At 70.3% G+C, this 52195-nt stretch carries 46 protein-coding genes and 1 pseudogene; 23 read left to right on the forward strand and 24 right to left on the reverse strand.

Annotated features, from left to right (window positions below; all coding sequences use genetic code 11):
* A partial coding sequence (locus NZH93_RS32260) for an alpha/beta fold hydrolase (RefSeq protein ID WP_259627045.1) occupies nucleotides 1–908 on the reverse strand: 908 nt, incomplete at its 3' end.
* 172 nt (nucleotides 909–1080) lie between these two features.
* On the opposite strand from NZH93_RS32260, the gene NZH93_RS32265 reads away from it, so the two are divergent.
* Nucleotides 1081–1575, forward strand: a complete 495-nt coding sequence (locus tag NZH93_RS32265) for a nuclear transport factor 2 family protein (protein WP_259627046.1) — start codon at nucleotides 1081–1083, stop codon at nucleotides 1573–1575.
* A gap of 53 nt (nucleotides 1576–1628) precedes the next feature.
* Entirely contained in the window at nucleotides 1629–2138 is a 510-nt protein-coding gene (locus NZH93_RS32270; RefSeq protein WP_259627047.1) for a hypothetical protein, read from the forward strand.
* Nucleotides 2139–2244: 106 nt separating this feature from the next.
* Here the strand turns inward: NZH93_RS32270 and NZH93_RS32275 are convergent, their stop codons facing one another.
* On the reverse strand, nucleotides 2245–5529 hold the full coding sequence (locus NZH93_RS32275) for a S8 family serine peptidase (RefSeq protein ID WP_259627212.1): 3285 nt from the start codon (nucleotides 5527–5529) through the stop codon (nucleotides 2245–2247).
* A 665-nt stretch (nucleotides 5530–6194) separates the two neighbouring features.
* On the opposite strand from NZH93_RS32275, the gene NZH93_RS32280 reads away from it, so the two are divergent.
* Nucleotides 6195–6734, forward strand: coding sequence for an NADPH-dependent FMN reductase (locus tag NZH93_RS32280; RefSeq protein ID WP_259627048.1), 540 nt, complete (start codon nucleotides 6195–6197; stop codon nucleotides 6732–6734).
* The gene (locus NZH93_RS32285; RefSeq protein WP_259627049.1) at nucleotides 6731–7231 is read left to right on the forward strand and encodes a flavin reductase family protein; all 501 of its coding nucleotides are present in this window, start codon (nucleotides 6731–6733) and stop codon (nucleotides 7229–7231) included. The genes NZH93_RS32280 and NZH93_RS32285 overlap by 4 nt, the downstream gene beginning before the upstream one ends.
* Nucleotide 7232: 1 nt before the next feature.
* On the opposite strand, the gene NZH93_RS32290 is transcribed toward NZH93_RS32285, so the two are convergent.
* Genes NZH93_RS32290 through NZH93_RS32300 form a run of 3 tightly spaced genes read right to left on the reverse strand, consistent with a single transcriptional unit; the run spans nucleotide 7233 to nucleotide 10821 of the window.
* Nucleotides 7233–9143: an FAD/NAD(P)-binding protein gene (locus tag NZH93_RS32290; RefSeq protein ID WP_259627050.1), complete on the reverse strand. Its 1911-nt coding sequence runs from the start codon at nucleotides 9141–9143 to the stop codon at nucleotides 7233–7235.
* A complete protein-coding gene (locus NZH93_RS32295; RefSeq protein ID WP_259627051.1) occupies nucleotides 9140–9907 on the reverse strand; it encodes an amino acid ABC transporter ATP-binding protein in 768 nt (255 codons plus the stop codon). The genes NZH93_RS32290 and NZH93_RS32295 overlap by 4 nt, the downstream gene beginning before the upstream one ends.
* Nucleotides 9904–10821, reverse strand: a complete 918-nt coding sequence (locus NZH93_RS32300; protein WP_259627052.1) for an amino acid ABC transporter permease — start codon at nucleotides 10819–10821, stop codon at nucleotides 9904–9906. The genes NZH93_RS32295 and NZH93_RS32300 overlap by 4 nt, the downstream gene beginning before the upstream one ends.
* A 371-nt stretch (nucleotides 10822–11192) precedes the next feature.
* On the opposite strand from NZH93_RS32300, the gene NZH93_RS32305 reads away from it, so the two are divergent.
* The 4 genes from NZH93_RS32305 to NZH93_RS32320 all read left to right on the forward strand — a co-directional run bounded on the left by NZH93_RS32305 (nucleotide 11193) and on the right by NZH93_RS32320 (nucleotide 16287).
* The gene (locus NZH93_RS32305; RefSeq protein WP_259627053.1) at nucleotides 11193–12347 is read left to right on the forward strand and encodes an LLM class flavin-dependent oxidoreductase; all 1155 of its coding nucleotides are present in this window, start codon (nucleotides 11193–11195) and stop codon (nucleotides 12345–12347) included.
* Nucleotides 12344–12838 (forward strand): GNAT family N-acetyltransferase, encoded by a 495-nt coding sequence (locus NZH93_RS32310; RefSeq protein WP_259627054.1) that lies wholly within the window; start codon nucleotides 12344–12346, stop codon nucleotides 12836–12838. Before NZH93_RS32305 ends, NZH93_RS32310 begins: the two co-directional genes overlap by 4 nt.
* Nucleotides 12839–12852: 14 nt before the next feature.
* Entirely contained in the window at nucleotides 12853–13785 is a 933-nt protein-coding gene (locus NZH93_RS32315) for an ABC transporter substrate-binding protein (RefSeq protein WP_259627055.1), read from the forward strand.
* Nucleotides 13786–14142: 357 nt separating this feature from the next.
* Entirely contained in the window at nucleotides 14143–16287 is a 2145-nt protein-coding gene (locus tag NZH93_RS32320; protein WP_259627056.1) for a putative bifunctional diguanylate cyclase/phosphodiesterase, read from the forward strand.
* On the opposite strand, the gene NZH93_RS32325 is transcribed toward NZH93_RS32320, so the two are convergent.
* Together NZH93_RS32325 and NZH93_RS32330 are read right to left on the reverse strand one after the other, a co-directional pair.
* Nucleotides 16274–16444 carry a DUF397 domain-containing protein gene (locus NZH93_RS32325; protein ID WP_259627057.1) on the reverse strand — a complete coding sequence of 57 codons (171 nt, stop codon included), beginning with the start codon at nucleotides 16442–16444 and terminating at the stop codon, nucleotides 16274–16276. The two genes, NZH93_RS32320 and NZH93_RS32325, sit on opposite strands and share 14 nt — an antisense overlap.
* Before the next feature lie 9 nt (nucleotides 16445–16453).
* Nucleotides 16454–17293, reverse strand: a complete 840-nt coding sequence (locus NZH93_RS32330; RefSeq protein ID WP_259627058.1) for a helix-turn-helix domain-containing protein — start codon at nucleotides 17291–17293, stop codon at nucleotides 16454–16456.
* Between the two features lie 109 nt (nucleotides 17294–17402).
* On the opposite strand from NZH93_RS32330, the gene NZH93_RS32335 reads away from it, so the two are divergent.
* Together NZH93_RS32335 and NZH93_RS32340 are read left to right on the forward strand one after the other, a co-directional pair.
* Nucleotides 17403–17636 carry a hypothetical protein gene (locus NZH93_RS32335; protein WP_259627059.1) on the forward strand — a complete coding sequence of 78 codons (234 nt, stop codon included), beginning with the start codon at nucleotides 17403–17405 and terminating at the stop codon, nucleotides 17634–17636.
* 64 nt (nucleotides 17637–17700) lie between these two features.
* Nucleotides 17701–18564 (forward strand): S1C family serine protease, encoded by an 864-nt coding sequence (locus NZH93_RS32340; protein WP_259627060.1) that lies wholly within the window; start codon nucleotides 17701–17703, stop codon nucleotides 18562–18564.
* Here NZH93_RS32340 and NZH93_RS32345 read toward each other — a convergent pair.
* The 4 genes from NZH93_RS32345 to NZH93_RS32360 form a co-directional block, all read right to left on the reverse strand.
* Nucleotides 18545–19300 (reverse strand): methyltransferase domain-containing protein, encoded by a 756-nt coding sequence (locus tag NZH93_RS32345; protein WP_259627061.1) that lies wholly within the window; start codon nucleotides 19298–19300, stop codon nucleotides 18545–18547. The genes NZH93_RS32340 and NZH93_RS32345 overlap by 20 nt on opposite strands.
* Nucleotides 19301–19350: 50 nt before the next feature.
* Nucleotides 19351–19953: a dihydrofolate reductase family protein gene (locus NZH93_RS32350; RefSeq protein WP_259627062.1), complete on the reverse strand. Its 603-nt coding sequence runs from the start codon at nucleotides 19951–19953 to the stop codon at nucleotides 19351–19353.
* A 115-nt stretch (nucleotides 19954–20068) separates the two neighbouring features.
* Entirely contained in the window at nucleotides 20069–21301 is a 1233-nt protein-coding gene (locus NZH93_RS32355) for an SAM-dependent methyltransferase (protein ID WP_259627063.1), read from the reverse strand.
* Nucleotides 21302–21317: 16 nt separating this feature from the next.
* Nucleotides 21318–22715: an FAD-binding oxidoreductase gene (locus tag NZH93_RS32360; protein ID WP_259627064.1), complete on the reverse strand. Its 1398-nt coding sequence runs from the start codon at nucleotides 22713–22715 to the stop codon at nucleotides 21318–21320.
* Nucleotides 22716–22826: 111 nt separating this feature from the next.
* Between NZH93_RS32360 and NZH93_RS32365 the strand changes: the two genes are divergently transcribed.
* The 3 genes from NZH93_RS32365 to NZH93_RS32375 are packed head-to-tail and all read left to right on the forward strand — an operon-like array spanning nucleotide 22827 to nucleotide 25786.
* Nucleotides 22827–24431, forward strand: a complete 1605-nt coding sequence (locus tag NZH93_RS32365; RefSeq protein WP_259627065.1) for an acyl-CoA dehydrogenase family protein — start codon at nucleotides 22827–22829, stop codon at nucleotides 24429–24431.
* 2 nt (nucleotides 24432–24433) lie between these two features.
* The gene (locus NZH93_RS32370; RefSeq protein ID WP_259627066.1) at nucleotides 24434–25099 is read left to right on the forward strand and encodes a maleylpyruvate isomerase N-terminal domain-containing protein; all 666 of its coding nucleotides are present in this window, start codon (nucleotides 24434–24436) and stop codon (nucleotides 25097–25099) included.
* 33 nt (nucleotides 25100–25132) lie between these two features.
* On the forward strand, nucleotides 25133–25786 hold the full coding sequence (locus NZH93_RS32375) for a biliverdin-producing heme oxygenase (RefSeq protein WP_259627067.1): 654 nt from the start codon (nucleotides 25133–25135) through the stop codon (nucleotides 25784–25786).
* A gap of 204 nt (nucleotides 25787–25990) precedes the next feature.
* Here the strand turns inward: NZH93_RS32375 and NZH93_RS32380 are convergent, their stop codons facing one another.
* The 4 genes from NZH93_RS32380 to NZH93_RS32395 form a co-directional block, all read right to left on the reverse strand.
* Nucleotides 25991–27142 carry an acyl-CoA dehydrogenase family protein gene (locus NZH93_RS32380; protein WP_259627068.1) on the reverse strand — a complete coding sequence of 384 codons (1152 nt, stop codon included), beginning with the start codon at nucleotides 27140–27142 and terminating at the stop codon, nucleotides 25991–25993.
* Nucleotides 27143–27145: 3 nt separating this feature from the next.
* On the reverse strand, nucleotides 27146–29083 hold the full coding sequence (locus NZH93_RS32385; RefSeq protein WP_259627069.1) for an acetyl-CoA carboxylase biotin carboxylase subunit: 1938 nt from the start codon (nucleotides 29081–29083) through the stop codon (nucleotides 27146–27148).
* A gap of 5 nt (nucleotides 29084–29088) precedes the next feature.
* Entirely contained in the window at nucleotides 29089–30693 is a 1605-nt protein-coding gene (locus NZH93_RS32390; RefSeq protein ID WP_259627070.1) for a carboxyl transferase domain-containing protein, read from the reverse strand.
* A gap of 142 nt (nucleotides 30694–30835) precedes the next feature.
* The gene (locus NZH93_RS32395) at nucleotides 30836–31630 is read right to left on the reverse strand and encodes an SGNH/GDSL hydrolase family protein (protein ID WP_372506939.1); all 795 of its coding nucleotides are present in this window, start codon (nucleotides 31628–31630) and stop codon (nucleotides 30836–30838) included.
* A gap of 182 nt (nucleotides 31631–31812) precedes the next feature.
* On the opposite strand from NZH93_RS32395, the gene NZH93_RS32400 reads away from it, so the two are divergent.
* Both NZH93_RS32400 and NZH93_RS32405 read left to right on the forward strand, forming a co-directional pair.
* On the forward strand, nucleotides 31813–32427 hold the full coding sequence (locus tag NZH93_RS32400; RefSeq protein ID WP_372506940.1) for an SACE_7040 family transcriptional regulator: 615 nt from the start codon (nucleotides 31813–31815) through the stop codon (nucleotides 32425–32427).
* Nucleotides 32428–32858: 431 nt separating this feature from the next.
* Entirely contained in the window at nucleotides 32859–35036 is a 2178-nt protein-coding gene (locus NZH93_RS32405) for a phospholipase A2 (RefSeq protein WP_259627072.1), read from the forward strand.
* A gap of 18 nt (nucleotides 35037–35054) precedes the next feature.
* Here NZH93_RS32405 and NZH93_RS32410 read toward each other — a convergent pair.
* From NZH93_RS32410 to NZH93_RS32430, 5 genes and pseudogenes are all read right to left on the reverse strand, one after another.
* A pseudogene (locus NZH93_RS32410) lies at nucleotides 35055–35930 on the reverse strand (acyltransferase family protein); the annotation flags it as partial.
* A complete protein-coding gene (locus NZH93_RS32415) occupies nucleotides 35917–36063 on the reverse strand; it encodes a hypothetical protein (protein ID WP_259627073.1) in 147 nt (48 codons plus the stop codon). The pseudogene NZH93_RS32410 and the gene NZH93_RS32415, both read right to left, overlap by 14 nt.
* A complete protein-coding gene (locus NZH93_RS32420) occupies nucleotides 36060–36806 on the reverse strand; it encodes an alpha/beta hydrolase (RefSeq protein ID WP_259627074.1) in 747 nt (248 codons plus the stop codon). The genes NZH93_RS32415 and NZH93_RS32420 overlap by 4 nt, the downstream gene beginning before the upstream one ends.
* A 51-nt stretch (nucleotides 36807–36857) precedes the next feature.
* Complete coding sequence (locus NZH93_RS32425) at nucleotides 36858–37511, reverse strand: response regulator transcription factor (RefSeq protein WP_259627075.1); 654 nt, start codon at nucleotides 37509–37511, stop codon at nucleotides 36858–36860.
* Nucleotides 37508–38647 (reverse strand): sensor histidine kinase, encoded by a 1140-nt coding sequence (locus tag NZH93_RS32430; protein ID WP_259627214.1) that lies wholly within the window; start codon nucleotides 38645–38647, stop codon nucleotides 37508–37510. Before NZH93_RS32430 ends, NZH93_RS32425 begins: the two co-directional genes overlap by 4 nt.
* A gap of 177 nt (nucleotides 38648–38824) precedes the next feature.
* Between NZH93_RS32430 and NZH93_RS32435 the strand changes: the two genes are divergently transcribed.
* Both NZH93_RS32435 and NZH93_RS32440 read left to right on the forward strand, forming a co-directional pair.
* Nucleotides 38825–39325: a hypothetical protein gene (locus NZH93_RS32435; protein WP_259627076.1), complete on the forward strand. Its 501-nt coding sequence runs from the start codon at nucleotides 38825–38827 to the stop codon at nucleotides 39323–39325.
* A gap of 246 nt (nucleotides 39326–39571) precedes the next feature.
* Complete coding sequence (locus NZH93_RS32440) at nucleotides 39572–41131, forward strand: cellulose binding domain-containing protein (protein WP_259627077.1); 1560 nt, start codon at nucleotides 39572–39574, stop codon at nucleotides 41129–41131.
* A gap of 25 nt (nucleotides 41132–41156) precedes the next feature.
* Here the strand turns inward: NZH93_RS32440 and metX are convergent, their stop codons facing one another.
* Both metX and NZH93_RS32450 read right to left on the reverse strand, forming a co-directional pair.
* The gene (gene metX, locus NZH93_RS32445; protein WP_259627078.1) at nucleotides 41157–42233 is read right to left on the reverse strand and encodes a homoserine O-acetyltransferase MetX; all 1077 of its coding nucleotides are present in this window, start codon (nucleotides 42231–42233) and stop codon (nucleotides 41157–41159) included.
* Nucleotides 42230–43531 carry a bifunctional o-acetylhomoserine/o-acetylserine sulfhydrylase gene (locus NZH93_RS32450; protein ID WP_259627079.1) on the reverse strand — a complete coding sequence of 434 codons (1302 nt, stop codon included), beginning with the start codon at nucleotides 43529–43531 and terminating at the stop codon, nucleotides 42230–42232. Before NZH93_RS32450 ends, metX begins: the two co-directional genes overlap by 4 nt.
* 197 nt (nucleotides 43532–43728) lie before the next feature.
* On the opposite strand from NZH93_RS32450, the gene NZH93_RS32455 reads away from it, so the two are divergent.
* Together NZH93_RS32455 and rdmE are read left to right on the forward strand one after the other, a co-directional pair.
* Nucleotides 43729–44760: a Gfo/Idh/MocA family oxidoreductase gene (locus tag NZH93_RS32455; protein ID WP_259627080.1), complete on the forward strand. Its 1032-nt coding sequence runs from the start codon at nucleotides 43729–43731 to the stop codon at nucleotides 44758–44760.
* 67 nt (nucleotides 44761–44827) lie between these two features.
* Entirely contained in the window at nucleotides 44828–46354 is a 1527-nt protein-coding gene (rdmE, locus tag NZH93_RS32460; RefSeq protein ID WP_259627081.1) for an aklavinone 12-hydroxylase RdmE, read from the forward strand.
* Here the strand turns inward: rdmE and NZH93_RS32465 are convergent.
* Complete coding sequence (locus NZH93_RS32465; RefSeq protein WP_259627082.1) at nucleotides 46314–47609, reverse strand: MFS transporter; 1296 nt, start codon at nucleotides 47607–47609, stop codon at nucleotides 46314–46316. The genes rdmE and NZH93_RS32465 overlap by 41 nt on opposite strands.
* A gap of 155 nt (nucleotides 47610–47764) precedes the next feature.
* Here NZH93_RS32465 and NZH93_RS32470 point away from each other — a divergent pair, with 155 nt between their 5' ends.
* The 3 genes from NZH93_RS32470 (at nucleotide 47765) to NZH93_RS32480 (ending at nucleotide 50713) form a co-directional block, all read left to right on the forward strand.
* Nucleotides 47765–48157: an SSI family serine proteinase inhibitor gene (locus NZH93_RS32470; RefSeq protein WP_259627083.1), complete on the forward strand. Its 393-nt coding sequence runs from the start codon at nucleotides 47765–47767 to the stop codon at nucleotides 48155–48157.
* 131 nt (nucleotides 48158–48288) lie between these two features.
* Nucleotides 48289–50157 carry an ABC1 kinase family protein gene (locus NZH93_RS32475; protein WP_259627215.1) on the forward strand — a complete coding sequence of 623 codons (1869 nt, stop codon included), beginning with the start codon at nucleotides 48289–48291 and terminating at the stop codon, nucleotides 50155–50157.
* 67 nt (nucleotides 50158–50224) lie between these two features.
* Nucleotides 50225–50713, forward strand: a complete 489-nt coding sequence (locus NZH93_RS32480; RefSeq protein WP_259627084.1) for a glutathione peroxidase — start codon at nucleotides 50225–50227, stop codon at nucleotides 50711–50713.
* 34 nt (nucleotides 50714–50747) lie between these two features.
* On the opposite strand, the gene galE is transcribed toward NZH93_RS32480, so the two are convergent.
* Nucleotides 50748–51701: a UDP-glucose 4-epimerase GalE gene (gene galE / locus NZH93_RS32485; RefSeq protein WP_259627085.1), complete on the reverse strand. Its 954-nt coding sequence runs from the start codon at nucleotides 51699–51701 to the stop codon at nucleotides 50748–50750.
* A 119-nt stretch (nucleotides 51702–51820) separates the two neighbouring features.
* On the opposite strand from galE, the gene NZH93_RS32490 reads away from it, so the two are divergent.
* A complete protein-coding gene (locus NZH93_RS32490) occupies nucleotides 51821–52159 on the forward strand; it encodes an L-rhamnose mutarotase (RefSeq protein ID WP_259627086.1) in 339 nt (112 codons plus the stop codon).
* Nucleotides 52160–52195: the final 36 nt, after the last annotated feature.

The raw sequence follows: 52195 nt of genomic DNA on the forward strand, positions 1-52195 counted from the left end.
CGAATGGTCTTCAGCACGTCCTCGATGGCGTTGGTGATGATTTCCGGGCGTTCGGTCACGATGCCCTCGTGTGAGGTGTTCTCGGCGACCACGTGCTTGCGGTTCGGTCCGGCCTGCGCGAAGTGGGCTTGGGCGTCGCGCCACAGTTTTGCCGCCTCCGGGGAGTCGACGAACGGGGTTTCCGACGCGACGATCGCGGTTACCGGGACGTCGTTCGGCCAGGACAGCTTGTGGAACGTGCGGTGCACGGTGGCGTAGTCGACCATCACGGCCAGCAGTTGGCGGTTCTTCTTGGTCGAGTCCTTGGCCAGCAGGTCGGCCTTCTGCTGCTCGATGACCGGTTCGAACGCGGTCAGCATGTCGTCGGTGAAGAAGTCCGGCACGTTGGCGTCGATGAGCACCGCGCCGGAGACCCAGCCGGGGTTCTTGGTGACGAAGTTGGTGGCGACCTCGCCCGCGATGGAGTGCGAGACCAGCACGACGTCCTTGGTGACCCCCAACTCCTTCAGGCCGGCTTCCAGGTCCGACACGGCGTTCTCCACCCGCCACGGGCCCGAGACCTCGTCGCTCTCGCCCTCGCCCGCCCGGTCGTAGGTGATGACCTTCGAGCCGGTGGCCTTCGCGAGCTTCGGCGCCAGGTCCTTCCAGTACGACGAGCTCAAGCCACCGCCCGCGTCCAGGACCAGGGCGGGGAGTTTGCCGTCCACGACGTGGAAGACCAGGTCGTGCTCGGCGTTGGTGACCTTGCGCGTCTGGAACTCGACCGGCGCGGACGTGCTGGTCGGCGTGCTGGGGGACGGGCTGCTCGCCGCGGTGGGGGTCGAGCACGCCGCCAGCGAGGCTGCCAGCAGTGCGGCGGCGGTGACGGTGATCGTGTTGCGGCGCAAAGAGATCAGGTGTTTGACCATGCGAGAAACCTAGGAATTTCGCCTCCGCCGGACGATCCGGCCAACCGGCCGATCCCTCCTGGGGCTAGCCGCACCCACGGCGTCGGGCCAGCAGGTTGACAGCGCGTTCGTGATATGCGCATACTTTGGTTACACTATATAACAAACGCCAAAGCCTGAAACTGGAGTCATCGTGAAGACCAACTTCCTGCGCCGTGGCCTGACCGTCCTGCTCGCCAGCGCCGTCAGCGCCGTGCTGATGGCCGGAACGTCCACGGGCTCGCACCAGAGGCCGGACGTCGTGGCGCAGTGGGCGGCCGCGTGGAACGGCACGGATCCGCAAGCGCTGGCGAAGCTGTTCACCCACGACGCGGTCTACACCGACCTCGGGGTGAACAAGGTGTCGACGGGGCGGGACGGGGTCGCCGCCTGGAAGTACGGCACCGACCAGCTCATCGCGAACGCCCACGTGACGGTGAAGGGGTCGTTCCGCTCCGGCGACCGGATCGCGGCCGAGTCGACCTACTCCGGGCACATCAAGGGCGCGCCGACGCCCTTCGCGGTGCCGATGACGACGATCTTCGAGTTGCGCGGCACCCTGATCCGCGCCGATCGGGACTACTACAGCCTGTCGACGCTGCTCGCGCAGTCCGGGCTGCCCGCCGACTGGACGCCGCCCACGGGCTGAACGGGTGAGGGGGGCCGTTGCAACCAAACGGCCCCCCTCGTCCGTCTACGCAGGTGACGGGAAGACGGTGGGTGCTGAGCGGGGTGGTGGCGGTCATGTGCGCGGGGGTGGTCGCGGGGTGCGGGGCGTCCGGGACGGGCGTCACGTCCACGGGTGCGACGTCCGCGAGCGGCACGTCCGCGAGCGGCACGCCGACGGGTGGGGCGTCGTCGGTCGAGGTGAGTGCCGGGCGGTCCGCCCCGGTCCAGCCGACCACGACCGCGTCACGGCAGGCGGACGCGGTGCCGCCCGCGCTCTCGCCTCGCGCCAAGGAGTTGATCGACCAGGCCAAGCAGGCGCGGCAGGAGTCGGTGGTGCTCACGATCTCCACCGCCGCGGGGCGGGCCGAGTCGACGGCGCAGGCGTTGCGGGACCTCGGCGCGACGGTCGAGTCCGTCGACGCGACCGTGGGCTACGTCCGCGCGAGCGTGCCGGTCGCCGTGGCCGCGCAGGCCGCGACGCTGGACGGGGTGTCCCGCGCGGACGTCGAGGAGGAGATCGGCTTCCCGGATCCGACTCCCTGACGGGCGCGGCGGCCCCGTGCCCAGAAGCGCGGGGCCGTCGCTGAATACGAATCGGCCCCGCGTCCCTCCAGGAGGGGCGCGGGGCCGTTCCGTAGATCGGTTCTGACTAGACGACCTGCTGCACGACCACCGTGCCGCGGCCGACCGTGGCGCCTTCGGCGGTCACGACCTGCAACTCACCGCGCAGGATGCGCCCCTCGCCCGGCTGGGCGCTCGCGGTGACCGTGCCGTTGACCGTCCACGTCGTGCCGGCTGCCCGGTCGGCGTGGGGGTCGGACACGGACACGTTGCCGAGGGCGGACGACGCGTAGAAGTCGATGTAGTCGTACTCGGTCGTGCCCGCGGGCACCGAGTAGCCGTCCACGACGACCCGCCACAGACCGGCGGCGGGGTTCGGCGTGATGACCGACTCCTCGGAGTCGCCGTCGGCCGACGTCCTCGACACCACGCAGGTGCCCGTGGAGCAGTTGTAGAGCGTCAGGTCGAGGTCGGCGGAGATGTCGCTCGTCTTGCCGATCGTCGCGCTGATCGCGCTGGCACCAGCGGGAACCGTGATGTCGTAGGTCTGCACCGCCAGGTTGGCGATGGTCGGCCTGTCGATCTTGGCGCTGGTGAGCTGACCGCCCGCGAGCCCGCCCTTGAACGCGGACAGCGAGTTGGTCACCTGGTAGGTCCGCGCGACCGGCTGGCCGAGCGGGGCGGACGCGATGGTGTCCGGGTTCGGGCTGACGGTGGTGCCGAGCACCGACGCGGTCACCTTGTACGGGGCCTTGTCGGCGTCGGACGTGCGACGGGCCTCGACCACGATCTCCCAGACGCCCGGCAGCGGGTTGCTGACCGTGCGGCTCAGGGGCGTGCCCGGCGAGCAGCCCGCGCCCGCGTCGGGGTTGTAGCAGGACGTGGAGCTGGTGAGGTCGAGCGGGATGCCCGTCGGGTCGACGCGCAGGAAGCGCACCTGACCCTTGCCGGGGTCGCCACCGGCGACCATGTCGACCTTGAGCGCGCTGGCGCCCTGGGGGACGCGCACGAAGACGCTCGTCACCTGGTTGCGGGCGATCTCACCGGACTGGGTCACCGCGTACTTGTTGGCCGCGGTGAACTCCTGGGCGGCGAAGACGGTGTTCAGCGTCTTCAGGTCGACGCCCGGCGTGGACGGGTTGTCCAGGCTCAGGACGGCGGACTGGACGCCGACCTTCTTCGGCTTGACCTTCACGACGAACGACACCGGGGTGTTCAGCGGCAGCGTGACGCTGTTCGGCGAGTCGAACGACTTGGTGTCGCCGTCCCAGTCGACGCGGTACTTGACCGGCTTCGCCGAGCCCGTGGTGCGGGTGAGGGTGTACGTGCGGGTGTAGTCCTTGCCGATCGTCACGCCCTCGCGGTCGTGGATGCCGACGCCCCGGTTCGCGGTGGGCTTGAGCTGCGCGGACAGCGCGGTGTGCACCTCGACGGACGAGGTCACGACGTCCTGCGCGCCGTTGCGGCTCAGGATCGAGTAGGCCGACTTGACGTCGAACTGGCCCGCGCCCTGCTCGTACGCGCCGAGGTCCTTGTTGAAGTCGGCGCCGGACTTGATGGCGTTGCGCAGCTTCGCGACGTTGGGCCGCTCACCGTTGTGGGTCGCCTTGTACGCGCTCACGAGCAGCGCGGCGGCACCGGTCGCCTGCGGGGCGGCCATCGACGTGCCGTTGAACATGGCGTAGCCGGCGGGCAACTCGTAGGTGCCCGCGACGGGGCCGGGGACCTGCCAGCGCGGCACGGAGGAGATGGCCGAGCCGGGCGCGGTGATGTCCGGCTTGAAGCCGCCGTCCTCACGCGGGCCGCGCGAGGAGAAGCCGTGCAGGCTGTCGGACTGCTTGGTGACCGAGCCGTAGTTGGACAGCCAGGTCTGCTTGGTGATCGACGAGCCGACGCTGATCGCGTCCGTGGCCACCGAGGGGTCGCCGACGGTGTTCGCACCGGCGCCGCTGTTGCCCGCGGAGATGAAGATCTGCACGTTGTACTCGGCGATCGTGCGGTTGTAGAGCTCCGCGCGGGCGTTGTTGCCGTCGTTGAGGGCGGGCAGGCCGCCGATGGAGATGTTCACGACGTCGGCGCCGTTGCGCGCGGCGTACAGGACGCCGTCGAGCAGGCCGCTGCTGGTGCAGGACGACGAGGTGAGGCAGACCTTGACGGCCATCAGCTTGGCGCCGGGGGCCGCGCCGGTCATCTTGCCGCCGAACAGGCCGTTGGCCGCGGTGATGCCCGCGACGTGCGTGCCGTGCGCGGCGCCCGCGATGCCGAGGTTGACGAAGGCGGTGCCGCCGTTGTCGTAGATCGACCTGTCGGTCTGGACGACGAAGCCGACGCGCTCGACGATCGGCGTGGCCGCGTTGTCGGTGCCGAAGAAGCCGACGTCCTTCTTGTACTTGTAGTCGATCATCGCGGCCTGGTCGGTGAAGTCACCGTCCTGGTCCAGGTCGACCCGGACCTCCTTGGTGGCGACGTCCTGGAGCACCGCGAACGTGTCCAGCCGGTCACCGTCGCGGTTGATGTCGCCGCCGGTCTCCGACGTCGACGAACCGAGGTCCTTGGTGATCTCGCGGAACAGGCCGAGCGAGTACGGGCCGCCGGTCGCGGGCGCGGTGTAGTTCACGCCGCCCGAAGTGAAGGCGCCGGTGTAGCGCTCCTTGCCCATCGCGACCCACGTGCCGTCGTTCTCGGTCGGCGCGTTGGCGTTGTACCAGTCGACGATCTTGCGCTCACCGGTCGTCGTGGTCGTGAGCGCCGGGTGGTCGAGGTCGACGCCGGAGTCCAGGATCGCGATCGTGGTGCCGCGGCCGTCCCACTTGGGGTGCGACTTGGTGAAGTCGGCGGCGCCCGTGTCGCCGATCGGCATGTACGGGTTTTCCTTGGGGGTCTTCGCGTCCGGCGCCTTCTGCGGCAGCGGGTTCGAGGCGCCCTCGGGCCTCGGGTTGTCGACGGCGACGAGGCCGTCGACGTCCACCGCGTCCACCGACTTCAGCTTGGCGGCCTTCTCGGCCTGCTCGCGCGGCAGCGTCACCTTGAGGTAGTCGACCTCGCGGTCGGCCTTCTCGACGACGGCGCCGAGCGCCTGGAGCTCCGTGGTGGCGGCGTCGATCTTGCCCGCCTCAGCGGCGACGAGGAGCGTGACGTCGGACTTGCCCGCCTGCTCCGCTTCGACGAGGAGGGCGCGGTCCTGCTTGTCGAGCTGCTTGTCCGCCTGGGCGGGCGGCAGCGGCTGCGCGAGTGCGGGGGTGGCGGCGAAGCCGAACCCAGTCGAACCCAGCACGGCGGCCAACAGGGCCGCACTGGTGCGGTGTCTCCACCGAAGTCCTGACCTGATCACGACGCGAAAACCCTTCGTGGGGGGAGAATGCTGGAAGCACATCTCTCCGCGCACGAACCGGCAATAGGACGATCAGCCTATTAATGAAGTCCACATTGGACTGAACAGTCTCTTGCCAACAGCCCTTTTCCAGGCTAGAGATCGGTTTTCCGATAACGGTTGGCACACCTGAGCGCCAGTCAAGAGCTGATCGAAGGGAATGTCAACCCATGTCAACGGTGAATACGACGTCCTTCGGTGAGAGCGGTAACGAATTGACGTGACAACCGATGCCGCCTATTCAGGGGTGGCACCGGGGGTGACGTCGAGCACCAAGGGGAACACCCGTGTGGTACCACCCGTTCTACAGGAGGTCGGCACCAGGGTGCTGCGCCCGGCGCCGGTTCACGGCGGACGCCCCCTCGCCCGCGTGGACCACCCCCGAGGCGCTCGTGGCGCGCCCCTACCCGCCGACCGCCGTCGGCCGGACGGAAACCCCCCTTCCGCACCGGCCGACGGTCTCCCAGCCCCGCCGAGCGGGTGGTGTGCCGAAGTCCCGCTCCCTGGACGTCCTTGACGCCACCGCGCGACCACCGCAGTCTCGGAGGGGTGAACCGAGCCCAGCTCCTGACCCGACGCCGCCACGTGGACTTCGCGCGCACGTGTTCCTGCCGCTGTCCGTAGCCCAGGGACCACGCCGACTTCCCGTTGCCCAGCAAGGAGCCCTCATGTCCGCACTCATCGGCACGCTGGTGGGCAACCCCCGCCCGGCCTCCAGGACCCTCAACGCCGCGCTGGCCCTGCGCGCGGCCCTGCGCCAGGTCCTCCCCTCCGCCGAGGACGGCGCCGTCGTCGACGCCGCGGAGCTGGCGCAGGACGTCTTCACCCCCGGCTCCACGAGCGTCAAGGACGCGCTGGCCTCGCTGGAGCGGTCGACCGTCCTCGTGGTCGCCTCGCCGACCTACAAGGCCACCTACACCGGCCTGCTGAAGGCCGTGCTGGACCAGGCTCCCGGCGGCTGGCTCAAGGGCAGGATCGCCATCCCGCTCCAGGTGGCCGCGTCGGACAAGCACGCGCTGGCCGCCGAGCTGCACCTGCGCCCGGTCCTGGTCGAGCTGGGCGCCCACGTCCCCGGCCCGGCGGTCTTCCTCAACGAGGCGGTGCTGGCCGACCACGACGCCCTCATCGCCACCCTCGCGCAGCACCTGGTGGACACCGGAACGGCAGCCGTCGTGCGGGCGGCACTAGCGGCAGGGGCGTCTGGATGAGCGTCGTACCCCGGCAGTCGAAGAGGGACCTCGCGGACGAGCTCAAGGGCGCCCTGCGCGACCACCCGCAGGCGGTCACCATCGTCACCGCCCAGGGCCCGGAGGGGCCGGTGGGCGTCACCGTCAGCTCCTTCACCTCGGCCAGCATGAACCCGCCGCTGATCGTCGTGTGGATCGGCGACGGCGCCTCGGCGTGGCCGGTGCTGCGCACGGCGCCGCTGTTCGCCGTGCACCTGCTGCACGCGGGCCAGAGCGACCTGTCGGACCTGTTCGCCAGGACGGGCTCGGACCGCTTCGGCGACCAGACCAACTGGGAGTCCGACGTCGACGGGGTGCCGCACCTGCTGGACGCCCCGCTGCGGCTCCGCTGCCGCACGGCGAGGCGCATCGCCGTCGGCGACCACGTCGCGCTGGTCGGCGAGCCCTTGGAGGTCCAGCACACGGGCGGCACCCCGCCCCTGGTGAGGTTCCAGGGGCGTTATACGTCTGTGGATTAAGTCAGGCCACGCTTTCGGCGTTGCCCGAGCCCTCGGCGGCCAGCAGGCGCAGGAGGGCTCGGGCAACGCCGTCGTTCTGCCGGAAGCCCGGCGCGTTCGTGCCCGGTCGGGCGAACGCGGCGAACGCGCGGCCGGTCGTGAACGGGCCAAGGGCGAACCGGCGGGGGTGCGCGGTGCCGTTGCGCTCGATCAGCCGGTTGTCCTCCGGTGAGACGCGCACCAGGCCCGTCGACCGGCCGTCGGACAGCTTCTCCTCCACGACGTCGCCCGCGCCGCGCAACGCCCGCAGCACCGGGTCGGCCGTGCGCCCCAGGCTGTGGGCGGGCAGGCGGGCCTCGACCAGCCCGGTGGCGCGCACGACGTCCGGCGAGCTGGCGCTGCCCGCCACGAACGCGCCGTCCTCGGCCCGCACCCACACGTCCGCCCCGAGGAAGTTCACGATCCCGGCCCGCGACAGCGCGAGCAGCTCCTCCAGGCGGTCCGGCGGCGGTCCGCTGGCGAGGAAGCTGAAGAACCCGCCCCACCACCCGTCGGCGTGCGCCAGCCGCGACGCCGGGGACAGCTTCGGCGAGTTCAGCACGCGCGGCAACTGCCCGTAGACCGACAGCAGCGCCATGAACGCCCCCAGGTCCGCGCTGAACGCCGGATCGGACCGCCGGGCGACGTCCGCCTCGACGTAGGCGCGCAGGTGCTCCTGGAACTCCTCACCGGTCGCGAACACCAACCCCGCCAACGGCCGGTCCAGCCGCTCGAAGTCGATCCGGTCCTCCACCAGCGGCACCGACGACTCGACCAGCGCCGCCATCCCGGTGCTGTACCAGGGCAAGCCGGCGAACTCGGCGGCGAACTCGTTCCACGGCAGGGCAACCCGCTCCGGGTGCCCGGTGAACAGCTCGTGGAAGTACCCCCAGGCGATCTCCTTGGCCAGCAGCGGCCACACGTCGGCCTGGAAGTCGAACTCGACGGGCGAGGCCAGCAGCTCGTCGACCACCTGCCCGTCGAAGAACCTGGGCAGCGGCAGGGGATCGCCTTGCAGCCGGTAGCCCGTCTTCGAGTGGTACGGCACGCCGCGCCGCGACCCGACGTGGATCCGCGGTTCACGGCCGGAGGGCACGTACCGCAGGCCGTCGGCGGACTCCTCGAACCGGCCGCCACGCCCCTGCGTGAGCAGCACCATCAGGTCGATGAACGCCAACCCGAACCCGCGCAGCACCACGTCGGCCCCCTCCCGGACCGAGGAGAGGTCGCTGTCGGCCGAGTAGTCCGGTGGCAGGTACGCCAGCCCGTTCGCGGAGGCGTAGTCGACCAGTTCCCGTTCCTCTGCCCCGATCTCGGCGTCCAGGTGCCCCAGCGTCAACACCACCGCGTCCGCCACCAGCGGCGTCGACCGGTCGGCGAGCCACACCCTCTGCCGCCCCTGCGGCGACCCGGTGATCCGCCGCACCGACGTGCGGTGCTGGTGCACGGTGATCCCCGGCGGCAGCGCCTCGACCGCGTCCCGGAAGAACCACGCGAGGTACGCGCTCTGCAACCGCCTGCTGGGGAACGTCGTCGGCTCCAACCGGTCCAGCTCGGCCAGCACGTCGGCGGGGAGGTCCACACCGGACAGTCCGCCGGACGTCACCAGCCCGGCCCACTCGGCGAGCGACGGCCCCGGCCGCACCGGACCGTCGCACACGACGCTCGCGTCGGTGAACATCGTCACGTCCACCGCCATCGAGTTCATCCGCAGCAGCTCGGACTGCTCGTACCGCCAGACGCGCCCGGCGCCCGGCGGGTGCGGGTCGACGACGTGGACGTCCAGCGCCGCACCGGGGAACAGCTCCGGCGCGTTCACGGCGAGGCGCTCGACCAGCCCGGCCGCTCGCGGCCCGCCACCGACCAGCACGAGCACCACCGGCGGTGCGCTCACAGCACCCTGGCCAGGAACTCGCGGGTGCGGGCGTGCCGGGGAGCGGACAGCAGCTCCGCGGGCGGCCCGGACTCGACCACCCGCCCCTCGTCCAGGAACACCACGGTGTCCGCGACCTGGCGGGCGAACGCCATCTCGTGGGTGACCACGACCATCGTCATCCCCGCTTCCGCCAGGTCGGCGATGACGGCCAGCACCTCGCCGACCAGTTCCGGGTCCAGCGCGCTGGTCGGCTCGTCGAACAGCATCAGCTTCGGTTCCATCGCCAACGCCCGCGCGATGGCGATCCGCTGCTGCTGACCGCCGGAGAGCTGCCGAGGGTAGGACTCCTCGCGGCCCGCGAGCCCGACGCGGGCGATCAGCTCCTTGCCCAGCGCCACGGCGGCGGCGCGGGACAGGCCGCGCACGCCGATCGGCGCCTCGACCACGTTCTCCAGCACGGTCAGGTGCGGGAACAGGTTGAAGTTCTGGAACACCATGCCGATCGAGGCCCGCTGCTTGGTGATCAGCCGGTCCTTCAGCTCGTGCAACCGGCCCTTGTGACGGCGGTAGCCGATCAGCTCGCCGTCGACCTCGACCTCACCGGCGTTGATCTTCTCCAGGTGGTTCACGCACCGCAGCAGCGTGCTCTTGCCGGACCCGGAGGGCCCGATCACGCAGGTGACCTCGCCCTGCCGCACCTCGAGGTCGACCCCGCGCAGCACCGGCGTCGTCCCGTAGCTCTTGTGCAGGTCGCTGATCCGCACGACCGTCGCGGCGCTCATCGCAGCCGTCCCTTCAACCTCTGCCACGGCGTGGGCGGCAGGGCTCGTGCCGCGCCCCGCGCGTAGTACCGCTCGACGTAGTACTGGGCCACGCTCAGCACGCTCGTGACGACGACGTACCAGACGGTCGCGACGAGCAGCAGCGGGATGATCAGGTAGTTCCGGTTGTAGATGAGCTGGACGGAGAACAGCAGGTCCTGCACGGCCAGCACGCTCACGATCGACGTCCCCTTGAGGGTGCCGATCAGCGCGTTACCCGCGGCCGGGATGATCGAGCGCATCGCCTGCGGCAGCACGATCCGCCGCAGGATCCGGCCGCGGCCCATGCCCAGCGCCAGCGCTGCCTCGACCTGCCCCTGCTCCACCGAGATCACGCCGCCGCGGACGATCTCGGCGGCGTACGCGGCCTCGTGCAGCGTCAGGCCGATGATCACGGCGGCGAGCGGGCCGATCAGGTTGGTGGAGCTGATGCTCACGAAGTCCGGTCCGAACGGGATCCCGAAGGACAGCGTCGGGTACAGCGCGCCGATGTTGAACCAGAACAGGAGCTGCACCAGCATCGGCACGGACCGGAAGATCCAGACGTAGCCCCAGGCGACCCCGACGAGCACGGGGTTCCCGGACAGCCGCAGGACGGCGAGGACGGTGCCCAGCGCGAACCCGAGCACCAGCGTGAGGACGGTCAGCCACAGCGTGAGGCCAAGACCGCGGAGCACCACCTCAGCGGTGAAGTACTCGGCGACCACACTCCACTGGAAGGCCTCGTTGGTGATCACCGACCGCACGGCGGCGGCGAGCATCACCAGTACGACGACGGCGGAGATCCAGCGGCCGGGTCGGCGCAGCGGCACCACACCGGCGGCGGGGGTGGTTCGGGCGGTCGGAGGCGGCACGAGATCGGTGGAAACGCTCACAGAAGGTCTCCGAAGACGAGGGACAGCACGGAAAACGGGTGCCGCGTCCCTCAACGCCGCATCCGATGGTAAACGCCCGCTGCGAGCAGAAGTCAAGGCTGTCCGAGGGTTGGACACCCATCCCACGTCTCGTTGACGTACGCCCGGAGCGCTGGTGCACTGGGGTCGTGGAAAGCCTGCGACTGGTCACCCGAGACCACATCGACTTCGGTCGAGTGTGGTCCGCTTCCTGTCCGCGCTGAGACCCACCGCCGAGCGCGTCTCCCTCAACGCCCGAACTCGGCCAGTTCCCCCTTCACCCCACTACTGGGTTCCCGCACGCCCGCGTCCGCCGCGGGCGTCTTCTCCGCACCACCACTGGGGAGTACGACGTGCCTGTGGAATTTCTGGGTATCGGTGGCACCAACGACGGCTCGGAGACGAGCCCGCGCACCGGCGCCTCCTTCGACAAGGACTACACGCTCCGACTGGCCCGCGCCCACGAGGACAACGGCTGGGACCGCGTGCTGTTCGCCTACGGCTCCGGCTCGCCGGAGCCCGCCCAGGTCGCGGCCTTCGTGGCCACGAAGCTGGACAAGCTCCAGATCCTGTTGGCGCACCGCCCGAACGTCTCCTACCCGACGTTCGCCGCGAAGACGTTCGCCACGCTGGACCAGATCAGCGACGGCAGGCTGACCGTGCACTTCATCACCGGTGGCACGGACCACGAGCAGCAGCGCGAAGGCGACTTCCTGACTAAGGACGAGCGCTACGACCGGACGCGCGAGTACATCGGCATCGTCAAGAAGGCGTGGACCTCGCGCGAGCCGTTCGACCACGAGGGCACCCACTACCGGTTCGCCGACTTCGTCAGCGACACCTTCCCCTTGCAGCAGCCCAGGATCGGCGTCTCCTTCGGCGGGTCCTCCCCCGCCGCGTACCGCGCGGGCGGCGCCGAAGCGGACATCTACGCGCTGTGGGGCGAACCGCTGGCGCAGACGGCGGAGCAGATCGAGTCCGTCAAGCAGGCGGCACGGGACGCGGGCCGCACGGACGTGCCCCGCATCCAGGTCGCGTTCCGCCCGATCCTCGGCGCCACCGAGGAACTGGCGTGGGAGAAGGCCTACCGGACCGTCGACGCGATCAAGGAGCGCACCAGGGGCGGCACGGCCGCGCTGACCCGGCGGCACTCGTTGAAGAACCCGGAGAACACCGGGTCGCAGCGGCTGCTGGCGCTGGCGGAGCAGGGCGAGCGCTTCGACCGCGCGCTGTGGACGCCGACGGCGGCGGCGACCGGTGGCGCGGGCAACTCCAACGCGCTGGTCGGCACGCCGGAGACGGTGGCGCAGGCACTGCTGGACTACTACGACCTCGGCGTGGACATCCTGTCCGCCCGCGGCTACCACATCTTGAACGACGCCATCGACTTCGGCCGGTACGTGATCCCGATCGTCCGCGAGGAGGTCGCCAAGCGCGACGCGGCGCGCGCGGAGGCGGAGGCGAAGGCGCAGGAACCGGTGCGCGAATCCATCTCGGTCGACGGATGACGGTCAACCAGTTGGAGGTCCGCCGGGTCGACCCGGCGGACCCGCTCACCGGCCCGATGATGGCGGAGCTGACGCACGAGTACGTGACCCGCTACGGCGAGGACGCGCGGCAGGAGATGGCGCGCTACCCGACGGAGGTGTTCCGGCCGCCGGACGGAACCCTGTTGCTGCTGCTGGAGGACGGCGTGCCGATCGCGGGCGGGGCGTTCAAGCGCTACGACGGGCGCACGGCGGAGCTGAAGCGGATCTGGACCGGTTCGGCGCACCGCCGTCGCGGGCTCGGCCGCCGGGTCGTCGCCGAACTGGAGCGCGAGGCCGTCGCGCTCGGCTACCGGCGGCTCTACCTGACGACCGGGCCGCGGCAGCCGGAGGCGAAGGCCCTCTACCTCGTGCTCGGGTACACGCCGCTGTTCGACGTCTCGGCCGATCCGCTGACCATCGGTCCGCTGCCCTTCGAGAAGTCCCTGCCGTTCGAGAACACGACAAGCTGATGGGAAGAACGACAGTGCGCGCCAGACGGAGCAAGCTCTACTCACTGCTGATGCTGTCCTTCGCCATCTCGTTCGCCACCGCCGGGTGCGGTTCGGCGGGCGCCGGGAGCGGTCCGTCGGGGTCGGCCGCGCCGACGGTCGACGTGCTGGGCTCGGTGGTCAAGGACGACGCCCTCGCCGCGCTGCTGCCGGAGGCGAGCAGGCAGGCCGGGGTGGTCAAGTTCGCCTCGTCGGTCGGCAGCACGCCGCCGTCGTCCTTCTACGCCGAGGACAACAAGACCGTCCAGGGCGTCGACATCGAGATCGCCGCCGCGGTCGGCCAGGTGCTCGGGCTGCGGATCGACCGCGAGGTCGCCAGCTTCGAGGCGATCCTGCCCGCGCTGAGCAGCGGCAAGTACGAGGTGGGCACCGGCAACTTCGGGGTGACCGAGGCGCGGAAGAAGACCATCGACTTCGTCACCTACATCAACGACGGCCAGGGCTTCGCGGTCCGCAAGGGCGACGACCGGGTCAAGGAGGTGAAGAAGCTCGACCAGCTCTGCGGGCTCAAGATCGGCACCGGGGCGGGGACCACGTTCGAGGCGACCCTGGAGCGGGAGAAGCACGTGTGCCCGGACGCCGGGAAGCCGGAGTACCAGGTGCTCAGCTTCTCCGACACCGCCGGGATCTACCTCGGGCTCCAGCAGCAGCACATCGACGTGATCATGAGCACCATCAACGGGCTGCGGCACGCCGCTTCCGAACAGCCGAACCTGGTGTTCCTGAACGAATTCAAACGACTCGACGTCGGATTCGCCTTCAAGAAGGGTTCACCGCTCACGCCCGCGTTCCAGGGAGCCGTCAACAAGCTCATCAAGGACGGCACCTACCAGCGGATCCTGGAGAAGTGGGGTACTCGGGATTCCGCCATCCCGGAGTCCCAGATCAGTCCGCCCGAGCACACCTGACCCGTTCGGCCCAGAACCGGGTCTTCCCCGCTGGGGAGGCCCGGTTCTACTTGGTTAGCGCACTACCCTCCGGTAGGGAGGCTCCTCTTCCGCCTGACGCGCATCCGGACGAAATTCGGGTGCTCGGGTTGGGCTGAGGACGTGTCATCAGTAAGCTCACCCGCAGCCAACGGACCATGACGGAGTGTGCCGTGGATGACGCGGATGGGCTACCCGCCTCTCCGCTGGTCCCGACCCCGAACGAGTGAAATTGGAGCGTCTGTGCACAGCGCCCCGCGGAGCGGTAGCCACGATGTGCGCATTCGCCGATCACCGAAATCGTCGGGCACCCGTTCCGCGAATGGTCACCGGGTCTGAATGGCGATGGTCGACCAGTCGGGGAGGAATCCCGAGCCACGAACAACGCTCGACGAGTTCCCGCTCGTCCGCGAGGACTTCGCGCACCGCTGGACGGCGCTGATCAGCGGCACCGTGATGTCGAACGTCTCGCGCGCGGAACTCGAGCAGACCCTGGCCGAGTTGACCACGCTGGTCGTCCGGGCGGTGAACACCGATCCGCCCGTCGCCGAACTGGGCCGCCGGATCGGCAGGCTGATGGTCGAGCACGACTTCATCTCGTCGGAAACCCTGGAGCGGTCGATCGCGTTCCTCGGCGACTCGCTGATCCCCCACTTCCGGCTGCCACCCGAGTGGACCGGCAGGCTCGTGCGGGTGCTGGGCTGCCTGGCCGCCGGGTACAGCGACGGGCTGCGCGACCGCACCCTCGACCAGCAGGAGCTGAGCAAGACCGCCGCCGTCATCGCGACCCGCAGGGCCGAGGAGGCCCGCCACGACAGCGAGACGAAGTTCCGGGCGGTGTTCAACTCCTCGGCCATCGGCATCGCCGTGATCGGCATGGGCGATCAACTGCTCGACTTCAACGAGGCGTTCCTCAGCCTGCTGAAGTACGAGGCGGATGCCCTGCGCCCCATCGCGCCCAGTTCGCTGCTGCACCCGGAGGAGCGGGAGGCGATGACCCTCGTCATGCGGCAGATCGTGGCCGGGGACCTGGAGCACTTCCGCGGCGAGGCGCGGCTGCTGCGCGACGACGGAGAGATCGTCGAGACGCTCCTCGCGCTGTCGCTGGTGCGCACGCCCGCCGGTGAGCCCGCGTACTTCGTGTCGATGATCGAGAACATGAACGAGGTGCGGGCGCTCCAGTCGCAGCTCGTGCGGCAGAGCCTGCACGACGTGCAGACCGGTCTGGCGAACCGCGCGCAGTACCTGGGCTGGCTGGAGGCCGCCTCCGGCACGCACGGCCCGAACGAACTGGTGCTGGTGCACTTCGACATCGACGGGTTCCGGGTCGTCAACGACGCGTTCGGCCACGACGTCGGCAACCGGATCCTGACGGGCTTCGCGAACCACCTGCGCGCGGTGTTCGACGGGGTCGGCCAGATCGCCCGGATCGGCCCGGACGAGTTCGGCGTGCTGGTCAAGGACCCCAAGGACACCCCGTCGGTGATCGCGCTGGTCGAGGAGGCGCTCGACCTGCTCACCGAGCCGGTCTACATCGACGAGCACGGCATCGGCGTGACGGCCAGCGTCGGCGTCGTCGCCCGCCAGTCCCGCGGCGTGGACGCGTTGGAGATGCTGCGGTGCGCGGACATCACGGTCGGCTGGGCGAAGGCCGACGGCAAGGCGCAGTGGGCGCTCTACGACCGGGAGCGCGACCTGCGCGACCGCGAGATGTGCGTGCTGGCGGCGTCCATCCCCGGCGGTCTGGAACTGGGCGAGTTCCACGTCGACTACCAACCGGTCTACTCGTTGGCGGACCGGTCGCTGGTCGCCGTCGAGGCGAAGCTCCGCTGGCACCACCCGGACCGCGGCGTGCTGGACCCCGAGCAGTTCCTGCCGCTGACCTCCAGCACCGGCATGGTGCTGCGGCTGAGCCGCTGGGCCGTGGAACGGGCCTGCGAGGACGCGGGCCGCTGGTTCGCCGAGTTCGGTGGCGCGACGCCCGTGCTGAGCATGGACCTGACCGCCAGGCACTGCCAGGAACCGGAACTCGTCGCCGAGATCTGCAAGCTGCTCCAGCGCACCGGCCTACCCGCCGAGCAGCTCCAGTTCGAGCTGCACGCGTCACTGCCCGCGATCATCACCGACGACCAGGCCGACGAGCTGGACATCCTCGCGAGCCGCGGCGTCCGGTTGGTCCTGGACCACCTGGCGGGCGGCAACGTCGCCGCCGAACGCGTCCGCCAGATCCCGTTGCACGCGCTGAAGTTCGCGGCCCGCGTCGTGCACGGGCTGGCCGACGACGCGGACGTGATCGACAAGAGCGTGACGATGGCGCTGGTGAAGTGGTCCGGCGTCCTGGAGCTGCCGCTGATGGCCGACGGCGTGCGCTCGGAGACCGAGGCGGCCAGGCTGGTCGAACTCGGCATCACCAGCGCCCAGGGCCCGCTCTTCGGCCCACCGATGTCGGCGGCCGAGATCCGGGCTCTGCTCAGCGAGCGCTGAGGAACGCGGCCCAGGCCGAGGCCGGGAAGGCCAGCGACGGGCCGGTCGGGTTCTTCGAGTCACGCACGGCCACAGGACCGGCCTCGGGGAACCGCACGGCGACACAGGTGCCGTTCTCAGCGCTGTAACTGCTGGTGCGCCAGTTGGTGCTGCTCATCGCGAACTCCTACCTGATCAATGATTCGATCAGAGTCGCGCTCTCACCGGGCGACAGCGCTACTCGTGCCAGACTCTGTGTGCTCAGGGTATACGTGCGCACCCTGGCTGAGTCGTCGACGAAGACCGCCGCATCCTGCAATTCGATGTAAGCGATGGACCGCGCATCGGCGAAGTCCAGGAGAACGAACTGGCCGTTGGGAGCAGCGTGTGGGCCCGCTTCCGGCCGGACAACCTGGATGGTGACGTTCGGCTGGTCAGCCAACTGGAGCAGGTGTCGGTACTGGGCATTGAGCAAATCCTGGTTGCCGATCCTCAGCCGAAGGGCCTGCTCGTTGAAGATGGCGTGGCATTCGAGTGGTTCTTCCTTGCTGAGCAAGCGTGCGCGCTGCATGCGGAACTCGACCAGCCGCTCAGCTCGATCAGGACGGACGCGGCTCGCAGCCTGCGTCAGCTCGCGGGCGTAGTCCTCGATCTGCACCAAGCCGGGCAGAACGATGGGCTCGAACACGAACTCATGACGCGCCAACGACTCCAGGCCGACGATGGTGCGCAGCCAGTCGGACATCACATCGGTCCAGTCGCCCAGCCAGGAAGCCTCGTCGGCCCTCCCGGAGAGCAGCACGATGCGGTCGACGTGCTCCCGGTCGACTCCGCAGGCCTTGAGGATCTTGCGGATGTCGGCCGGGTACTGCATCGAGCGACCGGTCTCCAAGTGCCCGAGCTTCGCTCGGCTGATGCCGGTGGTCTCGGCCAACTCCGACAGGGAAACCTTGGCCTCGTTGCGGAATCGGGCGAGTTCAACGCCGATCAACCACTGGAGCGCGGACGGCGCGGACACCTCGAACATGACCTCATCCTACCGAGCAACCCCCGAAGACGTGTTCACTCATACGAGGGATGTTCAACCGTAGACGTCTCCACCTACTGTTCGGGTAGTCAACCACCCAGGAGAGCCCATGTTCGTCAGCGATACCACCGTGCACATGAACGCCTACATGCACGTGCCGCCTCGGGCGCAGGTGGGGTACGCGCTGACCGAGGACGACCAGGTGGAGATCAGCGTGGGCGAGCGCAGTCGGGTGCTCGACCTGTTCGACGGTGTGACGCTGGTGTTCGAGGAGCACAGCCTGGAGCAGGTCGTCGAGATCATGACGGAGGCCCTGGCGGAGCTGCGAGCGCAGCGCGGCTGATTCTCTTGGGAAGTCCTGGGTGTTCGCTCAGGTTCCTCACAACTCGCGGCGCGACAGTGGAGCCATGACCGAGACGCGACAGGATTTCCCCGCCATGAGCGGGTCGTTGAACGACGAGGCCACGGCGCCGGGGTTCTGGCGCCGCACCTCCACCAGGTTGACCGCCGCGGCGTTCGCCGCCGCCGTGGTGGCGGGGACGGCGGGTGGGCTCATCGGGGCCGCCAGCGTGCCGACCGCGGTGACCGCGTCGGTGACCAGTTCCACCATCGCGAAGACGTCCACCGGGTCGTCCACCGAGGACGTGAGCGCCATCGCGGCGTCCGCGCTGCCGAGCGTGGTGCAGGTGAACGTGTCCGCGGCGCAGGGCAGCGGCATCGGCTCGGGTGTCGTGCTCAGCGCGGACGGGCGGATCCTGACCAACAACCACGTGATCTCCGGGGCGCAGCAGGTCTCCGTGACCACCAACGACGGCAAGGAGTACGCGGCCACGGTCGTCGGCGCCGACCCGAACAGCGACCTCGCCGTGCTGAAGCTGACCGGCGCGAGTGGACTGACGCCCGCGACGTTCGCGGACTCGTCCAGGGTCAAGGTCGGCGACCAGGTCGTGGCGATCGGCTCGCCGGAAGGCCTCCAGGGCACGGTGACGTCCGGGATCGTCAGCGCGCTGGACCGCACGGTGAACATCGCCGGTGAGTCCCGCCGGTCCGCGGGCACGAGCTACCAGGCGATCCAGACCGACGCGTCGATCAACCCCGGCAACTCCGGCGGGCCGCTGCTGAACTCGGCGGGCCAGGTGATCGGGATCAACTCGGCGATCTACTCGCCCGCGTCGGGCGCCGAGCAGGCCGGGAGCGTCGGGATCGGCTTCTCCATCCCGTCGAACCAGGCCGTGCAGATCGCGAACCAGCTCACGGCCTCGGCGAACTGAGTCCTTTGAGGACGGACACGCGCACGTGTTCGACGAAGGGCCGGTGGGGTTCCAGGGACCGGCGGATCCGCTCCTCCAGGAGCGGCCGCCGGTCCTTCGTCGGCAGCCGGTCCAGCGGCAGCGCCGAGTAGACGCCGCCGACCACGTGCTCCAGGTCCAGGTCGTCGGTGTACTCGAACACGAACGTCGACACGTCGTAGCCCGCGGCGACCAGCGCGGCCCGGTAGCGGCGCTGGTCCGCGTCCGCCGTCCCGCAGGTGGCCCCGGCCGTCGTGCCCAGCCAGTCTTCGAGCACCTCGCGCAACGCGCGGGACCACGCGGTGTCCTGGAGCCACAACGGGGTTCCGTTGGTCACCACCGCGATGCCGCCGCCGGGCCGGAGGTCCAGCGCCCGGAACAGCCGCTCGTGGTCCATCCAGTGCAGCGCCTGCCCGACGGTGACGGCGCCGAGCCCCCGGTGCGCGGGCAGATCGGCATCGGACCCCACCTGCCAGGTGATGTTCGGGCGGCGGGGTCCTCTGGCCAGCATGTCCGGCGACGGGTCGACCGCGAGGACGTGCCCGACCCGTTCGGCCATCGGCACGGCCAGTTGGCCCGTGCCGCAACCCAGGTCCAGCACGGTGTCCTCGCCGGTGAGCCCGAACGAGGACACCAGGTCGTCGAACACCTCGGCCGGGTACCCGCGCCGGTACGACGCGTAGAAGTCGGCCACCTCGCCCGCGAATCCCAGGTCCATGCCGCCCACCTTGCCGCGTGCCCCTCCGGCGGTGACAGGGTCTTCCGCTCTCAGCGGATCACGCGGTAGCGCAGGTGCGTGACACCGTCGGACTCCACGACCCTGGTCTGCTCCAGCGCGATCGGACCGGGCCCGAAGTGGTCCAGCAGCCGCACCCCGCCGCCGAGCAGCAGCGGGACGAGGCTCACCTGGATCTCGTCCAGCTTCCCGGCCCGCAGCAGTTGCTGGGCCGGGGCAGCCCCGCACACCGACACGATCCGGTCCCCGGCGGCCTCCTGCGCCAGTTCCAGCGCCCGGTCGACGCCCTCGGTCACGAACACGACCCGCGGACTCCACTCCCCCTCAGTGGGCGGGTTGTGGGTGAGCACGAAGATCGGCACGTCGATCGGGTGCCCGTCCGCCCACCCGCCCGCGATGTCGAACGTCCGCCGCCCGCTGATGATCGCGCCGCCACCGGTCATCCACTCGTCCACCACGGGTTTGCTGGCCGACGGCGGCCGCAACCGCCGCTCGACCCGGTTCTCCTCGGGCCCCGCGCTCATCCAGGTGAACAGACCCTCCCCACCGCGACCGAGCGGGAACTCGGCCCCGTCGTCCGGCCCGGCGATGAACCCGTCCAGCGAGATGCTGAGGTCGACGATGACACTGCCCATGACTCCTCCACGTGCTCCGGCTGTCGGAGGTGAGACCGGTGGAGCACCGGGAACTCATCGCGCGGGAGGTAGGAGCACCTCCCGCGCGACGAGCGTCGGGCCCAGTCAGACCCGGTCAGGCCCAGTCGGGCCGGAGGGGCATCTTCGCGTCGGTGCGGTCGAGCTTCACGCCGAGCACCTGGTGGAGTTGGATGTTGTTGCGGTCGAAGCCCAGTCGGCTCGCGGCGAGGTACAGGCGCCACACGCGGGCCCTGGCCTCGCCGACCTCCTCGACCGCCTCCTCCCAGTGGTCGTCGAGGTTGCGGCCCCACGCGGCCAGGGTCAGCGCGTAGTGCTCGCGGATGTTCTCCTCGTGCCGCACCTCGAAGCCGGTGTCGGTCATCAGCGACACGATGTGGCCGGGTCCGACCAGTTCGCCGTCCGGGAACACGTACCGGTCGATGAAGCCGCCGGTGCGGGCCCGCTGGAGGTTGTTGGGGCGGGTGATGCAGTGGTTCAGCATCCGGCCGCCGGGCTTCAGCTTCCCGTACAGGGACCGGAAGTACGCGGGCAGCTTGGCCTTGCCGATGTGCTCGGTGAGGCCGATGGAGCTGATGGCGTCGAACCCCTCCTCGCGCACGTCGCGGTAGTCGAGGAAGCGGACCTCCGCCAGTTCCGACAGCCCGGCCTCGACGATGGCCTTCTGCGCCCACTCGGCCTGGTTGCGGGACAGCGTCACGCCGACCGCGCGCACGCCGTAGTGCTTGGCGGCGTGCATGACCATGCCGCCCCAGCCGCAGCCGACGTCCAGGAGCCGCATGCCCTCCTTGAGCCCGAGCTTCTTCGCGACCAGGTCGTGCTTGGCGAACTGGGCTTCCTCCAGCGTCGCGTCAGCGGACGGGTAGACCGCGCAGGTGTAGGCCATGGACGGGCCGAGCACCCACTCGTAGAACTTGTTGCCCACGTCGTAGTGGTGTGCGATGGCCTCGCGGTCGCGGGCCTTCGAGTGGCGCACCCCGTGCAGCCGCCGTTCCTGGGCGGGCACCTCGATCCTGTTGTTCACCCGCACCTTGCCGAGCAGGGCGAGCAGGTTGAGCCGCTGCGACCACGGCACTTCGCTCAGGCTCAGTTCCGACAGGTGCGCCAAGGCACCGTGGACGTCGCCGATGATCTCCAGGTTGCCCGTCACGTACGCGCGGGCCAACCCCAGTTCCCCTGGCGCGGAAGCCAGGTAGGACAAAGCCATGGGCGTGCGCACCTCGATGCGCGTGCCCGCCCCCTCCGGACCGGCGTGACTGCCGTCGTAAGCGCTGAACTCGACGGCCTGGTCACTGCCGACCACTTGCTGGAACACCTCCGCCAACCGCATGGGCCCCGGCTCCTTTCTACCTTCGGAGAACACACTTGGCGTACAGGCCGGGGAGTCGACTCCCCCTGTCGTACCGCCCCTTCAAGGCCAGGTAGGCCTCGCCGTTGTAGTGCCGCCAGAAGTCCGCTTCCTCGTAGTAGGAGTCGGAGTACAGCGACTTGTGCCCACCCAGCTCGGACACCTTCTCCTCGATCAACCTGTTGCGGCTGCCCATTTCTTCCCTCGGGCGCAGCGCGACCGTCGACCAGAACCCCACGTTCACGTACAGCGTGTCCGCGTCCATCGGGTAGAGGGGCCACCCGGTGCGGTCGCGCAGGCGGACCGGGCACAACCACACCGGGCTGATGCCGATCTCGCGCTCGAAGAAGTCCAGGAACTCCGGCAGCTTGTCGACCGGGATCTCCACGTCCTGGATCACCGGCTCCTGGACCGCTTTCGAGAGCCGGTCGCTGATCCCGTGCCGCCGGTCGAACGCGACGATCTTGCGGTAGACGTCGGACCGCAGGTACCGCTTGGGCCACAGCCTGCGGACGACGGGGTGCTGCGCGCCGAACGCGCGGGAGCACCAGAACCAGTCCGTGTCCCAGCGCCAGATGTAGTCGCGGATCGTCAGGTGGTCCGTGCGGTGCGACTGGATCGACCGGTAGAAGATCCCATTCCCGGTGTAGTCCGACGTGCCGGGCGCGGTCTCGGTGAAGTTCGCCAGCGTCAGGTACATCTCGGTGCCGGTGAACACCGTGCCGTCGATGAAGTCGACCGGCTCGCCCTGGTACTCGCCGTCGGCGCAGACCCCGGCGATGACCTCGGCGCACTCGCGCGCGTCGCCGAACGGGACGTGCCGCAGCCGCACGTACGGCTTGACCGGCTCCAGCTCGATCTCCAGCCGCAGCGCGTAGCCGAGCGTGCCGTAGGAGTTCGGGAAACCGCGGAACAACGGGTCTTGCGGGCGCACGACGACGACCTCGCCGTCGCCGGTGAGGACTTCCAGCTCCTTCACCGACTCGTGCGGGAGCCCGTTGCGGAAGGAGCTGGACTCGATGCCGAGCCCGGCGACGGCGCCGCCGAGCGTGATCGTCTTGAGCTGCGGGACGACCAGCGGCATGAGGCCGTGCGGGAGGGTCGCGTCGACCAGGTCCTCGTACGTCGTCATGCCCTGCACCTGTGCGGTGCGGGCCACTGGGTCGACCGACAGGACCCGGTTGAAGCGGGCCACGTCGAGCCCGCCCGCCTGGTCTTGGCGGAAGCGGAAGAGGTTGGAGGTGGGCTTGGCGAGGCGCACGGGACTGCCCGCGGGGATCGCGGCGTACTGCTCGCGCAGTGCCGCTACGGCCTCGGAGTGGGCTCCTGGCGGAGCCGCCTGCGCAGGGTGGCTGCTCACAGGTCCGACGTTAGGCCGATCATTCGATCTCGGCATCCCCAAATCACCCGACTGATACGCGGTGGTCCCACACTGTGGTCGAACGAAACCTCCGAGCAACGAACAACCGGACATTACCGACGAGTAGAACCGGTCTAGGCTGACGACATGACCCACGCCACACACGAGGTCACCAACCAGGTGCCGCCGCTGTCCGGTCACGACGTCGCCGCGGACCCCGCGCTGCTCGACGCGCTGCACCGCGGCGGGGCGGGGTGGGCCGAGGCCGAGGTGCACGAACTGGGCAGGCTCGCGGGCCTCCCGGAGACCCACGACCTCGCGCGGCAGGCGAACGAGAACCCGCCGGTGCTGCGGACGCACGACCGGTACGGGCACCGCGTCGACGAGGTCGAGTTCCACCCGGCGTGGCACCGGCTGATGGAGACCGCCGTGGGCCACGGGCTGCACGCGGCGCCGTGGCGCGACGAGCGGCCGGGCGCGCACCTGGCGCGGGCGGCCAAGATGTTCGTCTGGAACCAGGCCGAGGCAGGTCACGGCTGCCCGATCTCGATGACCTACTCCGCCGTCCCGGCGCTGCGGACCACCCCGGAGTTGGCGGAGCGGTTCGAGCCGCTGCTCGCCTCGACGGAGTACGACTTCGGCCTGCGCGCCCCCGAGGGCAAGCGCGGGCTCATCGCGGGCATGTCGATGACCGAGAAGCAGGGCGGCTCGGACGTCCGCGCCAACACGACGACGGCCTTGCCCGCGGGCGACGGCACGTACGTCCTCACCGGGCACAAGTGGTTCACCTCGGCGCCGATGTCCGACCTGTTCCTCACGCTGGCGCAGGCGCCCGGCGGGCTGTCGTGCTTCCTGCTGCCCAGGGTCCTGCCCGACGGCACGCGCAACGCGATGTTCCTCCAGCGCCTCAAGGACAAGCTCGGCAACAAGTCGAACGCGTCCGCCGAGCTGGAGTACGACGGCGCGGTCGGCTGGCTCGTCGGCGAGGAGGGCCGAGGGGTGCGGACCATCATCGAGATGGTCAACATGACCCGGCTGGACTGCGTGGTCGGCACGGCGTCCGGGATGCGCTTCGGCCTGTCCCAGGCGACCCACCACGCGGCGCACCGCAAGGCGTTCGGCAGCTACCTGGTCGACCAGCCGCTGATGCGCAACGTGCTGGCGGACCTGGCCGTCGAGTCCGAGGCGGCGACCACGGTCGCGATGCACCTCGCGGGCACGACGGGCGCGTTCCGCAGGCTGGCGCTGGCCGTGACGAAGTACTGGGTGTGCAAGCGCGGGCCCGCGCACGCGGCCGAGGCCCTGGAGTGCCTGGGCGGCAACGGTTACATCGAGGACTCGGGGATGCCGAGGCTGTTCCGCGAGTCGCCGCTGATGTCGGTCTGGGAGGGTTCCGGCAACGTCGCCGCGCTGGACGTGCTGCGCGCGATGGGCCGGGACCCCGAGTCCGTGCAGGCGTTCTTCGCCGAGCTGGACACCGCGCGCGGCGCCGACCGGAGGCTGGACGCGGCGATCGACGAGCTGCGCGCCGACCTGTCGGACACCGCGGACCTCGAACTGCGCGCCCGGCGGCTCGTCGAGCGGATGGCGTTGGCGTTCCAGGGTTCCCTGCTCGTCCGGTTCGGCCACCCGGCCGTCGCGGACGCGTTCTGCGCGTCCCGGCTGGCGGGCGACTGGGGCCTCGCGTTCGGCACGCTCCCCCGCGGCGTGGACACCGGCGCGATCGTCGAACGCGGGCTGCCGAAGCCTTGACCGTGGAGAGCGGTCGACTGCTGGACGTGCTGGCGGACGAGGTCCGCCGCCTCCGCGTGCTCGCGGGCGGCGACCTCGCCGCGCCCGTGCCCACGTGCCCCGGCTGGACGGTCGGCGACCTGGTGGAGCACGTCGCGCGGGGCTTCCGGACCGTGGTGGGCAAGGAGTCCGACCCGCAGGACGTCGGTCCGCCCGTGGCGCTGGACCAGGCCTACGCGGCGCTGGCTGCGGCGTTCGCCGAGCAGCCGGACCGGTTCTGGATCCGGCGGATGGCGCAGGAGGCGGCGATCCACCGGTTCGACGCCGAACTGGCGCTGGGTGCCCCGCTGACGCCGTTCCCGGAGGACTTCGCGGCCGATGCCATCGGCGAGATGCTGGACGTGTTCCTGAGGCGCGAGACGCACACCTGGCCGCAGGACTACGCGCCCGACCTGACCGAGTGGGGCACGCACTGGCTGCGGGTCGCGGACTGGCGGGTGGACGTGCACCCGCTTGGCGTGGAGGTGGCGCCGATCGACTCGGTCGACGCGGACGCCTCGGTGCTCGGCCGGCCGGGCGCGGTGCTGCTGTGGCTGTACAACCGCGGCGAGGACGTCGTGGTCAGCGGCGACCCGGAGCGGATCGCACAGGTGCGGCGGCTGCTGGCCACCGCGATGAATGCCACATGACAAAGGCATACAGGTAAGGCTAACCTTACTTACATGCCTGAGCCTCGGTTCTCGACGATGCTCGCCGCAGGCACCGCGGCGGAGCACGAGGGCGCGCAGTCCGCGCCGTTCGTGCAAGCACTGCTGTCCGGACGCCTGAACCTGACCGGGTACGCCGCGCTGGTGGCGCAGCACTACTTCATCTACCGCGAACTGGAGCGGACCGCGCAGCTCATGAGCGCCGACGCCGTGGCGCGCGAGTTCGTGTTCGGCGAACTCGTCCGACTGCCGTCACTGGAAGCCGACCTGGAACACCTGCTCGGGCAGGCGTGGCGCGCCGAGATCACGCCGGTGCCCGCGACCAGCGAGTACTGCCTGCGGATCGCCGAGGTCGGCGCGCGGTCGTCGACGGGTTTCGTGGCGCACCACTACACGCGGTACATGGGCGACCTGTCCGGCGGCCGCGCCGTGCGAGCCGCCGTCCGCCGCCACCACGACCTGCCGGAGGACGCGGGCACGCGGTTCTACGAGTTCGACGCGATCGAGAAGCCCAAGCTGTTCAAGGACGTGTACCGCGAACGCCTGGACGCGGCGCCCTGGGACGACGTCGAACGGCAGCGCGTGATCGACGAGTCCGTGCGGGCGTACCGCCACAACCACCGCGTGTTCGCCGACCTGAGCACGGACATCGAGCGGTTTGTGGCTTAAGACCACCCTGAATGGGCGGGGTTCCAGAGTTCCACGGAACCCCGCTCGCTGTATTTTTGGTCGCTGCTCCGCAGACTCCGGCTCGGCCGCCTGAAGTCGGCAGTTCGTGCCCCGATTTTTTCGAGCAGGGCAGAGACTTCGTCCCCGCCCTGCTCGAAAAAATGGTGACCCGACCTACCGACGCGGCCTCGCGTGGGAGTCGCCTTACAAACCCAGTTCCCTGGCGATCAGGATCCTCTGGACCTCGCTGGTGCCCTCGCCGATCTCCAGGATCTTGGCGTCGCGGTAGAAGCGCCCCACCGGGTACTCGTTCATGAACCCGTAGCCGCCGAAGATCTGCGTGGCCTCGCGGGCGTTGTCCATCGCGGCCTCGGACGAGACCAGTTTGGCGATGGCGGCTTCCTTCTTGAACGGTTCGCCGCGCAGCATCTTCGCCGCCGCCGCGTAGTACGCCAGGCGCGCGTTGTAGGTGCGCACCTCCATGTCGGCGATCTTGAACTTGATCGCCTGGTACTCGCCGATCTTGTGGCCGAACGCCTCGCGCTCGCCCACGTACTTCAGGCACTCGTCGACGCAGCCCTGCGCCAGGCCGACGCCGAGCGCGGCGATGGCGATGCGGCCCTCGTCGAGGGTCTGGAGGAACTGGGCGTAGCCGCGACCGCGGGTGCCGAGGAGGTTCGCCTCGGGCACGCGGCAGTCGGAGAACGACAGCTCACGGGTGTCGGAGGCGTTCCAGCCGACCTTGGAGTACTTCTTCGACACGGTGAAGCCCGGCGTGCCGGAGGGCACGATGATCGCCGAGATCTCCTTGCGGCCGTCGGGCTTCGTGCCGGTCACGGCCGCCACGGTCACCAGGCCGGTGATGTCGGTGCCGGAGTTGGTGATGAACGCCTTGGTGCCGTTGAGGACCCAGTGGCCGTCCTCCAGCTTCGCCGTGGTGCGCAACGCGCCCGCGTCGCTGCCACCACCGGGCTCGGTGAGGCCGAACGCGCCGAGCACCTCGCCGGAGCACATCTTCTCCAGCCACTGCGCGCGCTGCTCGTCCGTGCCGAACCGGAACAGCGGCATGGCGCCGAGCGAAACCCCGGCCTCCAGGGTGATCGCGACCGACGAGTCGACGCGGGCCAGTTCCTCCAGCGCCAGGCAGAGGGCGAAGTAGTCGCCGCCCATGCCGCCGTGCTCCTCGGGGAAGGGCAGGCCGAACAGGCCCATGCGGCCCATCTTGGCGACGATCTCGTACGGGAACTCGTTGCGCTCGTAGAGTTCGCCGATGACCGGGGCGACCTCGTCGCGCGCGAACTCCTCGACGGTCTTGCGCAGCGCTTCGTATTCCTCATCGAGGCGGAAGTCCAACATCGGTCACTCCTGGTGGGGGACTACGACGGCTAGGGTCTGGTCCAGCGCGACCTGTTGGCCCGCCTGGACGTTCACTTCGGCGAGCACGCCGTCGACCGGTGCGACGACGGTGTGCTCCATCTTCATGGCCTCGACGACGAACAGCGCCTGACCGGCGACGACCTCGTCCCCGGCCGCGGCCCGGACGACCAGCACGGTGCCCGGCATGGGACTGGTGACCGGCCCGGCCGCTCCCCCGCCGTGCTTCCCGGCGGATTCGAGGGGTTCGGTCTCCGTCAACGCCCACGAGCGGCCCTCGGACCCGAGCCACAGCACCCGACCGTCGCGCGCCATCGCGTACCGCCGCGTGCCGACGACCAGGTCGCCGTCGCGGACCACGGCCGTGGCGCGCACCGGTTCTCCTTCTCCCACGGCCACTTCCGCCCCGCGAACCCGGACCTCGGTGGTCTCCCGCCCGGCGACGTCGACCCGCAGGGTCGTCCACGCGTGCTCGCCGACGCGCCAGCCGCCGACCTGGTCCCACGGGTCCGCGCCGCGGCCGCTCAAGACCAACTGCCGCTCCAGGGCCGCCGCCGCGAGCACCTCGTCCGGCACCTCGTGCGTCACCAGCTCGTCCAGCTTGCGCTCGACCAGCCCGGTGTCCAGCCGACCGGCCCGAACGTCCACATCGGACAGCAGGGCGCGCAGGAACGGGATGTTCGTGGTGACGCCGAGCAGCACGGTCCGCCCGAGCGCGGCGTCCAGCTTGCGCAGCGCCTCCTCGCGGGTGCGGCCGTGGGCGATCACCTTGGCCAACATGGGGTCGTAGTCGCTGCCGACCCGCAACCCCACCTGGAGCGCGGAGTCCACTCGCACCTCGGTCGGCTCGTGCAGCGCGAGCACCTCGCCGCCGGTCGGCAGGAAGCCGCGCGCCGGGTCCTCGGCGTAGATGCGCGCCTCGACCGCGTGCCCGGTGAGCGGGACGTCGGTGAAGTCCAGCGGTTCACCGGACGCCACGCGGAGCTGCCACTCCACCAGGTCGACGCCGGTCACCAGCTCGGTCACCGGGTGCTCGACCTGGAGGCGGGTGTTCATCTCCATGAAGAAGTAGTCGCCGGACGTGCCGTCGACGATGAACTCGACCGTGCCCGCGCCCAGGTAGCCGACGGACTTCGCGGCGTCCACGGCCGCCTGCCCCATCGCCGCGCGCGTTTCCGGGTCGAGCAGCGGCGACGGCGCCTCCTCGATGATCTTCTGGTGCCGCCGCTGGAGGCTGCACTCGCGTTCGCCCAGGTGCACGGCGCCGCCGTGCGCGTCGGCCAGCACCTGGATCTCGATGTGCCGCGGGTTGGTGACGAACCGCTCGATCAGCAGCGTGTCGTCGCCGAACGACCCGCGCGCCTCCCGTCGCGCCGACTCGATCGCGTCGCGCAGCGCCGACTCCTCGTGCACCAGCCGCATGCCCTTGCCGCCGCCACCGGCGGAAGGCTTGAGCAGCACCGGGAACCCGATCTCACGAGCGGCGTCCACCAGCGCGTCGTCGCTCATGCCCGGCTCGGTGCGCCCCGGCACCACCGGCACGCCCGCCGCCCGCACGGTCAGCTTCGCGCGGATCTTGTCGCCCATCGCCTCGATGGCGTCCGGACTCGGCCCGATGAAGACCAGCCCCGCCTTCTCGCACGCGCGGGCGAACTCCGCGTTCTCCGCCAGGAAGCCGTAACCGGGGTGCACGGCCTGCGCGCCCGTGGACAGCGCGGCCTCCACGATCCTCTCGATCGAGAGGTAGCTCTCCCGCGCCGAAGCGGGCCCGATCCGCACCGCCACGTCGGCCTCGCGCACGTGCCGCGCGTCGGCGTCCGCGTCGCTGTACACCGCGACCGACCTGATCCCCATACCCCGCAGGGCTTTAACGACCCGCACCGCGATCTCGCCGCGGTTGGCCACCAGAACGCTGTCGAACATGCCGCTCACATCCGGAAGATGCCGTAGGAGACCGGGTCCAGCGGCGCGTTCGCCGCCGTCGACAGCGCGAGCCCGAGCACCTGGCGGGTGTCCGCGGGGTCGATCACGCCGTCGTCCCACAGCCGGGCCGTGGAGTAGTACGGGTTGCCCTGGTCCTCGTACTGCTGGCGGATCGGTGCTTTGAAGGCTTCTTCGTCCTCCGCCGACCACTCGTCGCCGAGCTGGTCGCGCCGCACCGTCGCCAGCACCGACGCCGCCTGCTCACCGCCCATCACGGAGATCCGCGCGTTCGGCCACATCCACAGGTAGCGCGGCGAGTAGGCCCGCCCGCACATCGAGTAGTTGCCCGCGCCGAACGAACCGCCGATGACGACGGTGAACTTCGGCACCCGCGCGCACGCCACGGCGGTCACCATCTTCGCGCCGTGCTTGGCGATCCCGCCCGCCTCGTACTCGCGGCCGACCATGAACCCGGAGATGTTCTGCAAGAACACCAGCGGCACCGACCGCTGGTCGCACAGCTCGATGAAGTGCGCGCCCTTGACCGCCGACTCGCCGAACAGGATCCCGTTGTTCGCCACGATGCCCACGGGGTGCCCGTGGATCCGCGCGAACCCCGTGACCAGCGTCGTGCCGTACTCCTTCTTGAACTCCTGGAACCGGCTGCCGTCCACGATCCGCGCGATCACCTCGCGCACGTCGTACGGCGTCCGGCTGTCCGTCGGCACGACCCCGTAGAGCTGCGCCGGGTCGACTGCGGGCTCCTCGCTCGGCTCGACCGCCCACGGCCGTTCGGCGCGCGGCCCCAGCGTGCTGATGATCGACCGCACCATCCGCAGCGCGTGCGGATCGTCGTCGGCCAGGTGGTCCGTCACCCCGGACGTGCGCGAGTGCAGATCACCGCCGCCCAGCTCCTCGGCCGTCACCACCTCACCGGTAGCGGCCTTCACCAGCGGCGGACCACCGAGGAAGATCGTCCCCTGGTTCCGCACGATCACGGCTTCGTCGCTCATCGCGGGCACGTACGCGCCGCCCGCGGTGCACGACCCGAGCACCGCGGCGATCTGCGGGATGCCGCGGCTCGACATGGTCGCCTGGTTGAAGAAGATCCGCCCGAAGTGGTCCCGGTCCGGGAACACCTCGTCCTGCCGCGGCAGGAACGCCCCACCCGAGTCGACCAGGTAGATGCAGGGCAGGTTGTTGTGCAGCGCCACTTCCTGCGCACGCAGGTGCTTCTTCACCGTCACCGGGTAGTACGTGCCGCCCTTGACGGTCGCGTCGTTCGCGACGATCACGCACTCACGCCCGGACACCCGCCCGACCCCGGTGATGATGCCCGCGGCGGGCGCCTCGTCGCCGTACATCCCGTCCGCCGCCAGCGGCGACAGCTCCAGGAACGGCGACCCCGGATCGACCAGCGCGTCCACCCGATCACGCGGCAGCAGCTTCCCGCGCGCCACGTGCCGCTCCCGCGCCTTCTCCGACCCGCCCCGCCCGGCCTTCGCGAGCTTCGCCCGCAGTTCGTCGACGAGGGTCGCGTGCTCCTTCGCGTAGCGCTGGAACGCCTCACCGGACGGATCGGCGGCGGTACGCAGGACCGGGGCGTCCATGGGCTCCTCGCGACGGTAGTTAGCAGCCGTTAACAACACCGATGTTAGCGCCTGTTAACCACCCCGTCCACCGGACCCACGAGCCCCCTGCGGACCCCAGCGGTCCGGCCGCCCACGACCAGGCGACCGAACCGCCGCGCCCTCAGCCCGCAGCCGCCGTCAACGCGGGCAGGTAACCGAGCCTCTGACCGTCCCGGTTCGGGTGGTACGACTCGTCGACCGGGAAGCTGAGGCTGTTCAGCCACCAGTCCCCGGAACAGATCTCGTGCCCGGTGAACGCCGTCCGCACGTCCTTGTACGTGAACGACTTCGCCCCGGCCCGCCCCGAGATCACGGTCGACAGCACATCGGACGCCGAGTTGATCGCGGCCCGCTTCGTGTCGCTCAACCCCACGTTGCACGACCCCGGCACCTTGTACATGCGCGGATACCCGAGCACCACCACCTTCGCCGACGGCGCCCGCCCGCGGATCTGCGCGTAGACGTTGTCGAGCAGCCCCGGCAACGTGTTCTGCGCGTACGACTTGGCCGTGTTCGTCCGGTTCACGCAATCCTGGTCGGACCCGAACGTGCAGGTCGTGATGACATCGGTGAACCCGGCGTCGTTCCCACCAATTGAGATGGACACCAACGTCGTGGACGCGGCCAACGACCCGACCTGGCCGGAAAGAACATCACCCGTCCGAGCACCAGAACAAGCCACGAAGGTGAACGAGCTGACCGAATGCGCCGCAGCCCACAACGCCGGGTACGAATAGTTGCTGCGCTTGCAGGAACCACTGGAAGAAATATAGGAACCGGTACCCAGACCAGACGAGTACGAGTCACCGAGAGCAACGTAGTTGACCGCCGCCGGAGCAGCAGCCGCAGGTAGAACCATGGACAGGAAAGCAGCAGCGGCCATGCCCGCCACCGCCAGCAAACGCACAGGGCGCATCGAGGTCTCCCCAGGAGAAGCAGCACAGGTGTGATGCCGAACACACGATTGTTACCACCTGGTACCTCTATATAAAAAGATCAAGTCAAGAGTTAACGAACCACAAATTGATCTAGAAAACCCCAACCGGAGACCACCACCACACCACCGAGGTTTACGTTCGCTAACCCAGAGGTCTTAGGATGGACCCCGTGCCGGACACCGACCCAGCCAAACCAACCCGCCGCGAACAGATCCTGACCGCGGCAGCAGAACTCTTCGCCCGCCACGGCTTCCACGGCGTGGGCATCGACGACATCGGCGCGGCGGTAGGCATCTCCGGCCCAGCCCTGTACCGCCACTTCCGCAGCAAAGACGCCATGCTGGGCGAAATGCTCACCTCCATCAGCGAACGCCTGCTGGACGGCGGCCAACGAAGAGTAGAAGCCTCAACCACCCCAGACGACGCACTCCGCGCCCTGGTCGGCTGGCACGTCGACTTCGCCCTGGACGACCCAGCACTGATCACAGTCCAGATCAGAAACCTGGCAAACCTGACAGACCCAGACAGACGCCGAGTACGCGCACTACAACGCCGGTACGTAGAGGTCTGGGTGGACACCATCCAACGCACAGTGGAAAACGCAGACGAACCAACAGCCAGAGCCGCAGCCCACGCGGTATTCGGCCTGATCAACTCCACCCCCCACAGCGCCCACCTGGACCGCGCCCAGATGGCAGCACTACTGAGCCGAATGGCCCTGGCCTCCCTGACCACAGCGGGAGCCCTGGAAGAGACACCCACCGCCGCCCGCTAGCAGTAGGTAGTAGCCCGCAGGGCGCTAGGCACGAAAGCCCGGCAGCCCAACAAACGCGAGGCGCCGCCCTAAAAGCGTGGCCGATTTTACTTGGGGTTTTGCCCCTTAAAATTGATGATCGGGTAGGTCTTCAGCCTGCCCTTTTGGCCCGATCAAAGGGGCAAAAGAGGGGTCCCCAAGTCAAATCGGCCACACCACGCTGGAAGCCGCACCAACCCACCCACCACCGCTGGAAGCCGCAGCCACCCACCCGACCCCGCTGGAAGCCGCAGCCGCCGACCCGCACCACAAACCCGCCCCCCATTTCGCCCTAAACCGAACCACCGCCCCAACCCGCCCCCACCAACAAGCCCTCAAACCCACCCCCTCCCACCAGCCCTTAAACCCCCGACTGGCCATCAAGCGTTGTCATTCCGTAACCTAACTTTCCAATGGGCGAAGCACCGGCAAACAACGACACCGGAGGATGGCCGGGCATCCGGCTCCTCTCCCGCTTACCCGCGTGGTTCCGCTTCGTGGTGGTGACCCTCGTCGTGTTCGTCTGCGGCGTGATCGCCTCCCGCCCCGCGGGCGCGACGGACGACCGGCCGCTGAGCCAGGACGTGGCGGCGGCTTCCAGAGCCGTGTCCTCCATGACCAACCCCTCCCGGCGCAACCCCCTCGACGACTTCCCCAGCGACTTCGGCCAGGTCCAGGGCCGGAACCCGATCACCGTCACCACCCGCGACGGCGCGCAGCGCGCCATCCACCCGAGCGGCGAGTGCTCCGGCCCGGCGGGGGAGACCGAGTGGGACTTCAGCCTCGCCTGCAAGGCGCACGACCTGGGCTACGACCTCCTCCGCTACGCCGAGAGCAAGGGCCAGCCGCTCGGTCCGGCGGCCCGCAAGTCGATCGACGTCCAGCTCTCCGAGGACATGCACGCCCAGTGCCGGGCGAACCCGCGCGGCGCCGAGACCCAGTGCCACGCCGTCGCCCAGCTCTACGCGGGCGGTCTGAGCTTCAACTCGTGGCGCCAGCGCTGGGGCCCTCCGGGGCACGAGCCGGTCCTCGCCTGGGGCTTCGGCAGCGCCGTGGTGGTCTTCCTGCTGCTCGCCCGCCTCCCCGGCCGCAAGCGCGGGCCGACCAACCCGCACGCCCCGGAGTTCAGCCCGAAGCCCGCCGCGCAGGACCGCTACGCCACGTTCCTGCGCCTGGCCAGCCTCGGTCTGGTCGTGCTGGGCCAGTCCGTCCTCACCGTCATGCACTGGGCGGGCGTGAGCGCGAACTGGCTGTGGCTGCTGACGTGGGTCCTCCAGGCCGTCCCGATCTTCTTCTTCGCGGGCGGTCACGCGAACCTGCTGGCCTGGCAGGAGATCAAAGCTCACCACGGCGGCTACGGCAGGTACCTGTCGAGCCGGATCGCGTGGCTGCTGCGCCCGGTGCTGGCGTTCGTCCTCGCCTGGCTGGTGCTCCCGCTCCCCCTGGAGCTGCTGGACGTCCCCAAGGTCCGCGTGGAGGCGTTCGGCAGGCTCATCGCGTACCCGCTGTGGTTCCTCGGCGTCTACCTCGTGGCGGTGGCCGTGACGCCGCTGATGGCGTGGCTGCACCGCCAACTCCGCCTTGGCACGCCGCTGATGCTCACCGTCGCCATGGTCACGGTCGACGGCGTCCGGGTCGTCTTCGACTGGCGCACCGGCGGCTACCTCAACCTGCTCCTCGGCGCGCTCTTCCTCCAGCAGCTCGGCTTCTTCTACGCCGACGGCACGCTCCGCCGGGTGTCCCGCAAGGTCCTCGGCGTGCTGGCGTCGCTCACCGTGCCCGCGCTGCTCGGCCTGATCACCTACGGCGGCTACCCGCGCACGATGATGGCGATGCCGGGCGAGGTCGGCTCGAACCTCAGTCCGCCCACCGTCTGCCTGCTGGTGCTGGGTCTCGGCCAGATCTGCCTGGTCACCGTCCTGCGCGACCGCGCGACGGTGTGGCTGGCGGGCAGGCACCAGTGGAACGTCGTCATGTTCGCCCGCACCGCCCCGATGACCGTCTACCTCGGCTACCTGACGATCCTCGCGGCCGTGGTGGGCGTACTGGGGCTGCTGGACGCGCCGGACGCCGCCGCGTTCACCGTCGCGGACTGGCTCGCCCGGCCGCGGTGGCTGGCGGTGCTGGTGCTGCTCCTGCTGCCCGTCCTGCTCGTGTTCCACCGCTTCGAGCGGCACGCGTCGCTGTTCCCCGTCTTCCACTGGACGTCAGCGGAGTCCCACCGCTCCCGGCTGGCCGCCACGCTGGGGGTCGCGTTCGGCGCGTTCGGCGTGCTCGGTTTCGTCGCCACCGGGTTCGCGGGCACCAGCGCCACGCTGATCGTCCTCCAGGTCGACCCCTTGCAGAACCTCATCCACCTCCTGCTGGGCTGGTACCTGCTGCACGCGGCCCGCGCGGGCACGTGCCACGGCCGGACGTCGTGGCTCCTGGCCGCCACCGCCTGCGTCCCCCCGCTGCTCGTCCTGGAGCCGAACACCATCGGCGTGGTCCTGCACGTCAGCACGATCTGCCTCGCGCTGCTGGCGGCGGTCGCGAAGCAGCACCCAAGTCACCAGGCCGAACACCGGCAGCCAGAGAAGGCGCTGGCCTAGCCACCCGAGCCCGTCGGGGGTGGTGAGCAGCCCCGGCAGCGGACCGAAGGCGGACCCGACCAGCGTCACGACCAGCAGCGCGCTCTGGTGCACCAGGAAGATCGACAGCGCCCGCCCGTTCACCCACGCGACGAGGCGGGGCAGGAACGCGGGCCGCACCACGAGCACCACACCGATCTGCGCGAACGCCAACGCCAGTGCCGCCGCGGACGGCGGGGCGAGGTTCGACCGCTGCCCCGGCGTCCCGACGGCGCTGGCCGGGTAGCCGCCGTACCGCACCAGCGACCAGAACCCGACCACCCCGACGAGCACCAGCACCACGCCCCACGAGCGCCGCAGGCCAACGCGGGCGACCACCACCCCGACCTGCCAGGCGGCCCCCCACACGGCGACGACGTTCACCGCCGGGACGTCGAGCAGCACGACCAGCAGCACCGGCAGGGCCACGGCCGCCACGCCCAGCGAGCGGTCCAGCAGCCGGAACACCGGCATCAGCGCGGACAGCAGCAGGTAGACCCCGAGGAACCACAGCGGCGTCGTGACCAAGTGCACCACGGACAGGAGCGTGACCTGCGGCAGCCCGCGGAACCACAGCCCGCCCAGCACCACGACCCAGAACCCGAGCAGCAGCAGGACGGGCACCACGACGCGCCGCACCCGGCCGAGCAGCGGCGCACCGGACCGGGCCGCGGCGAACCCGCCGACGAAGAAGAACAGCCCCAACGTCTGGAGCACCCACGTCACCGGCACGAGCCCCGGCATGAGCCGCAACGGGCTGTCCACGCCCACGCCGCCGACACCGGCCACCGTCGCGGTCACCAGCCAGTGCCCGACGACCACCCCGACCACGGCGACGGCCCGCACCGTGTCGACGACCGGATCACGACCGCTCATCGTCCACCTCCGGACCACGGGCCGCCCGAACGCCCGCCGCGCCGCCCGCCCCGCACGCCGCCAGCCAGTACGCGGCCAGCACCACGCCGGTCAGCACGTCCGCGAGCAGCTCACGCCACCACCGGCGCCTCATCGCGCGTCCCCCACCACTACCCGCACGATCTCGGCCAGCGCGACCCCGCCCACCCGGTAGTACTCGTCGTGGCTCCCGTCGCCCGCCGGGAAGGCCCGTGCCCCGAACTCCGGCGCGACCGGATCTGCCCCGTGGCCCAGGTCCCCCACCCGCACCTTCGGCACCCACCCCGTCCAGTCGCCGGACGATCGCGCGGCCCACACCCGAGCCCCCGTGCGGAGTTCCGCGACCGACGACGCCCGAACGCCCGGACTCCCGGTGAGCACGACGTCCCCCACCCCGCTCAGGTCGGCCGACGCGCACACCACCGTCCCGTAGCTGTGACACAGCACGGAAACGTGCGCGGCGGGCAACTCCCGCAGGAAGGAGGCCAGTTCCACGGCCCCGGCGCGCGCCAGCCCGCCGGTGGCGGCGTCGATCCCCAGCCCCTCGGGCGTGTCGTACCCGAGCCACGCGACCACGGCCACGTCGTCACGGCCCGCGGCGGAGTGGACGGCGCGGGCCATCGCCAGCAGCGACCCGAACCGCCTAACGTCCACATCGGACCCCGGCACCACCACGGCGATGTGCCGCGCGCGCTGGAGGTCCCCCAGCGCCACCACGAGACGGCCCCGACCAGCGGGCTCGAACCGCGGCACCCGCACGTCGGCGGGGAACTCGGGTCGGGTCTGCGCGACGGCGCCCGCGGACACCGGCGACACCACGATCAGCAGCGCGGCCACGAAGGCGATCACCTTGGACATGACCGAAAACTACGAAGACCACCCCCGCGGGATCGTCACCCCGCGGAGCCACTACCCCGGTACGACGAGCCCGCTCTCGTAGGCCGCGATCACGGCCTGGGCCCGGTCGCGCAGCCCCAGCTTCATCAGCACCCGGCCGACGTGGGTCTTCACCGTCTGCTCCGCGACGAACAGGTGCCCGGCGATCTCCCCGTTCGACAGCCCCTGCGCGATCAGCCGCAGCACCTCCGTCTCCCGCTCGGTCAACGAGGTCAGCTCGCGGGGCCGAACCCCGTGCGCGGGCTGGGACTTCACGAAGTCCTCGATCAGCCGCTTGGTGATGGACGGCGCCAGCAGCGCCTCCCCGCGCGCCACCACCCGCACGGCGTCGAGCAGTTCCCGCGCGGGCGCGTGCTTCAGCAGGAACCCGCTGGCCCCGGCCCGCAGCGCCTCGTACACGTAGTCGTCCAGGTCGAACGTGGTCAGCACCAGCACCTTCACCGGGTGCGGCTCGGCGGCGAGCAGCCGCGTGGCCTCCAGCCCGTTCATCTCCGGCATCCGGACGTCCATCAGCACGACGTCCGGCAGCAGCCGCCGCACCGCGGCCACCGCGGCGATCCCGTCGCCCGCCGAGCCGACCACCTCGATGTCGGCCTGCGCGTCGAGCAGCGCGGAGAACCCCTCGCGCACCATCTCCTGGTCGTCGACCACGAGCACCCTGATCACTTGTCCCCCAACGGAATCAGCGCCCGGACCTCGAATCCGCCGTCGGCGGTGCCCGACGCGGTGAGCGACCCGCCGTGCACCGCGACGCGTTCCCGCATGCCGGTCAGCCCGTGCCCGCCGCCGCCACCCAGTGACGCGCCGCCCCGAGTATTGCGCACCACCACCTCCAGCGAGCCGTCCACCGCCCGCAGCACCACGGACACCGCGCCGCCGGGCTCGTGCCTGGCGGCGTTGGTCAGCGCCTCCTGGACGATCCGGTACGCGGTCAGCCCGACGGACTGCGACACGTCCAGCGGGGGCAGGTCGACGAAGGCGGACGCGCGGGCTGCCAGGTCGGGGATCTGCTCGATCCCCGGCTGCGGTGCCCGGTCGGCCTCCTGCCCCGCGCTGCGCAGCACCCCGAGCAGGCGCTGCATGTCCGTGATCGCCTCGCGGGCCGCCTCGCCGAGTTCGGCGAACTCGCGCACCCCGGCCTCCGGCAGGTCGGCGATGCGGTAGGGGGCGGTCTCGCAGCGCACGACGACCATCGACATGTGGTGCGCCACGACGTCGTGCATCTCGCGCGCGATGCGCGCGCGTTCCACGAGCGCGCCCTTCTCCGCCCGTTCCCGCTCGATCTCCACCTCGGCCCGGCCGCGCGCGCCGAAGGCGTACCCGCCCAGCAGGACGAGCCCCAGCACGATCGCGGACTCCGGGTAGTAGCTGACGCCCTTCAGCGCCCCCGCGAAGCCGAGCAGGCCCAGCGTGAGGAGGCCCGCCGTGCGCACGACCGAGCGCGAGTAGAGCAGGGCGACCGCGAGGACGGTGGGCAGGTAGAAGCACCACTGCCAGCCGCTCATCACCGGTTCGGCCGAGCCGTGCACCAGGACGTCGACGAACAGCCCGACCGTCGCGAGCCTCCACCCGGTCAGCGGGGAACGGACCAGCAGCCCGTAGGAGCCCGTGACGACCGCGAAGTACAGCGGCCAGACGCCGTCCGGTTCGTGGAGGTCCACGTACTCCACGCTCGCGATGATGGCGACCACGACGGAGTAGATCATGATCACAGCGACGCCGAACCGCCGGAAGCGGACCGGGAGCACGCCGAGAGCGGGTGTGTGGTCCCTCAGGGCCACTACCTGGAGCAAGGAACGCATCACCAGCCGATGCTAGGTCGGTGGGCGGCGCCGGTCGTGCCGCCTCGGGGTGACATACCCCGGTATCACCCCGTACGGAGGGCCGCAAGGCATTGCGGCACCCGATCACCAAGCGGTAGGCAGTGGGGACAGAGGACGGGCGAACCACGCCGCCGTCCCGTGTTGAAAGATGGTGCGATGACCTCGCAGCACGATCCGGATCGCTGGTCCCGGCTGACCGCCGTGGCGGGCGAGGCCTTGGCCGCGGCCAAGGTCGGGGAGGACGCTGTCGCGGTCGACCTCGTGACCGGCTACCTCAGCGGTTCACCGGAGGGCAACGAGGAGATCAGGGAACTCGTGCTGCTGCTGTTCTCCGAGTGCAGCGGCATGGTCGCGGCGCTCGGTTCGGGCGGGGCGACGCCGGTGAAGATGCAGGTCTTCGACGAGGACGGCCAGGAGGTCCCGATCGACGACGCGGACCCGCCGGTGCGGACCGCGATCCGTACTCTGCTCGCCGAGGTGCACGGCGACGAGGAAGCGGCGGCCGAGCAGATCGAGATCGCCCTCACGAACGGCGCTCCGCAGGAGCTGGCGACCGTCGTGCTCCAGGCGCTGAGGTGGACGGTGAAGCTGGCCGCGGAGTGCCAGACCCGCGACCTTGAAGTGCCTGACTGGATCACCACGTCGCTGGAGGAGTGACCGCTTCCCGCGGAATTGGGAAACCGAAAACCATTTCCGTTCCCTAATTGTCCGAAGCGCGAGCGACAGAGTATTTCCGATTCGCCCGAAACCGTTCCGGTCGTGCTCGCGCAAATGCGCTCACGGCCGGTTCACACCCTTGACACGGGCTCTGGTCCAGACCATTGTCAGTCCCTGACCAGCCCCGACCCTCCTGAGGTCGGACGTGGTCGCCCTGCACCCGCCACCTCCACTTCAGGGGCAACAATGAAACTCCGACTCGGCGCGCTGCTCTGCCTCAGCGCGTTGGCCCTCACTTCCGTGACGTCCCCGACCGCTTCGGCGGCCGACGGCGTCACCGCGACCTTCACCAAGACCGGTGACTGGGGAACGGGCTTCGAAGCCCGGTTCACCGTCGCCAACAACGGCGCGAGCGCCCTCTCCTCCTGGCGCATCGAGTTCGACATGCCCTCCGGCAGCGCGATCACCAGCCACTGGGACGCCGACCTGACCCGCTCCGGCGACCACTACGTGGCCGTCAACAAGGGCTGGAACGGCGCGGTACCCGTCGGCGGCCAGGTGGGCTTCGGCGTCCTGGGCACCGGCTCCGGCTCACCCGTCAACTGCAAGGTCAACGGCGGTTCCTGCACCGGCGGCGGTGGCGGCGACACGACCCCGCCCAGCACCCCCACGGGCCTCGCGTCCACCGGCGCCACCGCGAACTCCGTGTCCCTGACCTGGAACGCGTCCAGCGACAACGTCGGCGTCACCGGCTACGACGTCTACCGCGACGGCTCGGTCGCCACGACCTCCACCGGCACGTCGGCCACGGTCGGCGGCCTGTCCGGGAGCACCGCCTACACGTTCACCGTCAAGGCGCGCGACGCCGCGGGCAACACGTCCGGCGCCAGCAACCAGGTGTCCGTCACCACCAAGCCCGGTGGCGGCGACCCCGGTTCCGGCACCGCCGCCCCGTACCTCTACCTGGGCTGGGGCAACCCGCCGAGCCCGGCGGCGGTCATGCGGGAGACCGGCGTCAAGTGGTTCACCATGGCGTTCATCCTGTCCTCCGGCGGCTGCAACCCGGCGTGGGACGGCAGCCGACCGCTGTCCGGCAGCGCCGACGCGGCGGCCATCGCCGAGATCCGCGCCAACGGCGGTGACATCGTCCCGTCGTTCGGCGGCTGGAGCGGCAACAAGCTCGGCCCGAACTGCTTGACGCCCGAGGCCCTCGCGGGCGCCTACCAGCAGGTCATCAGCGCCTACGGCCTGAAGGCGATCGACATCGACATCGAGAACTCCGACGAGTTCGAGAACGAGACCGTGCAGGACCGCATCCTGACCGCGTTGAAGATCGTCAAGCAGAACAACCCCGGCATCAAGACGATCGTCACGTTCGGCACCACGACGTCCGGCCCGAACTACTACGGCGGGCGGCTCATCGAGCGGGCGGCGGCGCTGAACGCGAACATCGACGTGTTCACGATCATGCCGTTCGACTTCGGCAGCTCGAACATCCAGAACGACACGATCGCCGCGGCCACCGGGCTGAAGAACAAGCTGAAGACGGCGTTCGGCTGGTCCGACTCGGTGGCGTTCGCCCACGTCGGCATCTCCGGCATGAACGGGCTGTCCGACCAGCAGGAGCTGACGTCGGTGGAAGCGTGGACCGCGATCCGCGACTGGTCGAAGTCCAACGGCCTCGGGCGGCTCGCGTTCTGGTCGGTGAACCGCGACCGCGGCTGCCCCGGCGGCGGCGTCAACGCGTCGTGCAGCGGCATCTCCCAGTCCGACTGGGAGTTCTCCCGCATCACGGCCGGTTTCTAGACCTCTGCGACACGGGTGCCCCCGGCTACGCGCCGGAAGGCACCCGTGTCGGCAGTAGTTCCCTCACGAGCGCTCCGACCTGGTCGGACTCGATGAGGAACGCGTCGTGGCCGTAGTCCGACGTGACGACGCGCAGGTCGTCGGCGGTGGTGATGCCCGCGGCGAGTTCCGCCTGCTGCGCCAGCGGGAACAGCCGGTCGGTGTCGACGCCCGCGACGATCGTGCGGGCGGTGACGCGGCGCAGCGCGGCCCGCACCCCACCCCGGTCGCGGCCCACGTCGTGGCTGTTCATCGACTCGGTGAGGACGACGTAGCTGTCCGGGTCGAAGCGGCGGACCAGCTTGTCGGCGTGGTGGTCCAGGTAGGACTCGACGGCGAACCTGCCGTCCCCCTGGGGATCCCGCCCGAAGCGGGCCGCCAGCTCGGCCTCGGTGCGGTAGCTGATGTGCGCGATCCGGCGGGCGATCCCCAAGCCCAGCACGGGATCGGCGCGGACGGCGTGGACCTGGGTGGACGCCAGCGCGATCTGCTCGGCCGACGAGGCGGCGGGCGTCGCCAGCAGCAGCAACGACCTCAGCCGGTCCGGGTGGCCTACGGCCCACTCGACCGCCCGCATCCCGCCCATCGAGCCGCCGAGCACGGCGGCCCACGCGTCGACGCCGAGCGCGTCGGCCAGCGCCACCTCGGCCGTGACCTGGTCCCGCGCGGTGACCAGCGGGAACCGGCTGCCCCACGGCTTCCCGTCCGGAGCGGCCGACAGCGGGCCGGTGGTGCCCTGGCAGCCGCCCAGCACGTTCGGGACGACGATGAACCAGTGCGCCGGGTCCAGCGGCCTCCCCGGCCCGACCAGCGCGTCCCACCAGCCCGGTGTGGGGTGGCCGGGTTCGACCACGCCCGCGACGTGGCTGTCACCCGTGAGCGCGTGCTCGACCAGGACCGCGTTGGAGCGGTCCGCGTTGAGCGTCCCCCAGGTCTCGTAGGCGATCTTCACGGCAGGCAGCCCGGCGAGCGGCCCGTCGTGGGAGTACCAGAGCCGACGCCCAGCGGGGTCCCCCTCGCGCCACCCGCCGGCGGCACGAGGGGTCTCTCCACCGGTGGTCACAGAGCGGACTTCGCCGCGCGGAACCCCGCCTCCAGGTCGGCCTTCAGGTCCTCCACGCCCTCGATCCCGACCGACAGCCGCACGAGACCAGGCGTGACACCCGTGGTGACCTGCTCCTCCGGGTTCAACTGGCTGTGCGTGGTGCTGGCCGGGTGCACGATCAGGCTGCGGACGTCGCCGATGTTCGCGAGCTGGCTGAACAGCTCCGTGCCGTCCACGAACGCCCGACCCGCGTCCACCCCGCCGCGCAGCTCGAACGACACGATCGCGCCCGCCCCCTTGGGCAGGTACTTCTTCGCGGTCTCGTGGAACGGGCTGGACGGCAGACCCGCGTAGTGCACCTTCTCCACCTCGTCGCGCTGCTCCAGCCACTCCGCGAGCGCTTGCGCGTTCGCCACGTGCTTGTCGATGCGCAGCGAGAGCGTCTCGATGCCCTGGATGATGAGGAAGCTGCTCAGCGGAGCGATGGCGGCACCCGTGTCGCGCAGCAACTGCACGCGCAGCTTCGCCGCGAACGCGCCGTGCCCCAGCGCGGGCCAGTACTGGAGGCCGTTGTAGCTCGGGTCCGGCTCGTTGAAGTCCGGGAACCGCTCCGTGCCGAAGTCGAACGTGCCGCCGTCGACGACCACACCCGCGATCGTCGTGCCGTGGCCGCCCAGGTACTTGGTCGCCGAGTGCACGACGATGTCCGCACCGTGCTCGATCGGCCGCACCAGGTACGGCGTCGGCACCGTGTTGTCCACTACCAGCGGCACACCCACCTCGTGCGAGACACCGGCCACCGCGGCGATGTCCAGCACGTGCGCGCGGGGGTTCGCCAGCGTCTCGGCGAAGAACAGCTTCGTGTTCGGCCGGGCCGCCGCGCGCCACGCCTCCAGGTCGTCGGGGTCGTCCACGAACGTGACCTCGATGCCGAGCTTCGGCAGGGTGTAGTGGAACAGGTTGTACGTGCCGCCGTAGAGCGAGGCGCTGGACACGAAGTGGTCGCCCGACCGGGCGAGGTTCAGGATGGTCGCCGTGACGGCCGCCGAGCCGGACGCGAACGCCACGGCGGCGATCCCGCCCTCCAGCGCCGCCACCCGCTGCTCCAGCACGTCCTGCGTCGGGTTGTTGATGCGCGTGTAGATGTTGCCCGCTTCGGACAGGTTGAACAGCGCGGCACCGTGGGCGGTGTCGCGGAAGACGTACGACGTCGTCTGGTAGATCGGCGTGGCACGGGCGCCCGTGGCCGGGTCCGGCGTGGCTCCGGCGTGGACCTGCTTGGTCTCGAACGACCAGGCGGAGGCGTCTGCGGACATGGCTGTCTCCTGGGTTGTCACTCTGAGGCTGGGCGGGCTTCGGGGTGGATCAAGCGCGGCCGGGACAGGCCATGCTGGTGACGCGCACGTAGTCGACGTGCCGCCTGGTCACGAGCAGACTCATGACAGCGACGTTAGCTCCGTGGACCAATCGCGCAACAGGGCGTCCACGAGGTGGGACGCCTATCTTCAACCCCATGCGCACCGCACTGATCGGGTACGGCCTGGGCGGCTCGGCCTTCCACGCCCCGTTCCTGAACACCACACCCGGCCTGGACTTCAGCGCCGTCGTCACCGGAAACCCAGAGCGCGCAACCGAGGTGCGCTCACGTTATCCGTCGGTCGAAGTACTGTCCTCAGTGGACGACGTGTGGAACGGCGGCTTCGACCTGGTCGTCGTCACGACCCCGAACCGCTTCCACCACGAACACGCCAGGACGGCGTTGGAGCACGGCCTGCACGTGGTCGTGGACAAGCCGTTCTCCGGCACCTCCGCGGAAGCCCGCGCGTTGACCGAACTGGCGGAGTCCAACGGTCTGACGCTGGTCCCGTTCCACAACAGACGGTGGGACGGCGACTTCCTCACCGTGCGACGGCTGGTGGCCGACGGCGACCTCGGCGAGGTGCACCGGTTCGAATCGCGCTTCGAGCGCTGGCGCCCGGAACCCAAGGCCTCCTGGAAGGAATCGGGCGACCCGGCGGACCTGGGCAGCATCGTCTTCGACCTGGGCACCCACCTGATCGACCAGGCCATCGCGCTCTTCGGCCGACCCGAGTCCGTGTACGCGGAGATCCGCGCCCTGCGAGCAGGCGTCCGGGCGGACGACGACGCGTTCCTCGCGCTGACGCACGGGAACGGCGTCGTGTCCCACCTGTGGGCGGGCGCGCTGACGGCCGACCTCGGCCCGAGGTTCCGCGTGCTGGGCGACAAGGCCGCGTACGTGAAGTTCGGGATGGACCCGCAGGAGGAACTGCTGAAGTCGGGCGCGACGCCCGGCGAGGGCTGGGGCGTCGACGCCCCGGAGAACTGGGGGTCGCTCCGGGCGGGTCCCGAGGAGACCCGCGTGCCGACCGAGAACGGGAACTACCCGGCCTTCTACGCGGGAGTCGTCGCGGCGATCAGCGGCGGCACCGCACCGGTACCGCCAGTGGACGCCGTCAGCGGACTGGAGGTCATCGAGGCCGCCATGCGGTCGGCCGCCACCAAGCAGGTCGTCACGCTGGACTGACGGTGCCGGGCGCCGCACGGCCGATACCTCTTGCCCAAGAAACCTCTCTCAACCTAAGATGTTCACCATGAAAGACACTCATGTGCAGGTCCTGGTGGTCGGAGCAGGCCTCGGCGGCCTGTCGGCCACCCTCTTCCTGGCCCAGCAGGGCATCGACGTCCTCACCGTCTCCAAGCACGCGGGCACCGCCTTACACCCCAAGGCCACCGGCCAGACCCCCAGGACCATGGAACTCCTGCGCCGGGCGGGCGTGGAGGACGAGGTCATGGCGGGCAGCGGCGGCCCGATCACCATCAAGATCGCCGAAAGCCTCCAGGGCGAGGTCTTCCGCACCATCGCCACCGACGAAGACGCCCCGGACTTCGGCGCCCTGTCCCCCGCCCCCTTCGGCATGGCCTCCCAGGACCACGTGGAACCGGTGCTGCTCGACCGTTCCCGCGACCTCGGCGCGGAAGTCCGGTTCCACACCGAACTCGTCTCGTTCACCCAGGACGGGGACGGCGTCGAAGCGCGCCTCCTGGACGTCCCCACCGGACGCCTCACCACTGTGAGGGCCGACTACCTCGTCGCGGCCGACGGCCACAGGGGCAAGATCCGGGAATCCCTCGGCATCGAGCGGCACGGCCACGGTCCGCTCGCCGGCCACATCGGCATCATCTTCGAGGCCGACCTCTCCCTCCACACCGCTCCCGGCCGCACCACGCTGTTCTACCTCCGCAACCAGGCCTTCACCGGCGCCTTCGTCTCCCTCACCACCGACCGCCGCCACGTCCTCACCATCGAGCACGACAGCCGCGAGTCCCTGGCCGACTACGACGAGGACCGCTGCACGGCACTGATCCGGACGGCCACCGACGTCCCCGACCTGACCCCGAAGATCCTCGACGTCACCCGCTGGGAGATGGCGGCGTGGATGGCCGACCGCTTCTCGTCGGGACGCGTCTTCCTCGTCGGCGACGCCGCGAAGGTGACCCCGCCGACCGGCGGCCTCGGCGGCAACACGGCGGTCCAGGACGGCTACGACATCGCCTGGAAACTGGCCGCGGTGCTCAAGGGCGAGGCCGGAACGGGCCTCCTCGCCAGCTACGAGGCCGAACGGCGCCCGTACGCCCAAGCGGTCGTCGACAGCTCGTACCGCAACTACGTCGAACGGTTCGCCCCCCACCTGATGGACGACGACGTCCCGGCCCCGATCGACTACCTGGAACTGGGTTTCGGCTTCCCCTGCCGCTCCTCGGCCGTGCTGCCGGAGGACGACGACGCGGCAATGGAGGACCCGTTCACCTCCACCGGCCGCCCCGGCTACCGGGCCCCGCACGTCACCGTGCGGCACAACGGTTCCGAAACGTCCACAGTGGACCTGTTCGGCCGGGGCTGGGTCCTCGTCACCCTCGACCCGGCCTGGAACGACTGCGGGGTGGACGTTCCCGTCCTCACCGACCCGTCCGGCCGGCTGGGGACGCGCTACGGCATCGGCGACCGCGGCGCCAGCCTCGTCCGCCCCGACGGCGTCGTGGCCTGGCGCAGCCCGGACCTCGTCCTCGATCCGGGGGCTACGGTTCGGCGGGTACTCGACTCCGTGCTCGACCGCTGATCGTCTCCCCGATCGCCAGGACGCACGCGGCGCTCACCAGCGCGCCGCCGACCAGGTACAGCGACACCGGCCAGCTCTCCTGCCCGGCCGTCAACCCCAGCAGCGCGGCGGCGACCAGCGGGGACAGCCCTCCCCCGAGCACCGCCCCCAACTGGTAGCTCAACGACACCCCGCTGTAGCGGATCTTCGGGCCGAACAGCTCGGCGTAGTAGGCGGGCATCGGCCCGAAGATCGCCGCGGACCCGGCGAACCCGATCACCATCGCCACCAGCACCAACCCCGGCGACCGCGTGTCCACCAGCCAGAACAGCGGGAACGCGAACACCCCGAGGAACACGGCCCCGCCCAGCATCACCGGCAGCCGCCCCACCCGGTCCGACAGCCGGGCGAACAGCAGGATCGTGACGGCCTGCGCGAACGCCCCCACCAGCGTGGCGTTCAAGATCACCGACCGCGACATCCCGAGCTGCCGCGTGGCGTAGGACGCGGTGAACGTGGCCAGCACGAAGATGAACATGTTGAACCCGAAGTTCACCCCGGCCCCCAGCAGCACCGTCCGCCAGTGGTTCCTCAGCACCACCGCCACCGGCAGCTTCACCGTGCCCTCCTCGGCGCGGGCCCGCTCGAACACCGGGCTCTCCTGCACCGACAGCCGCACGTACAACCCGACCCCGACCAGCAGCAGGCTGAACAGGAACGGGATCCGCCACCCCCACACCAGGAAGTCCGGTCCGGACGCCGCCACGGCCAGCGACATCGCCCCGCTCGCCAGCAGCAGCCCCAGCGGCGACCCGAGGAACGTCCAGCTCCCGTACCACCCGGACCGGCCCGGCGGCGCGTGCTCGACCGTCATCAGCGTCGCCCCGCCCTGCTCGCCGCCCAGGAAGAACCCCTGCACCACCCGGAGCAGGATCAGCAGCACCGGCGCCAGGATGCCGATCGACGAGTACGTGGGCAGCAGCCCGATGAGCGCCGTGCACACCCCCGTCACGGTCAGCGTCAGCACCAGCATCGTCCGCCGACCGATCCGGTCGCCGAAGTGCCCGATCACCACCCCGCCGAGCGGCCGCGCCAGGAATCCCGCCCCGAACGTGGCCAGCGAGAGCAGCGTGCCGATCCGCGGGTCGAACGACGGGAAGAACAGCTTGTCGAACACCAGCGCGGACGCCGTGCCGTAGAGCAGGAAGTCGTAGAGCTCCACCGCGTTGCCCGCGCTGGAAGCCAGTGCCACCCGACGCACCCCGGAAGTCGCCATCACCCCAGGGTGCCGAGTCGATCATGTTCTGCACACCGCCCGTGGGACGAACGCGGAACTGGTCCGGAGTGGTCAACGGTCACCGAAACCACCCGATCCGGTGTTACCGCCCGGTTGGGTCGTGGTGCAGGCGCCCGCCGCGCCACTGTGGTCGCATGGCACCACTCCCCCTCCTCGCGGCCTTCGCCGCGGTGATCCCCTTCCTGCCGGTCGCCGACATCGCTCCCCCGGCCGGATCGGAACTCGTCCCCTCGTCCACGATCGTGCTGACCACCTCGACCGCCGACGCGGGCGTGCGGTCGGCGACCCTGCACTGCGAGCCGCCCGGCGGGTCCCACCCGAACGCGCGGGCGGCGTGCGACGACCTGCTGTGGTCGGACGGCGACGTGCAGGCGGTCCAGGACGCGGACTCGCTGTGCACCTTCGACTACCGGCCGGTGCACGTCACCGCCGCGGGGAGCTGGCGCGGTCAGGAGCGGAACTTCGACCACGTCTACCCGAACGCGTGCGCCATGCGCGTCGACACCGGGGCGGTCTTCCAGTTCTGACCGGTTCCAGGCGGTCTCAGGTCGTGCCGGCTAGGGTCGGGGCGACCTGAGTTCCGTTGGGGGGAACAGTGGAGGACTTCCTGCTCTACGCCGTCGGCGTGCCCGTGACGTTCCTGGCCCTGGTGCTGGGGATGGCGCTCGCGGCCCGGCGCATCCTCGGCATGCGGGTCGGGCTCGTCCGGACGACGATCGCGACGCTGCTGGCGATGTCGTCCACCGGCAGCCTGTTCAGCTCGCTGGCGGACGACCAGGGCGCGAGCTCGGCGCTCGCGACCGTCCTGTTCGGCGTGACGCTGCTGCTCCTGATCGGCATGCTGGCGCTGGCCGAGGTGGTCGTGCCGACCGGGTCGATCCCGCCGCCGGTGGACTGGTTCCGGGCGGTGCGCGGGCGGATCGCCCGGACGCGGCGGTACTCGCGGATCACGGCCATCGCGGTGCGGCACGGGCTCGGGCCGTACCTGCGCGGGCGGGAGCGGACGGACACCGCACTGGCGCGGTCGGTGCGGCTCGCGCTGGAGGACGGCGGCGTGACGTTCGTGAAGCTCGGGCAGGTCCTGTCGACGCGGCCGGACCTGCTGCCGCCCGACTTCATCGACGAGCTGACCCTGTTGCAGGACAACGTGCCCGCCGCACCGTGGGACCAGGTGCGGGCGGTGCTGGTCGAGGAACTGGGGCAGGCGCCGGAAGCCGTGTTCGCGGAGTTCGACGAGCGGCCGATGGCGGCGGCGTCGATCGCCCAGGTGCACCTCGCGCTGTTGAAGACCGGCGAGGAGGTCGTGGTGAAGGTGCAGCGGCCGGGGGTGCGGAAGGTCGCCGAAGGCGACCTGGACATCGTGGCGCGGCTGGCGAGGACGTTGCAGGAGCGCACCCGGTGGGGTCGGGCGATGGGCGTGCTCGACCTGGCGACCGGGTTTTCCGTCGCGCTGCGCGAAGAACTGGACTTCCGGGTCGAGGCGCGGAACCTGGCGACGGTCGCCGCCGCGTCCGTCGGGCAGGACGTCGGCCTGCCCGCGGTGCACGAGGACCTCTGCACCGCGAGGGTCCTGGTGATGCAGCGGCTGTCCGGGGTGCCGATGCGCGCCGCCGGACCGGTGCTGGACGAGCGGGGCGCCGACCGCGGGGCGCTCGCCACGACGCTGCTGTCGTACCTGCTGCGCCAGGTGATGCTGGACGGGGTGTTCCACGCCGACCCCCATCCGGGCAACATCATGCTGCTGGCCGACGGCCGTCTCGGACTGCTGGACTTCGGCTCGGTCGGCCGGATCGACGCCCAGCTCCGGTCGGCGCTGCGGCGGCTGCTGCTGGCCATCGACCGCGGCGACCCGGCCGGGCTGTGCGACGCGCTGCTGGAACTCGTGACCAGACCGGACGAGATAGACGCCCAGCAGTTGGAGCGAGCGCTCGGCCAGTTCATGGCCCGCCACCTGAGCGCCGGGATGCGGCCGGACGTCGAGATGTTCGGCGACCTGTTCCGGCTCGTCTACCGGTACGACCTGAGCATCCCGCCGGAGGTCGCGGCGGTGTTCCGCGCGCTCGCGACGCTGGAGGGCACGCTCGGCACCATCGCCCCCGGCTTCAACATCGTGGTCGAGTCGCGCGCCTTCGCCGCCGCGCAGATCGACGAGCACCTCACGCCGGAGTCGATGCGGCGCGCGGTCGTCGAGGAACTGCACTCCGTGCTGCCGATGCTGCGCCGCCTGCCGCGGCGGGTGGACCGCATCACCAGCGCGTTGGAGCAGGGGCGGCTCGGCGTGAACGTCCGGCTGTTCGCCGACGACCGCGACCGCCGGTTCGTGACGGGCCTGCTACACCAGGTGATGCTCACCGGGCTGGGCGCGACCGCCGGGGTCATGGCCGTGCTGCTGCTCGGCGGCACCGGCGGCCCGCAGGTGGTGCCGGGCATCGAGCTGCACCACCTGTTCGGGTACAACCTGCTGGTCGTCAGCGTCCTGCTGGGGTTGCGGGTGGTGGTGACGATCTTCCGCCCACGTGGCGCATGACGCAGTTCGCCGTCCGCCCCGGAGCCGTAGGCTGCGAAGGGGCTTGTCCATTCGAAAGGGCGAAGACTTGAGCATCTACGACATCCCGGTCAACACGATCTCCGGCGAGCCGACCACGTTGGAGTCACTGCGCGGGAAGGCCGTCCTCGTCGTGAACGTGGCGTCCAAGTGCGGCGCGACCCCGCAGTACACGGCGCTGGAGCAGCTCCAGAAGCAGTACGGCGACCAGGGTTTCTCGGTGGTCGGCTTCCCGTGCAACCAGTTCATGGGCCAGGAGCCGGGCACCTCGGAGGAGATCGCGACGTTCTGCTCCACGACGTACGGCGTGACGTTCCCGCTGTTCGAGAAGATCGAGGTGAACGGCGAGAACCGGCACCCCGTCTACGCCGAGCTGACGAAGACCGCCGACGCCGACGGCAACGCGGGCGACATCGGCTGGAACTTCGAGAAGTTCCTGGTCAGCCCGGAGGGTGAGGTCGTGGCGCGGTTCCGCACGCCGACGCAGCCCGACGACGAGCGGGTCGTCAAGGCCATCGAGGCCGTCCTGCCCGCGTGACGCGCTGAGGGGAGCCCCTGCGCGGGGCTCCCCGTCACGTGCGGGAGCGGTGGAACGCCCAGGCGTCCGCGATGATGTCCCTCAACTCCGGCTTCGCCTGCCGCCAGCCCAGTTCGGTGCGGGCCTTCTCGGCGGACGCGACGCTCGCGACCGGGTCGCCCTCGCGGCGGGGCGCGACGCGCGTCGGAACGGGGTGGCCGGTCACCTCGCGCACCGCGTCGACGACCTCGCGGATCGAGAAACCCCGGCCGTTGCCCAGGTTGTAGACCTTGTGCTTGCCGGGCTCGGCCGCCTCCAGCGCGAGCACGTGCGCCGAAGCCAGGTCCTCGATGTGGATGTAGTCGCGCACGGACGTGCCGTCCGGCGTCGGGTAGTCGTCGCCGAACAGCAGGAACTCGGCCCGCTTGCCCGCCGCCACGTCCAGCACCATCGGGATCAGGTGCGTCTCCGGCGTGTGCCGCTCGCCGAGGTGCCCGCTGGCGCCCGCCGCGTTGAAGTACCGCAGGCTCACCGCGCCGAGACCGTGGGCCTGGCACTCCCACGGCAGCATGGTGTCCACAATGGACTTGCTCGCCGCGTAGGGGTTCTGCGGGTCGATCGGCGAGTCCTCGGCCAACGGCTCCAGGCCCGCGTCGGCGTACATCGAGCCGGTGGAGGAGAAGATCAGCCGCTTGACGTCGTTGGCGCGCATGGAGTCCAGCAGCGTCATGGTGCCGCGCACGTTCACGTCGAAGTACAGGTCGGGCTTGCGCACCGACTCGCCGACGGAGATCTTGGCCGCGAAGTGCAGCACCGCGTCGAACGTCGAGTCGACCACCTGCGCCGCCGCACTGAGCGGCAGCTCGTGCAGCACGGCCCCCTCGGGCACGTTGTCCACGAACCCGGTCGACAGGTCGTCCAGCACCTCGACCTCGTGCCCGGCCGCCACCAGCGCCACGACCGTGGCGCTGCCGATGTACCCGGCGCCGCCCGTGACCAGCAGCTTCATCCATCACTCCCAGGTTGGTGGTCCCCGACTCGGACCCGACCCTACGCGGGAGCACGGGGAGCGCCGACACATCGGACGTCTGTAGTCTCGCGGCGACGCCCACGGACAGAGGAGCAGCGATGTCGGCTTCCACCCCTCAACGGCACATCCGAGTCGTCGGACTGCTCCCCGAGAAGCGCGCGGAGTACCTGCGCCTGCACGAGGTCGTGTGGCCCGACGTCGAGGCCAGGCTCACCGCGAGCGGCATCACGAACTACTCGATCTTCCTGCTCGGCGACCGGCTGATCTCGTACTACGAGTACGTCGGCGACGACTACGAGGCGGACATGGCCCTCATCGCCGCCGACCCGACCACCCAGGAGTGGTGGACCCTCACCGACCCGTGCCAGGTGCCCGTGCCAGAAGCCGAGGAGGGGCAGTTGTGGGCGGACGCCACCGAGGTGTGGCACATGGGCTGACCCGGCCCGCGCGTGGCCCCCCCCCCCCCGCCCCCC

Source organism: Umezawaea endophytica (assembly GCF_025061645.1).
GTDB lineage: Bacteria > Actinomycetota > Actinomycetes > Mycobacteriales > Pseudonocardiaceae > Umezawaea > Umezawaea endophytica.

Bases quoted from the DNA above. Each gene is read 5' to 3' on its own strand.
- NZH93_RS32455 (WP_259627080.1), top strand. From the start codon at position 43,729: ATGCGCACCGCACTGATCGGGTACGGCCTGGGCGGCTCGGCCTTCCAC.
- NZH93_RS32280 (WP_259627048.1), top strand. From the start codon at position 6,195: ATGTCCGCACTCATCGGCACGCTGGTGGGCAACCCCCGCCCGGCCTCC.
- NZH93_RS32450 (WP_259627079.1), bottom strand. From the start codon at position 43,531: ATGTCCGCAGACGCCTCCGCCTGGTCGTTCGAGACCAAGCAGGTCCAC.
- NZH93_RS32320 (WP_259627056.1), top strand. From the start codon at position 14,143: ATGGCGATGGTCGACCAGTCGGGGAGGAATCCCGAGCCACGAACAACG.
- NZH93_RS32430 (WP_259627214.1), bottom strand. From the start codon at position 38,647: ATGCGTTCCTTGCTCCAGGTAGTGGCCCTGAGGGACCACACACCCGCT.
- NZH93_RS32470 (WP_259627083.1), top strand. From the start codon at position 47,765: ATGGCACCACTCCCCCTCCTCGCGGCCTTCGCCGCGGTGATCCCCTTC.
- NZH93_RS32340 (WP_259627060.1), top strand. From the start codon at position 17,701: ATGACCGAGACGCGACAGGATTTCCCCGCCATGAGCGGGTCGTTGAAC.
- NZH93_RS32365 (WP_259627065.1), top strand. From the start codon at position 22,827: ATGACCCACGCCACACACGAGGTCACCAACCAGGTGCCGCCGCTGTCC.
- NZH93_RS32400 (WP_372506940.1), top strand. From the start codon at position 31,813: ATGGACCCCGTGCCGGACACCGACCCAGCCAAACCAACCCGCCGCGAA.
- NZH93_RS32350 (WP_259627062.1), bottom strand. From the start codon at position 19,953: ATGGGCAGTGTCATCGTCGACCTCAGCATCTCGCTGGACGGGTTCATC.
- NZH93_RS32375 (WP_259627067.1), top strand. From the start codon at position 25,133: ATGCCTGAGCCTCGGTTCTCGACGATGCTCGCCGCAGGCACCGCGGCG.
- NZH93_RS32285 (WP_259627049.1), top strand. From the start codon at position 6,731: ATGAGCGTCGTACCCCGGCAGTCGAAGAGGGACCTCGCGGACGAGCTC.
- NZH93_RS32435 (WP_259627076.1), top strand. From the start codon at position 38,825: ATGACCTCGCAGCACGATCCGGATCGCTGGTCCCGGCTGACCGCCGTG.
- NZH93_RS32295 (WP_259627051.1), bottom strand. From the start codon at position 9,907: ATGAGCGCCGCGACGGTCGTGCGGATCAGCGACCTGCACAAGAGCTAC.
- NZH93_RS32490 (WP_259627086.1), top strand. From the start codon at position 51,821: ATGTCGGCTTCCACCCCTCAACGGCACATCCGAGTCGTCGGACTGCTC.
- NZH93_RS32420 (WP_259627074.1), bottom strand. From the start codon at position 36,806: ATGTCCAAGGTGATCGCCTTCGTGGCCGCGCTGCTGATCGTGGTGTCG.
- galE (WP_259627085.1), bottom strand. From the start codon at position 51,701: ATGAAGCTGCTGGTCACGGGCGGCGCCGGGTACATCGGCAGCGCCACG.
- NZH93_RS32360 (WP_259627064.1), bottom strand. From the start codon at position 22,715: ATGCCGAGATCGAATGATCGGCCTAACGTCGGACCTGTGAGCAGCCAC.
- NZH93_RS32475 (WP_259627215.1), top strand. From the start codon at position 48,289: ATGGCGCTCGCGGCCCGGCGCATCCTCGGCATGCGGGTCGGGCTCGTC.
- NZH93_RS32330 (WP_259627058.1), bottom strand. From the start codon at position 17,293: ATGTTCGAGGTGTCCGCGCCGTCCGCGCTCCAGTGGTTGATCGGCGTT.
- NZH93_RS32325 (WP_259627057.1), bottom strand. From the start codon at position 16,444: ATGAGCAGCACCAACTGGCGCACCAGCAGTTACAGCGCTGAGAACGGC.
- NZH93_RS32440 (WP_259627077.1), top strand. From the start codon at position 39,572: ATGAAACTCCGACTCGGCGCGCTGCTCTGCCTCAGCGCGTTGGCCCTC.
- NZH93_RS32310 (WP_259627054.1), top strand. From the start codon at position 12,344: ATGACGGTCAACCAGTTGGAGGTCCGCCGGGTCGACCCGGCGGACCCG.
- NZH93_RS32405 (WP_259627072.1), top strand. From the start codon at position 32,859: ATGGGCGAAGCACCGGCAAACAACGACACCGGAGGATGGCCGGGCATC.
- NZH93_RS32380 (WP_259627068.1), bottom strand. From the start codon at position 27,142: ATGTTGGACTTCCGCCTCGATGAGGAATACGAAGCGCTGCGCAAGACC.
- NZH93_RS32335 (WP_259627059.1), top strand. From the start codon at position 17,403: ATGTTCGTCAGCGATACCACCGTGCACATGAACGCCTACATGCACGTG.
- NZH93_RS32390 (WP_259627070.1), bottom strand. From the start codon at position 30,693: ATGGACGCCCCGGTCCTGCGTACCGCCGCCGATCCGTCCGGTGAGGCG.
- NZH93_RS32395 (WP_372506939.1), bottom strand. From the start codon at position 31,630: ATGCGCCCTGTGCGTTTGCTGGCGGTGGCGGGCATGGCCGCTGCTGCT.
- NZH93_RS32355 (WP_259627063.1), bottom strand. From the start codon at position 21,301: ATGCGGTTGGCGGAGGTGTTCCAGCAAGTGGTCGGCAGTGACCAGGCC.
- NZH93_RS32465 (WP_259627082.1), bottom strand. From the start codon at position 47,609: ATGGCGACTTCCGGGGTGCGTCGGGTGGCACTGGCTTCCAGCGCGGGC.
- NZH93_RS32385 (WP_259627069.1), bottom strand. From the start codon at position 29,083: ATGTTCGACAGCGTTCTGGTGGCCAACCGCGGCGAGATCGCGGTGCGG.
- NZH93_RS32415 (WP_259627073.1), bottom strand. From the start codon at position 36,063: ATGAGGCGCCGGTGGTGGCGTGAGCTGCTCGCGGACGTGCTGACCGGC.
- NZH93_RS32275 (WP_259627212.1), bottom strand. From the start codon at position 5,529: ATGTGCTTCCAGCATTCTCCCCCCACGAAGGGTTTTCGCGTCGTGATC.
- NZH93_RS32345 (WP_259627061.1), bottom strand. From the start codon at position 19,300: ATGGACCTGGGATTCGCGGGCGAGGTGGCCGACTTCTACGCGTCGTAC.
- rdmE (WP_259627081.1), top strand. From the start codon at position 44,828: ATGAAAGACACTCATGTGCAGGTCCTGGTGGTCGGAGCAGGCCTCGGC.